57 protein-coding genes, 1 pseudogene and 1 riboswitch (1 of these 59 cut by a window edge) are annotated in these 56,104 nt (G+C 55.5%); of the genes and pseudogenes, 31 read left to right on the top strand and 27 right to left on the bottom strand.

Translation table 11 applies throughout. The annotated features are described in order from the left end of the window. Together F3I44_RS18575 and F3I44_RS18570 are read right to left on the bottom strand one after the other, a co-directional pair. Positions 1 to 480 carry the 5' portion of a type 1 glutamine amidotransferase domain-containing protein gene (locus F3I44_RS18575; protein ID WP_150015401.1) on the bottom strand. Its footprint begins 210 nt before the window's first position, so only the first 480 of its 690 coding nucleotides appear in the window; the start codon lies at positions 478 to 480; its stop codon lies off the left edge, out of view. Positions 481 to 488: 8 nt separating this feature from the next. Then, positions 489 to 797 carry a superoxide dismutase gene (locus F3I44_RS18570; RefSeq protein WP_150015435.1) on the bottom strand — a complete coding sequence of 103 codons (309 nt, stop codon included), beginning with the start codon at positions 795 to 797 and terminating at the stop codon, positions 489 to 491. 139 nt (positions 798 to 936) lie between these two features. Here F3I44_RS18570 and F3I44_RS18565 point away from each other — a divergent pair, with 139 nt between their 5' ends. Then, positions 937 to 1,836, top strand: coding sequence for a LysR family transcriptional regulator (locus tag F3I44_RS18565; protein ID WP_150015400.1), 900 nt, complete (start codon positions 937 to 939; stop codon positions 1,834 to 1,836). A gap of 276 nt (positions 1,837 to 2,112) precedes the next feature. On the opposite strand, the gene F3I44_RS18560 is transcribed toward F3I44_RS18565, so the two are convergent. Both F3I44_RS18560 and F3I44_RS18555 read right to left on the bottom strand, forming a co-directional pair. Beyond that, positions 2,113 to 3,060, bottom strand: coding sequence for a hydroxyacid dehydrogenase (locus F3I44_RS18560; RefSeq protein WP_150015399.1), 948 nt, complete (start codon positions 3,058 to 3,060; stop codon positions 2,113 to 2,115). After that, the gene (locus F3I44_RS18555) at positions 3,060 to 3,752 is read right to left on the bottom strand and encodes an RraA family protein (RefSeq protein ID WP_150015398.1); all 693 of its coding nucleotides are present in this window, start codon (positions 3,750 to 3,752) and stop codon (positions 3,060 to 3,062) included. Before F3I44_RS18555 ends, F3I44_RS18560 begins: the two co-directional genes overlap by 1 nt. 173 nt (positions 3,753 to 3,925) lie before the next feature. Here F3I44_RS18555 and F3I44_RS18550 point away from each other — a divergent pair, with 173 nt between their 5' ends. From F3I44_RS18550 to F3I44_RS18540, 3 genes are all read left to right on the top strand, one after another. After that, on the top strand, positions 3,926 to 4,636 hold the full coding sequence (locus tag F3I44_RS18550; protein ID WP_150015397.1) for an IclR family transcriptional regulator: 711 nt from the start codon (positions 3,926 to 3,928) through the stop codon (positions 4,634 to 4,636). A 464-nt stretch (positions 4,637 to 5,100) separates the two neighbouring features. Next, positions 5,101 to 6,081 carry a DUF1852 domain-containing protein gene (locus F3I44_RS18545; protein WP_150019510.1) on the top strand — a complete coding sequence of 327 codons (981 nt, stop codon included), beginning with the start codon at positions 5,101 to 5,103 and terminating at the stop codon, positions 6,079 to 6,081. Between the two features lie 27 nt (positions 6,082 to 6,108). Continuing rightward, the gene (locus tag F3I44_RS18540) at positions 6,109 to 7,140 is read left to right on the top strand and encodes a methionine synthase (protein WP_150015395.1); all 1,032 of its coding nucleotides are present in this window, start codon (positions 6,109 to 6,111) and stop codon (positions 7,138 to 7,140) included. A gap of 24 nt (positions 7,141 to 7,164) precedes the next feature. Here F3I44_RS18540 and F3I44_RS18535 read toward each other — a convergent pair. Continuing rightward, a pseudogene (locus F3I44_RS18535) lies at positions 7,165 to 7,500 on the bottom strand (efflux RND transporter periplasmic adaptor subunit); the annotation flags it as partial. Positions 7,501 to 7,539: 39 nt separating this feature from the next. Next, positions 7,540 to 7,941, bottom strand: a complete 402-nt coding sequence (locus tag F3I44_RS24340; protein WP_368668635.1) for a GNAT family N-acetyltransferase — start codon at positions 7,939 to 7,941, stop codon at positions 7,540 to 7,542. A 404-nt stretch (positions 7,942 to 8,345) separates the two neighbouring features. Here F3I44_RS24340 and F3I44_RS18525 point away from each other — a divergent pair, with 404 nt between their 5' ends. The 6 genes from F3I44_RS18525 to F3I44_RS18500 all read left to right on the top strand — a co-directional run bounded on the left by F3I44_RS18525 (position 8,346) and on the right by F3I44_RS18500 (position 13,057). Further along, on the top strand, positions 8,346 to 9,464 hold the full coding sequence (locus F3I44_RS18525; protein WP_150015394.1) for an alkene reductase: 1,119 nt from the start codon (positions 8,346 to 8,348) through the stop codon (positions 9,462 to 9,464). Positions 9,465 to 9,480: 16 nt separating this feature from the next. After that, the gene (locus F3I44_RS18520; RefSeq protein ID WP_013196130.1) at positions 9,481 to 9,795 is read left to right on the top strand and encodes a helix-turn-helix transcriptional regulator; all 315 of its coding nucleotides are present in this window, start codon (positions 9,481 to 9,483) and stop codon (positions 9,793 to 9,795) included. Positions 9,796 to 9,941: 146 nt separating this feature from the next. Then, positions 9,942 to 10,061, top strand: a riboswitch (TPP riboswitch). Positions 10,062 to 10,192: 131 nt separating this feature from the next. Further along, entirely contained in the window at positions 10,193 to 11,137 is a 945-nt protein-coding gene (locus F3I44_RS18515; RefSeq protein ID WP_150015393.1) for an FAD-dependent oxidoreductase, read from the top strand. After that, the gene (gene thiS, locus F3I44_RS18510) at positions 11,121 to 11,318 is read left to right on the top strand and encodes a sulfur carrier protein ThiS (RefSeq protein WP_150015392.1); all 198 of its coding nucleotides are present in this window, start codon (positions 11,121 to 11,123) and stop codon (positions 11,316 to 11,318) included. Before F3I44_RS18515 ends, thiS begins: the two co-directional genes overlap by 17 nt. A gap of 2 nt (positions 11,319 to 11,320) precedes the next feature. Beyond that, positions 11,321 to 12,079, top strand: coding sequence for a thiazole synthase (locus tag F3I44_RS18505; protein ID WP_150015391.1), 759 nt, complete (start codon positions 11,321 to 11,323; stop codon positions 12,077 to 12,079). 9 nt (positions 12,080 to 12,088) lie between these two features. Continuing rightward, positions 12,089 to 13,057 (top strand): HesA/MoeB/ThiF family protein, encoded by a 969-nt coding sequence (locus F3I44_RS18500; RefSeq protein ID WP_150015390.1) that lies wholly within the window; start codon positions 12,089 to 12,091, stop codon positions 13,055 to 13,057. A gap of 9 nt (positions 13,058 to 13,066) precedes the next feature. On the opposite strand, the gene F3I44_RS18495 is transcribed toward F3I44_RS18500, so the two are convergent. Then, complete coding sequence (locus F3I44_RS18495; RefSeq protein ID WP_150015389.1) at positions 13,067 to 13,480, bottom strand: ASCH domain-containing protein; 414 nt, start codon at positions 13,478 to 13,480, stop codon at positions 13,067 to 13,069. 223 nt (positions 13,481 to 13,703) lie between these two features. Continuing rightward, positions 13,704 to 14,246, bottom strand: a complete 543-nt coding sequence (locus tag F3I44_RS18490) for a thioredoxin domain-containing protein (RefSeq protein WP_150015388.1) — start codon at positions 14,244 to 14,246, stop codon at positions 13,704 to 13,706. 317 nt (positions 14,247 to 14,563) lie between these two features. Here F3I44_RS18490 and F3I44_RS18485 point away from each other — a divergent pair, with 317 nt between their 5' ends. The 6 genes from F3I44_RS18485 (at position 14,564) to F3I44_RS18460 (ending at position 21,019) form a co-directional block, all read left to right on the top strand. Then, complete coding sequence (locus F3I44_RS18485; RefSeq protein ID WP_150015387.1) at positions 14,564 to 14,833, top strand: hypothetical protein; 270 nt, start codon at positions 14,564 to 14,566, stop codon at positions 14,831 to 14,833. A gap of 440 nt (positions 14,834 to 15,273) precedes the next feature. Continuing rightward, positions 15,274 to 15,864, top strand: a complete 591-nt coding sequence (locus tag F3I44_RS18480; protein ID WP_150015512.1) for a fimbrial protein — start codon at positions 15,274 to 15,276, stop codon at positions 15,862 to 15,864. Between the two features lie 54 nt (positions 15,865 to 15,918). Then, entirely contained in the window at positions 15,919 to 16,587 is a 669-nt protein-coding gene (locus F3I44_RS18475) for a molecular chaperone (protein ID WP_150015511.1), read from the top strand. A gap of 117 nt (positions 16,588 to 16,704) precedes the next feature. Continuing rightward, the gene (locus tag F3I44_RS18470) at positions 16,705 to 19,155 is read left to right on the top strand and encodes a fimbria/pilus outer membrane usher protein (protein WP_223811701.1); all 2,451 of its coding nucleotides are present in this window, start codon (positions 16,705 to 16,707) and stop codon (positions 19,153 to 19,155) included. Positions 19,156 to 19,171: 16 nt separating this feature from the next. Then, on the top strand, positions 19,172 to 20,281 hold the full coding sequence (locus F3I44_RS18465; RefSeq protein WP_150015510.1) for a fimbrial protein: 1,110 nt from the start codon (positions 19,172 to 19,174) through the stop codon (positions 20,279 to 20,281). A gap of 210 nt (positions 20,282 to 20,491) precedes the next feature. Beyond that, positions 20,492 to 21,019, top strand: a complete 528-nt coding sequence (locus F3I44_RS18460; RefSeq protein WP_150015509.1) for a sterol desaturase family protein — start codon at positions 20,492 to 20,494, stop codon at positions 21,017 to 21,019. On the opposite strand, the gene crtB is transcribed toward F3I44_RS18460, so the two are convergent. From crtB to F3I44_RS18430, 6 genes are all read right to left on the bottom strand, one after another. After that, entirely contained in the window at positions 20,958 to 21,887 is a 930-nt protein-coding gene (gene crtB / locus F3I44_RS18455) for a 15-cis-phytoene synthase CrtB (RefSeq protein ID WP_150015508.1), read from the bottom strand. The genes F3I44_RS18460 and crtB overlap by 62 nt on opposite strands. After that, on the bottom strand, positions 21,884 to 23,362 hold the full coding sequence (locus F3I44_RS18450) for a phytoene desaturase (RefSeq protein WP_150015507.1): 1,479 nt from the start codon (positions 23,360 to 23,362) through the stop codon (positions 21,884 to 21,886). The genes crtB and F3I44_RS18450 overlap by 4 nt, the downstream gene beginning before the upstream one ends. After that, positions 23,359 to 24,519 (bottom strand): lycopene beta-cyclase CrtY, encoded by a 1,161-nt coding sequence (gene crtY, locus F3I44_RS18445; RefSeq protein WP_150015506.1) that lies wholly within the window; start codon positions 24,517 to 24,519, stop codon positions 23,359 to 23,361. Before crtY ends, F3I44_RS18450 begins: the two co-directional genes overlap by 4 nt. Continuing rightward, positions 24,506 to 25,801, bottom strand: coding sequence for a glycosyltransferase (locus F3I44_RS18440; RefSeq protein WP_150015505.1), 1,296 nt, complete (start codon positions 25,799 to 25,801; stop codon positions 24,506 to 24,508). Before F3I44_RS18440 ends, crtY begins: the two co-directional genes overlap by 14 nt. Before the next feature lie 9 nt (positions 25,802 to 25,810). Continuing rightward, complete coding sequence (locus F3I44_RS18435) at positions 25,811 to 26,719, bottom strand: polyprenyl synthetase family protein (RefSeq protein WP_150015518.1); 909 nt, start codon at positions 26,717 to 26,719, stop codon at positions 25,811 to 25,813. 219 nt (positions 26,720 to 26,938) lie between these two features. Next, positions 26,939 to 27,469 carry a YtfJ family protein gene (locus F3I44_RS18430; RefSeq protein WP_150015517.1) on the bottom strand — a complete coding sequence of 177 codons (531 nt, stop codon included), beginning with the start codon at positions 27,467 to 27,469 and terminating at the stop codon, positions 26,939 to 26,941. A gap of 171 nt (positions 27,470 to 27,640) precedes the next feature. On the opposite strand from F3I44_RS18430, the gene F3I44_RS18425 reads away from it, so the two are divergent. Next, positions 27,641 to 27,868, top strand: a complete 228-nt coding sequence (locus F3I44_RS18425) for a hypothetical protein (protein WP_150015504.1) — start codon at positions 27,641 to 27,643, stop codon at positions 27,866 to 27,868. 42 nt (positions 27,869 to 27,910) lie between these two features. Here the strand turns inward: F3I44_RS18425 and F3I44_RS18420 are convergent, their stop codons facing one another. From F3I44_RS18420 to F3I44_RS18410, 3 genes are all read right to left on the bottom strand, one after another. Next, complete coding sequence (locus F3I44_RS18420) at positions 27,911 to 28,588, bottom strand: pirin family protein (protein WP_150015503.1); 678 nt, start codon at positions 28,586 to 28,588, stop codon at positions 27,911 to 27,913. 126 nt (positions 28,589 to 28,714) lie between these two features. Next, positions 28,715 to 30,445, bottom strand: coding sequence for a DUF2534 family protein (locus F3I44_RS18415; protein WP_150015502.1), 1,731 nt, complete (start codon positions 30,443 to 30,445; stop codon positions 28,715 to 28,717). Positions 30,446 to 30,490: 45 nt separating this feature from the next. Then, positions 30,491 to 30,913 (bottom strand): DUF2946 domain-containing protein, encoded by a 423-nt coding sequence (locus F3I44_RS18410; RefSeq protein ID WP_150015501.1) that lies wholly within the window; start codon positions 30,911 to 30,913, stop codon positions 30,491 to 30,493. A 217-nt stretch (positions 30,914 to 31,130) separates the two neighbouring features. On the opposite strand from F3I44_RS18410, the gene F3I44_RS18405 reads away from it, so the two are divergent. Both F3I44_RS18405 and F3I44_RS18400 read left to right on the top strand, forming a co-directional pair. Then, a complete protein-coding gene (locus tag F3I44_RS18405) occupies positions 31,131 to 32,069 on the top strand; it encodes a D-2-hydroxyacid dehydrogenase (protein ID WP_150015500.1) in 939 nt (312 codons plus the stop codon). A 215-nt stretch (positions 32,070 to 32,284) separates the two neighbouring features. After that, the gene (locus F3I44_RS18400; RefSeq protein ID WP_150015516.1) at positions 32,285 to 33,226 is read left to right on the top strand and encodes an Rpn family recombination-promoting nuclease/putative transposase; all 942 of its coding nucleotides are present in this window, start codon (positions 32,285 to 32,287) and stop codon (positions 33,224 to 33,226) included. A 135-nt stretch (positions 33,227 to 33,361) separates the two neighbouring features. On the opposite strand, the gene glsB is transcribed toward F3I44_RS18400, so the two are convergent. The 5 genes from glsB to fucO all read right to left on the bottom strand — a co-directional run bounded on the left by glsB (position 33,362) and on the right by fucO (position 37,666). Beyond that, positions 33,362 to 34,330, bottom strand: coding sequence for a glutaminase B (gene glsB, locus F3I44_RS18395; RefSeq protein ID WP_150015499.1), 969 nt, complete (start codon positions 34,328 to 34,330; stop codon positions 33,362 to 33,364). A 43-nt stretch (positions 34,331 to 34,373) separates the two neighbouring features. Further along, positions 34,374 to 35,573, bottom strand: a complete 1,200-nt coding sequence (locus F3I44_RS18390) for an MFS transporter (protein ID WP_150015498.1) — start codon at positions 35,571 to 35,573, stop codon at positions 34,374 to 34,376. A 174-nt stretch (positions 35,574 to 35,747) separates the two neighbouring features. After that, positions 35,748 to 35,918 carry a hypothetical protein gene (locus F3I44_RS23780; protein WP_013196156.1) on the bottom strand — a complete coding sequence of 57 codons (171 nt, stop codon included), beginning with the start codon at positions 35,916 to 35,918 and terminating at the stop codon, positions 35,748 to 35,750. A gap of 104 nt (positions 35,919 to 36,022) precedes the next feature. Beyond that, the gene (locus F3I44_RS18385; protein ID WP_008924737.1) at positions 36,023 to 36,196 is read right to left on the bottom strand and encodes a GhoT/OrtT family toxin; all 174 of its coding nucleotides are present in this window, start codon (positions 36,194 to 36,196) and stop codon (positions 36,023 to 36,025) included. A 321-nt stretch (positions 36,197 to 36,517) separates the two neighbouring features. Beyond that, positions 36,518 to 37,666, bottom strand: coding sequence for a lactaldehyde reductase (fucO, locus tag F3I44_RS18380; protein ID WP_150015497.1), 1,149 nt, complete (start codon positions 37,664 to 37,666; stop codon positions 36,518 to 36,520). A 252-nt stretch (positions 37,667 to 37,918) separates the two neighbouring features. Between fucO and F3I44_RS18375 the strand changes: the two genes are divergently transcribed. Further along, entirely contained in the window at positions 37,919 to 39,556 is a 1,638-nt protein-coding gene (locus tag F3I44_RS18375) for a dihydroxyacetone kinase subunit DhaK (protein ID WP_150015496.1), read from the top strand. 5 nt (positions 39,557 to 39,561) lie between these two features. Here the strand turns inward: F3I44_RS18375 and F3I44_RS18370 are convergent, their stop codons facing one another. Continuing rightward, a complete protein-coding gene (locus tag F3I44_RS18370) occupies positions 39,562 to 40,440 on the bottom strand; it encodes a LysR family transcriptional regulator (RefSeq protein ID WP_150015495.1) in 879 nt (292 codons plus the stop codon). Between the two features lie 244 nt (positions 40,441 to 40,684). Between F3I44_RS18370 and F3I44_RS18365 the strand changes: the two genes are divergently transcribed. Beyond that, positions 40,685 to 41,233, top strand: a complete 549-nt coding sequence (locus F3I44_RS18365; protein WP_150015494.1) for a YbhB/YbcL family Raf kinase inhibitor-like protein — start codon at positions 40,685 to 40,687, stop codon at positions 41,231 to 41,233. A 9-nt stretch (positions 41,234 to 41,242) separates the two neighbouring features. Continuing rightward, positions 41,243 to 41,524, top strand: coding sequence for a hypothetical protein (locus tag F3I44_RS24335; protein WP_370452867.1), 282 nt, complete (start codon positions 41,243 to 41,245; stop codon positions 41,522 to 41,524). A gap of 178 nt (positions 41,525 to 41,702) precedes the next feature. Here the strand turns inward: F3I44_RS24335 and proP are convergent, their stop codons facing one another. Next, positions 41,703 to 43,169 (bottom strand): glycine betaine/L-proline transporter ProP, encoded by a 1,467-nt coding sequence (gene proP / locus F3I44_RS18350; protein WP_150015493.1) that lies wholly within the window; start codon positions 43,167 to 43,169, stop codon positions 41,703 to 41,705. A gap of 477 nt (positions 43,170 to 43,646) precedes the next feature. Here proP and F3I44_RS18345 point away from each other — a divergent pair, with 477 nt between their 5' ends. The 6 genes from F3I44_RS18345 (at position 43,647) to F3I44_RS18320 (ending at position 48,277) form a co-directional block, all read left to right on the top strand. Next, positions 43,647 to 44,666, top strand: coding sequence for an isopenicillin N synthase family oxygenase (locus F3I44_RS18345; RefSeq protein WP_150015492.1), 1,020 nt, complete (start codon positions 43,647 to 43,649; stop codon positions 44,664 to 44,666). Between the two features lie 34 nt (positions 44,667 to 44,700). Next, entirely contained in the window at positions 44,701 to 45,504 is an 804-nt protein-coding gene (locus F3I44_RS18340; RefSeq protein ID WP_150015515.1) for a MetQ/NlpA family ABC transporter substrate-binding protein, read from the top strand. Next, a complete protein-coding gene (locus tag F3I44_RS18335; protein ID WP_150015491.1) occupies positions 45,497 to 46,285 on the top strand; it encodes a methionine ABC transporter ATP-binding protein in 789 nt (262 codons plus the stop codon). Before F3I44_RS18340 ends, F3I44_RS18335 begins: the two co-directional genes overlap by 8 nt. Further along, positions 46,273 to 46,941 carry a methionine ABC transporter permease gene (locus F3I44_RS18330; RefSeq protein ID WP_150015490.1) on the top strand — a complete coding sequence of 223 codons (669 nt, stop codon included), beginning with the start codon at positions 46,273 to 46,275 and terminating at the stop codon, positions 46,939 to 46,941. The genes F3I44_RS18335 and F3I44_RS18330 overlap by 13 nt, the downstream gene beginning before the upstream one ends. A 135-nt stretch (positions 46,942 to 47,076) precedes the next feature. After that, positions 47,077 to 47,667, top strand: coding sequence for an NAD(P)H-dependent oxidoreductase (locus F3I44_RS18325; RefSeq protein ID WP_150015489.1), 591 nt, complete (start codon positions 47,077 to 47,079; stop codon positions 47,665 to 47,667). Between the two features lies 1 nt (position 47,668). Further along, positions 47,669 to 48,277 carry a TetR/AcrR family transcriptional regulator gene (locus F3I44_RS18320; RefSeq protein WP_150015488.1) on the top strand — a complete coding sequence of 203 codons (609 nt, stop codon included), beginning with the start codon at positions 47,669 to 47,671 and terminating at the stop codon, positions 48,275 to 48,277. Positions 48,278 to 48,362: 85 nt separating this feature from the next. Here F3I44_RS18320 and malG read toward each other — a convergent pair whose 3' ends face one another. The 3 genes from malG to malE are packed head-to-tail and all read right to left on the bottom strand — an operon-like array spanning position 48,363 to position 52,060. Beyond that, on the bottom strand, positions 48,363 to 49,253 hold the full coding sequence (gene malG, locus F3I44_RS18315) for a maltose ABC transporter permease MalG (protein WP_013196178.1): 891 nt from the start codon (positions 49,251 to 49,253) through the stop codon (positions 48,363 to 48,365). 31 nt (positions 49,254 to 49,284) lie between these two features. Further along, a complete protein-coding gene (gene malF / locus F3I44_RS18310) occupies positions 49,285 to 50,811 on the bottom strand; it encodes a maltose ABC transporter permease MalF (protein WP_150015487.1) in 1,527 nt (508 codons plus the stop codon). Between the two features lie 58 nt (positions 50,812 to 50,869). Then, positions 50,870 to 52,060, bottom strand: coding sequence for a maltose/maltodextrin ABC transporter substrate-binding protein MalE (malE, locus tag F3I44_RS18305; RefSeq protein WP_150015486.1), 1,191 nt, complete (start codon positions 52,058 to 52,060; stop codon positions 50,870 to 50,872). Between the two features lie 362 nt (positions 52,061 to 52,422). On the opposite strand from malE, the gene malK reads away from it, so the two are divergent. From malK to malM, 3 genes are all read left to right on the top strand, one after another. Beyond that, positions 52,423 to 53,532: a maltose/maltodextrin ABC transporter ATP-binding protein MalK gene (gene malK / locus F3I44_RS18300; protein ID WP_150015485.1), complete on the top strand. Its 1,110-nt coding sequence runs from the start codon at positions 52,423 to 52,425 to the stop codon at positions 53,530 to 53,532. Between the two features lie 43 nt (positions 53,533 to 53,575). Next, positions 53,576 to 54,877, top strand: coding sequence for a maltoporin (locus tag F3I44_RS18295; RefSeq protein ID WP_150015484.1), 1,302 nt, complete (start codon positions 53,576 to 53,578; stop codon positions 54,875 to 54,877). Positions 54,878 to 54,975: 98 nt separating this feature from the next. Continuing rightward, on the top strand, positions 54,976 to 55,911 hold the full coding sequence (gene malM / locus F3I44_RS18290) for a maltose operon protein MalM (RefSeq protein ID WP_150015483.1): 936 nt from the start codon (positions 54,976 to 54,978) through the stop codon (positions 55,909 to 55,911). Positions 55,912 to 56,104: the final 193 nt, after the last annotated feature.

Below are 56,104 nucleotides of genomic sequence, written 5' to 3'. Positions count from 1 at the left end.
AAAGGCCGCCACATTTTTCCCGTTCACAAGGTATTCACCGTTGCTGAGTTTTGCGTCGACCAGTGCCGCGGGACCGTGACAGACAGCTGAAACAACGCCATAACTTTCATACACTTCGCGGACAATACGCTGGGCGTCGGGACTGTCACGAAAATCCCACATCGTGCCATGCCCGCCTGCAAAGAAAACGGCGCAGTAATCGCCACCATTCAGCTCAGAAAGTGCAGGCGTTGATGCCAGACGCTGCTGAAAATCAGTTTCGTTCCAGAACCAGGCATTGACAGGGTCGCTGAGGTCAAACCCATCAACGGGCGGTTGTCCTCCCCGAATACTGGCTATCGTCGTTTTCAGTCCGGCGTCTTCCAGCACTTTGAGTACATGCGTCAGTTCGGCGAGGAAAAACCCGGTCGGTACTCCCGATGCGCCTTTAATCGGATGGCTGGAAACGACACACAGCACAGGTTTATCTGCAGGTTTCATATCAGGCCTTACTGTTGATTTTTGAATTCAGCGGCGAAAAGACTTTCCCAGTTAATAAATGACCCCAGAGGAATGCACTCGAAGCTTAATAAGCCTGCTTTTGCCAGCGGAAATTCGGCCATTACGCTCATTGCTTCATTGACAGAGTCACATTCAAGAAAAATAGCGACGCCGGGTCTGTCCTGGCGGAAGTAGATGTCGCGGATGAAGCCGGATTTATATAGTTCCCATGCGCGGAGCGCTTCAGCCGTTAGGTGAGGTGCATATTTTTCCAGCGATGCACCCGCGGCGGGAACATCCAGACATAAAATTCGCATCATAGTCTCCTGAACTCAGGTCGTTGCGGAAGGAGGCTAAAGTATAAAAGCCGCATTTCAGGATGATTAGAGGGCCGTTGACTTAAGCATCTTTAGGCTGTAATTAATAATCAGGCGATGATGGCTGAGGGAAAACATTATGAATAATGTACTATATAATCAGATACGCATCTTTCAGAGCATTGCGCGTGAGGGCAATATTTCGGCCGCCGCAAGGAAACTTGAAATCACGCCTCCCTCCGTCAGCAATGCGCTTAAGCTCCTGGAAGAGCATATTGGCCATCCGCTTTTTGTGCGGACAACCCGTCGTATTGAGTTAACGGAAACCGGACAGCGGTTTCTGGAACAGACTGCAGCTGCAGTTGAGTCGCTTGAAAAATCACTGGAAAGTATACGCGACCAAAACCACGAGCCCTCAGGTATGGTGCGAATAACGCTCTCGCGTTTTGCATACCTGTTAATCCTTAAGCCCGTGATGGCGGAATTCTGTCAGCAATATCCGGGTATAAAGCTGGAAATTTCGGTCTTTGACGGCACTGTGAATATTATCGAAGAGCATTTTGACCTGGGAATTCGTTTTGGCGATATTCTTGAGGGCGGGGTGGTAGCACGGCCATTAATGAAATCGTTTCGTGAAGGGTTGTATGCATCCTCAGCATACCTGGCTGAACATGGAACACCGGAGGTGCCGGCAGATCTCAGTCATCACCAACTGATTGGATACCGTTTTATCACTAACAACCGCATTCTTCCGCTGATTCTGAACGATTGTGGAGAGCAGTTAACCGTTGAGATGCCTGGGCAGTTAATCAGTAATGATATTGACGTTATGGCAGACGGAATACGCAACGGCCTGGGGATTGGGCGCTTGTTTGAACCCATCTGGCAGTTACAACCCGACCAGGAGCAATTTATACCGGTGATGGAAAGCTACTGGAAAACTTATCCTCCAGTATATCTCTATTATCCCAAAAGCGCGGGTAAGACCAAAAGAGTGAAGGCCCTGATTGATTTTTTGATAGCCGCTACGGGACGATAAAACAGGATACTTTAAGCTGACCGACAGCATGAAAAAACATTTCGCACGCCTGCCTTCAGGCGTATGAAGCCGAAAGGTGATGTGATGATTTGAACAATGATAAAGCCTTTGTTATTAATGCGACTTCAGCTGCTCACTTAAAGCAGACACGCATTATTTATAACCCACGTGCAAAGTCGATTGCTTCTCAACGGTTTTAATTGATGCAGAGACTCAAACCCATAAAAAAGCCGACTGAATAGCGATAAATCTTATCCAGCCGGCTACAGAGATGGCTCAGGATACCGGGCTTTCGTTTTTCAGGGACTCCAGAACGTTCAGAATATTACTGGCAGCCACCGTACCCATTTTCACGTAGGAGTTATCACTGACGCCGCCAATGTGGGGCGACAGAATGACATTCTCAACATGCTGCCAGATGTGCGGTGCCGTCAGAGGTTCAGTGGGGAAACTGTCCAGTGCGGCCCAGGCGACGGTGCCATTGTTCAGTGCTGCTAAAAGCGCGTCTTCATCAATAAGACCACCGCGTGCCGTGTTTACCAGAATGGCTCCTTTTTTTAACAACGCCATTTTCTCTGCATTGATCATCTGGCGTGTCTGTTCGGTCAAAGGGCAGTGCAGAGAAATGATGTCTGCCTGTTGCAGCAGGTCGTCAAGTGAGGTGGACTCACACTCATCAGGAAAGGATTTTGCAAAAGGATCAAAGGCGAGCACCTTCATGCCAAACGCCCGCCCAATGCGGGCAACGCGACCGCCAATTGCACCAAGCCCGACCAGACCCAGCGTTCTGCCCTCCAGCTCCACGGATTTATGGGTGGACTTATCCCAGTGCCCCTGACGCATCCGCTGATCCAGCGTTATCACCGATTTGGCGCAGGCTAAAATCATCGCCCAGGTATGCTCAGCCACCGCCGCTGCGTTGGCACCCGGCGCAGACTGCACACGGATATTGCGTGCCGCAGCTGCCTGTTGATCAATAACGTCAATGCCGCTGCCGTGTTTGGAAATTACGCGCAGGGCAGGCGCAGCATCCATGATGCGGGCGTTAATTTTTCCGTAACGGACAATTATCGCCACTGGGTTATGCTGCTGGCAGAGTCTGAACAGGGTATCTTCGTCGGGCCGTTTGCCTGCATAAACCAGGCTGAACGCGTTTAGCAGGCTGACCGCCTGCGGAGCCAGATCGCTGGCTGTGACCAGAATGACGGGAAGCTGGGTTGTCATCAGAGCGTCTCCCCATCCGTCAGCATGCCAGCGGTAAGAAGGGCTTTCTCAAGCCACGGCGCGCGAAGGTCGCCATCACGAATGGCGGCAATACGCCCGGTCTCGAAATCCAGTTTTTTCTGTGCCAGTTCAAGCAGGGCAGGGAGCTCTTCACGCGGCAGAATCACCACGCCATCAATATCACCGATGACGAGATCGCCTGGCTGAATGGCTGCGCCCGCGACAGAAACAGGGTAGTTGACCCGTCCCGCAACAGACTTGGTGGGGCCACAGGGATTCAGACCCGCGGCAAACACCGGAAAGCCGTTCGCACTCAGTGCATCGGCGTCTCGTACCGCGCCATCGATAATAATCCCGGCGATGCCGGAGGCTTCAGCCTGGGTCGACATGATTTCTCCGATCAAGGCACAGCTGATATCGCCTTTGCCATCAACCACAATTACATCGCCTGGCTGGGCGATAGCCAGTGCAGCATGGATCGCCAGATTATCGCCTGGCCGGACCTCGACGGTGATAGCGGGACCAGCGACTTTCATAGTGGAGGCTATCGGTTTGACACGGCCATGCAGCGTCCCGCGTCGACCGGCGACATCCGCCAGTATCGCAGCCTGGAACTGAGCCGCCTGTTTAATAAGTTCTGGCGCGACACGAACAATGTCGCGATTGATGAAGGTATTCTCTGCATGTGGCATAGATCATTCCTCTTTCGTTTTACCAGGTACAACAATGTTGTACAATATAAAACTACTATATCGATGTTAATTCACATCGCACCAGTGTTAAGCACTCATTTGTGATGTAAATACGATGTGAATCACAAATTGCGCGGTAAACTGCCTGCCGTCGCACACAGGAGGACGTACTGATGGGGAATGAGGGCGTAATTGCCGTAGAAAAAGCGCTGGCGCTGCTGGATTGTTTCAAACCTGGCGAGGAGTCGCTGACGCTTACCGCGCTGGCGCAGCTGTCGGGTTATCACAAAACGACGGTCTATCGCCTGATGAACTCACTTGAACGCATGAATTATGTGATTCGCCGTGACAATGGCGTTTATACCCTGGGGCCGAGGCTGCTCTATCTGGGCAAGCTCTATGAACAATCCTTTCATCTGGCCAGCATTGTACAGCCTGAGCTTCACGCTCTGGCGACGGCGACGGGTGAAAGCGCCTCATGGTATGTGATTGAAAACGATCAGCGACTCTGTCTGTTCAGAGCTGAACCTTCGGAAGGACTGCGTGAAACGCGTCTGCCCGGCACCTTTCTGCCGCTGGATAACTCTGCCATCGGACAGGTGCTTCGCTACTGGGGAAAGAACGAACCCCTGTTTGACGCTGTACCTGAACTTCCGCTCTTTACCTCCGGAATGCGCGATCCGCACATTGCGGCATTTTCCGTACCGGTGTTTGGAGAAGGTGACAGGCTGCTCGCTGCGCTGGCACTGACCGGGCCATCGTCACGCCTGACGCAGGCAAAGTGTGAAAGCGGACTGGGAAAACTGATGAAAGAAGCGGCCAGCCGGCTTTCAGTGAAATCAGGCGCGCACAAAGTGACATGCGATAATATTTATAAAATTTAGCAGACGCCTGGGGCACAGGTGATCCTCTTTCAGGGCCATGCTCGGCCGGAGCAGCAAGGTTTTTCTGGTGGGCGTTGGTTGATTTCCGCTAAGGTAAATAAAGTGATGTCTGGCATGAAATGAGTACCAGCCCTTTAAAAGCCTCAATGCCGTGACAGGGTAAGTGTTGATTAAGGCATTGATGATAAAGTAAATTAATCTCTTCCTGTGCCCCTTTAAACATCCTGACTTAACTTCAGATATTTAAAGGCGCACTGCCCACATGAAAAATTCCCCGCTTTCCCACTTCAACATGAATTTCCTTCATGTTCGTTGAAATTTAATCACTTTTTTTCAACCGGATGTTGAGGCATAAAGTAAGAATTGTTAATAACTTTGAGTCATATGAATGCTTGTTAAGGGATGGCAAAGTTGCATAACCCTTTAGCAACAAATCATATCAGCGACCAGGATACCCGATAGCGATGAACAACTTAGCCTTTACCCTTAAGCGCATTCGTTTCGACGAAAACTATAACCCTTCGAAAAATACGCGGGCGACGACTAACTTCGCTAATCTGGCGCGTGGCGAAAAACGGCAGGAAAACCTGCATAACGCGCTGGCGATGATCAACAACCGGTTTAACGCGCTGGCGCACTGGGATAATCCTAAAAGCGATCGTTACTCTGTCGAACTTGAGATTATCTCTGCTGAGCTGAATCTTCGTCCTGACAGCAACGACGAATCGTTCCCGGCGATTGAGATTCTGAAGACGCATATCGTCGATCATAAAACCGGTGAGCGTTTTGAAGGGATTGTCGGCAATAACTTCTCATCCTACGTGCGTGATTATGATTTCAGTGTGGTGCTGATCGAGCATAATAAAGGTCAGACTGAATTCAGTCTGCCGGATGATTTCGGCCAGCTGCACGGCAACATTTTTAAAAGCTTCGTCAACTCTGCGGCTTATAAAGAAAACTTCAATAAGTCTCCGGTCATTTGCCTGAGTGTGTCGAGCAAAAACACCTATGTGCGTACCGGTAATGTGCATCCGGTGCTCGGCATCGAATATCAGCAGGATGCGCCTTCGCTGACTGATTTTTATTTTGGAAAAATGGGCCTGAAAGTGCGTTTCTTTATGCCGCAGGGCAGTGTTGCGCCGCTGGCCTTCTACTTCCACGGTGACCTGCTCAGCGATTACACCAATCTTGAGCTGATCAGCACTATCAGCACCATGGAAACATTCCAGAAGATCTATCGCCCGGAAATTTATAACGCAAATTCTGCAGCCGGACAGTGCTATCAGCCAACGCTGCAGCATCAGGATTATTCATTAACCCGCATCGTTTACGATCGCGAAGAGCGCAGCCGTCTGGCCGTAGAGCAGGGTAAGTTTACTGAGACGCATTTCATCAAGCCGAATCAGACACTGCTCGCACAATGGTCTGCTGAATCCGTTCTTTGATTAATTAAAAACAAAAGGTCACCTGCTATGAAAACTTTATTACCGACATCCACTGCGGGCAGCCTGCCTAAACCATCCTGGATTGCGCAACCAGAGGTGCTGTGGTCACCCTGGAAGCTGCAGGATGACGAGTTAGTTGACGGGAAAAGAGATGCACTGCGTCTCTGTCTGGACGATCAGGTTCGCGCCGGTATTGATATCGTCAGTGATGGTGAGCAGACCCGTCAGCACTTTGTGACGACGTTTATTGAACACCTCAGCGGCGTGGATTTTGAGAAGCGTGAAGTGGTACGCATCCGTAATCGTTATGACGCCAGCGTACCGACCGTAGTGGGTGAAGTTTCACGTCAGAAGCCAGTGTTTGTTGAAGATGCAAAAATCCTGCGCAAGCTGACCGATCGTCCTATTAAGTGGGCGTTGCCTGGTCCAATGACGATGATCGATACCCTTTATGACAATCACTATAAAAGTCGCGAAAAGCTGGCCTGGGAATTTGCAAAAATCCTGAATCAGGAAGCGAAAGAGTTAGAAGCCGCGGGCGTTGATATTATTCAGTTCGACGAACCTGCATTTAACGTTTTCTTCGATGAAGTGAATGACTGGGGTATCGCCGCGTTAGAGCGAGCGATTGAAGGGCTGAAGTGTGAAACTGCCGTTCACATCTGCTACGGCTACGGCATCAAAGCGAATACCGACTGGAAGAAAACGCTGGGTACAGAGTGGCGTCAGTACGAAGAGGTCTTCCCGAAACTGCAGCGTTCGGCTATCGACATCGTCTCACTTGAGTGCCAGAACTCGCGCGTTCCAATGGATTTGATCGAGCTGATTCGCGGTAAAAAAGTCATGGTCGGTGCTATCGATGTGGCGACTCACGAGATTGAGACACCGGAAGCAGTCGCAAACACGCTGCGCAAAGCGCTGCAGTTCGTGGATGCTGAAAATCTCTATCCTTCAACCAACTGCGGCATGATTCCCCTGCCACGTCAGGTTGCCAATGGCAAACTGCATGCGTTGAGTGCGGGTGCCGGGATTGTTCGCCGGGAAATTCTGGGAAAATAATCTTTTCCTGAGCAGGCTCAGTCCGGCTTCAGATGCCTGAAAGCCGGACTGAGCTGTCCTTGTCAGGTGCGTCGGATCCAGACGCATCAGCGGCTGACCGCGTTTAACCTTCTGAACGGTATCCACATCCACCAGACGTTCAGGAATTTTGCCTTGTACTCTGAAACTGAGATCGCTTTGAATCCGGGCGACCATAACGCCGGTAAAGGCGTGAGCGTGATCCATCGCGCTTACCACGGTTGCTGTCCGCATCAGGGGAGCCTGCGTTCGGGGATCGTTCTGATTGGAAGGTTCACTGCAGGCCACCAGGGCCAGCAGCAACACGTAAACTGCAAGGATGGCGGATTTATGCCTGCGCATGAGTTCCCTTAAAGCGGTAACGGGAAAATTTACGCATTCTCATTCCTGTGACCAATTAAGTCGATCGTCACTTGTGGCTGAATTTCTCATCATGAACACGTAAAGTGGCGTCATTGTTAAGGAGTCATTACAAAAGGTTGTGGTAGCTGAATAGGGGGTGATATCAGGGGATGAGGGCGAAGAGAGCGGTGCAGTAAGACATTTACTCATATTAATCCCCGTAACCCCAAAACCGCAGAGCTCATAGATATGACGTGCTCGAGCATTATCACCGGCAACACGAAGCCTGATTTGTTCAAAGTTTTTATTGCATAAGTCCTGTTCTAACGCGTGCAGGGGCTGTTTACCGGGTCCATGACCCTGGTATTTTTTAAAAATGAAAATCGTAAATGAAGACTGTACGTGTCGCTGTATCGTGTTTGTACCAGAGTTAGCCGACATGTTTATAACCTGGCCAGAATGTTCGAAGTGACAAAATCGGGCAGTGACATGAACGTCATTTTCAGCGTGTTTGCCGATGTGATTCATTCCACGCCGAATCCAGGCAACAAAGCATAACCCTCGATCGATGATGCACTTAAACAGCTGGAGGTTTATCGCCAGCAGTGGCAGACGTTCACTGATAAATACTTAGCGTAAATCGTGATAATCCTGCGTTTGACGGCTCTCTCGTGGCAATAAAGCCAGCCTGAGAGCCGCGTGTGCGGGATTGCTACGATGAGGCTGTTTTGTCAGATGAGGCACTCCGATAAACCCGACTTAAAACGAAAAGCACCTATTACACATTTACAAATTTAAATGTGTAAATATAATGATGCCTTTTACACATCAGAGGAATGTTTGTCATGCCGTCACTGTTTACCCCCCTGAACCTGGGCGATCTCACGCTTCGTAACCGCATGGTATTGCCGCCGCTGACGCGTTGCCGCAGTGAGCAGCCGGGTAACATTCCCGGCGAGTTGATGGTGGAGTATTACCGTCAGCGTGCCAGCGCGGGACTGATGATCACTGAAGGCACCCAGATTGAGCCTCGCGGGCAGGGCTATGCATGGACGCCGGGGATCCACAGCGACGCCCAGATCGCGGGCTGGAAGAAGGTCACAGAGGCGGTACATCAGGAAGGTGCCACAATTTTCTGCCAGCTCTGGCATGTTGGCCGCGTCTCTCACAATGAACTTCAGCCAGGTAAGCAGCTACCGATAGCGCCTTCAGCCATCGCCGCTGATAACGTCCGGGTGTTTATCGAAACCGGACCCGGTGCGGGGATATTAACTGCACCCAGCGAACCACGGACACTGACGAACGCAGAAGTAAAAGAGATCGTGGCGCTTTATCGGCGTGCGGCGGAAAATGCAAAAGAGTCCGGTTTTGACGGTGTAGAACTGCACTCCGCCAACGGTTATCTGATTAACCAGTTTATTTCGGAGCATACCAACTTCCGCACGGATGAATATGGCGGCTCAGCAGAGAATCGTCTGCGTTTCCTGCGTGAAGTTGTTGAGGCGGTCAGCGCGGTGTTTGGCAGCCATCGTGTGGGCGTCCGGTTTGCGCCGCTGTTTTCGAGTACTGATGAAGAGCGCGTCTATCTCGGTCTGGTTGAAAGCGATCCCCATGCGACCTACATCCGTGCCGCGCAGCTGCTGAATGAGCTGGAAGTTGGCTATCTCTCGATTGCTGAAGCAGACTGGGATAATAGCCCGGATATGCCAGAAAGTTTCCGCGTTGCACTGCGCGATACATTTCGTTCTCCGATCATCTATTCTGGTCGCTACACCGCGGAAAAAGCACAGCGTATGCTGGATAACGGCTGGGGTGACCTGGTGGGTTTTGGCCGCGCGTTTATTGCGAATCCCGATTTGCCGGCACGCATTAAAGCAGGTTATCCGCTGAATCCCGTTGATCACGCCTCCCTGTATGGTGGCACTGAGAAAGGCTATACTGACTATCCTGTTTTTCAATCCTGATCTTATGTGAGGCGGCATGTCCCCCGAAAATGCCCTGAAGTTACTGTCCAACCCGACCCGAGTGGCAGTGCTGAAGTGGCTTAAAAATCCTGACGAAGCGTTTGCGGGCTATTCGCAGCTCTATCCCTTCGCTCAGTATGGCGTCTGTGCCACCCTGATCCAGGACAAGGCGGGCTTATCACAGCCCGCTACCTCGTTATGTCTGAAAGCCCTGCACAATGCGGGACTGGTCGAAGCCAGCAAAGTCGGGAAGTGGACCTATTATCGCCGCGCTGAACCGCGTATTCGTGAAATAACCGACGTGGTGACACAATCGCTGCAGGCGCTTTAGGGCACTTGCAGTATTAGCATTTTTCTCTTTCCTCATCTGCGAATGCAGAGTGTTTGCACTCAGAGCAAGAGTCTGCACATATCCCCCGAATTTCTGACTCGTCTTCATGCACGCGGCTTGACGAAGCTGCCCGCTTAACTTACAACTAAAGCCGTCAGGGGAGTCTCGCCAGAGAGACTGAGAGGCTAATAGCGCAGCGCGCGGCTTAGCGACCCTTAGAACCTGACCCAGTTGATACTGGCGTAGGAAGACGGGTATCACATCCGATACTTGCCGCAGGCGCGCGTTCGCGACGCCTTTGCCTATTCCCTCTGTATCACGGGTCTTCGTTAACCGATAACGAGGCCAAAGTGAAACATCTCATTCTTAATCACTCTCTTCCTCTCCGGTGGACACCATGAGCCGCTGGTCGGTGCTCGGCAGCGGCGTTGCCGGGCTGTGTGTCGCCACACTGCTCAGGGAGCGGGGAGAAACCGTTGAAGTCATTACGCAGCCTGACTGTCGTGCAGCCTCACACTGGGCGGGGGGCATGCTTGCGCCCTGGTGCGAAGCAGAAAGCGCGCCGCCACAGGTGATCGAATGGGGCCAGCATGCGTCGAGCTGGTGGGCGAAACGCGTTGATGGCGTGGAGCAGCAGGGCACACTGGTGGTAGCGCCGCCGCGAGACAGTCGCGAACTGACCCGCTTCGCCAGCATGACGGAGCAGCATCGGTGGGTCGCGCCCGGTGACATCGAACCGGCGCTGGAAAATCGCTTTGCCCGCGGCCTGTTCTTTGCCGCAGAGGCGCATCTTGATCCGCGCCGCGCACTGCAGCAACTGCGCGTCACACTGCAGGAGGCTGGCGTACCCTTTCACAGCGGTAAACCTGGCGGCAAAATCATCGACTGCCGCGGCATCCATGCTCTTGATAAGCAGCCCGCTCTGCGCGCCGTGCGGGGCGAAATGCTGATCCTGCACACGCATGACGTTCAGCTCTCCCGTCCGGTCCGTCTGCTGCATCCGCGCTTTCCCTGCTATCTGGTGCCGCGTGCCGGAGACCACTTCATGCTCGGAGCCACCATGGTCGAAAGTCACGACAGCAGCCCGATCAGCGCCAGGGCGATGATGGAGCTGCTGAGCGCGGCTTACAGTCTGCATCCGGCACTGGCGGAAGCGCGCATCGTGGAGAGTGGCACCGGTCTGCGTCCCGCCTACTGCCAGAATCTGCCGGAGGTCCGCTATGAAAATGGCCGTTTCTCGTTAAACGGGCTCTACCGCCACGGCTTTTTACTGGCCCCGATTATGGCTGAAAAACTCATGCTGCAACTCACTCAGGAGATGACTCATGCGAGTTCAACTTAATGGACGCACGATTGAAACCAGCGCAATGACGCTGGCTGAACTTATGGCGGAGCAGCAGATCGACCCGCGTACCGTCGCCACGGCGCTGAACGGTGAGTTTGTGCCTCGCAGCCGTTATGCCAGCCAGCAGCTTGAGGCGGGCAACCAGCTGGAAATCCTGTCACCGATGCAGGGAGGTTAACCATGTTCTATCAATTTGCCCCGCAATCACGCTTTCTGCTCGGCACCGCCGGATATCCGTCACCAGACGTTCTGCATCAGGCTATTGACGCATCAGGTGCGGAGATCATTACCGTCAGCCTTCGTCGTGAAGGCAGCGAAGGCGGTGCGTTTCGCACGCTGTTGCAGCAGCTCAACAAACGGATTCTGCCGAATACCGCAGGCTGCCATACGGTGAAAGAGGCGGTAACGACGGCGCAGATGGCGCGTGAACTTTTCGACACGCCGTGGATTAAGCTGGAAGTGATTGGTCATGCCGATACGCTGCAACCCGATCCCTTTGCGCTGGTGGAAGCCGCGCGGATCCTCTGCGCTGACGGCTTCCAGGTGTTTCCCTACACCACCGAAGATCTGATTGTTGGCGAGAAACTGCTGGAAGCGGGTTGTGAAGTGCTGATGCCCTGGGGCGCACCAATTGGTTCCGGTCAGGGGTTGCGCAATATCGAAGGGCTGCGTGCCATGCGGGCGTGGTTTAAAGATGTGCCGCTGATTATTGATGCGGGCATCGGTGCGCCGGGTCAGGCGGCGCAGGCGATGGAGATGGGTTTTGATGGCGTGCTGCTTAACACGGCGGTGGCGAAAGCGCGCGATCCGGTGCGGATGGCGGGTGCCTTTGCTGCCGCGATCCACGGCGGGCACGAGGCGTTTCAGGCAGGATTGATGGAGCAGCGCGATATGGCGTCAGCCTCAACCCCCATTTTTGGTCTGGCAGAGTTCAGTTAAGGAGCAACGATGACGCGTTATCAGCGACAGACCATGTTGCCGGAGATTGGTGAAGCGGGGCAACAACGCCTGAGCAGGGCAAGGGTGCTGGTGGTGGGCGCGGGCGGACTCAGCGCGACGCTGCTGCCATTGCTGGCTGGCGCGGGCGTGGGGTTTATTCGGCTTTACGATGGCGATCGGATTGAGCTGCACAACCTCCACCGGCAGACGCTGTTTGGCATCGGAGATGTGGGCCAGCCAAAAGCAATCTGCGCGCAGCGCGCGCTGGCGCAGCGAAATCCTGACTGCCACGTTGAGGCGCATCCCCAGATGTTGAGCGCCAGTCAGCTGCCGCAGGCGCTGGAGGGGATCGATCTGGTGGTGGATGCGGCGGATAACTTCGCCATCACCTATCAACTCTCCGACGCCTGCTCTCCGCGCGGTCTGCCGCTGATCTGCGCCTCGGTGCTGGGTCGTAAAGGTTACGTCGGTGGATTCTGCGGCGGTGCGCCTGGCTATCGTGCGCTGTTTCCTCAGTTGCCGAAGGCGTCGGGTAACTGCAACACGGCTGGTGTAATGGGGCCTGCGGTAGCAACGCTGGGCGCGATGCAGGCGCAGATGGTGCTGAGCGTATTGCTAAAACTGACCCCGTCGCCGCTCGGCTGCATGATCCACTGCGACTTTGTGGACTGGCACATCAGGCAATTCCGCTTTGATAATGCGCCTGAACCTGACGCACCGGGCATCCCGTTCATCGATAAGCTGATGCTCAGTGAGGACGATTGCATTGTGGAACTGCGCAGTCCCGAAGAAGCGCCGGTCAGTGTGGCCGAACGGGTGCTACGCATTCTGCCGCAGCAGATAGCGGCCTGGCAGCCGCCGTCCGATCGGCGCGTGGTGCTGGTGTGTGCCAGTGGAATGCGTGCAGCTCAGGCGGCAGAGAACCTTGCCGCACGGGGGATCACGCGGATGGCGCTGATGGCGGCAAACACGCTGTAGCCTGCCGGTTTACACAATTTCGACCAGCTGGAACGTCTCGAAAATCAGCTCCATTTCCTTATGGAAATAGCCTTCACGTTCAAAGTAACGCTGATGTTCCTGCCGCCAGTGGTCGAGGCTGAGATCGCCTTCACCCTCCAGCATCGCCATCTCAGGCGTGACGCGGTCAAAGCGCGTCAGGAACAGTCCGGTGGTGCGAATCACGCAGACGGGCCGTTTTTCGCCGTTCAGAACAAGGGTGTAGCCGCCCGGCTGAGGCAGGACTTCCTGATCCTGCCAGCTCTGTAACGAACCGCAGGAGGCGACTTTCTTGCCGGCAATAATCAGCGTTGCCAGTTCGTTAGCTAATTCCGGGGAATCACCGAATGCATCTGTGGATGCACCCGGATATTTGTCCTGCAGTTGTTCCTGCGTCATCGACATCCGCAAATCCTTAATGAAATAAGCGCCTGACCGGGATAAATGCAGGTCAGCGTCGCCGTTAAGATAAAGCAGCAGCGGTTGACATGCTGCCAGGAGCGTTACAGCTTACCCGGCCTGCTCATGGGAAAACAGGCTCAATTATCAGGATATTGGGTTTGGGTGTTTGCTGGATCGCAAAGGAGAGGCATACTCTGGCGCGGCCAGCCACAGCCGCGCGCAAAAACTAACGCCTCAGAAAGCTCGCCCAGTGTTCAATGTCGTCACCGCTACTGATATCGGGCTGCACCAGACCATTCACCATAAAGGTCGGTGAAACATGAATACCATTCTGGCGGGCATATTTGCAGTGCCATTTAATCGCGTTCTGCAGATCGGGCTGATCAAACGCGGCGCTGGCATCTACGCCGCTGTACTCTCTGAGGCGGGCCAGAATCTGGTTCGGCGTTGCATCGCGATTCGGGCCGGTACAGTGATCGGTGAACTCAAACTCTTCGCGATGATCGGCGACTGCCTGCATTACCTTCTTTGCCGCCTCTTTACTGTCGCTGGCGGCGGCAAGGATGTAACGCACAATCACGCCGGAATAGAGGTGCCACGGCTGTGATTGCAGACGAATCTTCAGGGTCATCTTCTCTTCACCCACATGCGCCAGTAAGGCGTCGAATTTATTGAACGCGCGAACCGAAAAAGGGCAGGTAGGTTCCAGAAAGACTTCAAAGATTGCGGGACCGTGGCCCCAGATCAGGATATCAGCATGCTGACTCATCAAAAACTCCTTAACGATAAACGGAACGGGAAGTGTCATTACCCTGGCAAATCCTCATCACATCAGCCAGTTGAGAATCAGCCGTAATTGTTACAAAAAACAGCAGTCAGCAGCTGAGACGTGCGTAACAGGCGACAGCCAGAGCCATTAATCGTTAGAATTATCGGCCTTGGCATGCTCAACAGCTGGATCTGCATCGTCCACTGCAAGCAGCTATAGTTATCTGCAGAATTTGCTCGCCCGAATGATGAAGCCATTTCTGCTGTTTGCCTGCTGATCGTCTGCCTGGGGCCGATAAGCGTTAGAAGAGGTTAATTTTGCATACTGATCTTACCTGGAAAATTCTCCATCGCGTCATTAACAAGACAATCTCTGACATGCTGGATGATCAGCAGAGTATTGACGTGTTATCACTGCGCGCCCGGCTGCATGAGCTGGCTGAAAAAGAGGAGGATGAGGTCATGGTGCTCTGTTACTGGCAGGCGAGTAAAATTCTGCTTCGACTTCCCACCACGGTGACAGCCAGTCAGTTGATGGTTGCCGCACGTCACGCTTTTCGCACGCCAATGGATCATGATCGGCTTTAGGGTGAGGACTGACCCGCGCCAGGATATATCCGCACTGAGATCGAAGCGTCAGACCCTGATCAACGCTCATTCAACATGATTATTCCTGCGTTGCTTTACTGACCATTCAGCAATTTGTTCTCATTCTGGGGTCAGTAAATATCAACCGTTAATAAGAGTTGTCTTTAAAGTAAAAAATATCACCTCATAAATGAAGTGTAAATTTTTTAGTTAATTATTCTCGCAGGCTGAAATTGATTCTAATCAAGAAATGTGTCGGTAAATCTCGTCTGTTTAAGTAACTCAACAGCCTGTTTACCTTTAATATAAATAGGGTGCTGTAACATGACGTCAACATAATAAACACCGGGTTGTTATGTTGGCGCATTTTATAAATGCATATCTATCCATCAGGTGGCTGATTCCAGCCACTTTGCATGTATTGAAAAGAGACAGGTTTGATGAATATCAGAAAAAGTATTCTGCCAGTGGCACTGGCTGGCCTCATGATTTCCGGATCGGCATTAGCAGCAGCGACTGACGGTCCCTCCCCCATCGTGCCTAATCCGGGAACCTCTGCGGGTACACAGGGTGCAGGCGGCGAAGTGAAATTCACTGGTGAAATTACCGATGTTTCCTGTGACGTTTCTACTGCCAGTAAAAGCCAGACCGTTGATTTAGGTAAATGGGCAAAATCGTATTTCGAAAGCCGCACCGAAACTACGGAAACACCATTTACTATTTCGGTCAAAGACTGCCCTTCATCGGTTAAAACAGTAGCTGTGCTTTTCGATGGCGATAAAGATAGCGGTGACCCTACGCTGCTGAAAGTGGCTGACGGCGGTGCAACCGGTGTGGGTATTAAACTCTACGAAGCAGACCGCAGTACGCCGATTTCTATTGGTTCCATTTCTAAGGCGGTCAAGGTAGTAGAGGCTGCAGATGGCGGTAGTGCCGACCTGAATTTCTTTGCGGATTACAAAAGTGACGGTGCTGCCATTACCGTTGGTAAGGCAAACTCAGTGTCTAACTTTGTGATGGTTTATAACTGATTTATAGCAGGGGCAACCCTGCTTCCCTCTTAAATATCAACGGCGTAAATGACTATGTTTAAGTTAATAAGACTTATTTCGCTTTTTTCTGCGTGTATGCTGAGCATGGCTGCTCATGCGGGTGTTGTGATGGGAGGGACGCGTGTTATTTTTGCGGAAGGAAAAAAGGAGGCAACGCTTTCAGTCACGAATCAGGATAAAACCATTCCCTATCTGGTTGAATCGTGGATAGAGAATTTTAATTCAGATAATCACGCCCGAGTGCCTTTTATTGTCACGCCGCCACTCTTCCGCCTCGATGCGGGAAAAGAGAATCTGTTAAGGATTAATTATCTGGGAATGCCCCTGCCGAAAGATCGTGAATCGGTATTCTGGCTGAATGTAAAATCTATTTCGCCTGCGCCACGTGATAAAAGCAATCAGCTGCAGGTTAATATTAAATCAAAATTTAAACTCTTTTACCGGCCAAAAGGACTGGCGGGAAATCCGGCTGACGCCTGGCAACAACTCTCGTTTCGCCATGAAGGCCGGCAGCTAATTGCGCATAACCCAACACCTTACTTTGTCTCTTTTTATTCGCTCAGCGTTAATCATCACACAATTCAGGACCCAGGCATGATTGGCCCGGGTGAGGATCGTCAGTGGACCGTCGCCGATTCCGGCGCAGTGACCTGGTCTGCGATTAACGACTACGGCGGCATCACTGAACAACGTACGCGCTAAGTTTGATTTGAATCCGGGGCATCAACAGTGAAAGTCACTCAACAGGCCAAGACAGGGAAGAGAAGGTACGCGAAATCGTTTTACGCTTCACCCTGGCTTGCAGGTGTTCCGGGTCTGATGCTGCTCATGTTCTGCCCACTGCGTGGTGCCCGCGCAGATGACTACTTTAATCCGGCGGCGCTGGAATTCTCATCCGATCAGCATAACGCCGCCGATCTTCACTATTTCGCCCATGAAGGCGGCCAGCAACCGGGTACCTATCATGTCACGCTGTTGCTCAATAATCGGGTGATTGATAGCCGCGATGTCACTTTTGTGCAGGGCAGAAACGGGCTTGTCCCGCAACTGACGGTTGCAGAGCTTTCCGCAATGGGCGTCAACGTTGATGGCTTTTCCGCATTCAGCCGTTTAAAGAATGGTGAGACCATTGACGAGTTAGGTGATTTCATACCCGATGCTGCAGCCGACTTTGATTTCGCGCACCAGCAGTTAAATCTTTCCATTCCTCAGATTGCCCTGAAAATAAAAGATCGCGATTATGTCGATCCTTCGCGCTGGGATGAGGGCGTATCGGCTGCTTTTGTAGACTATAACCTTACCGGAAGCAGTAGCCGTAATGAGGGCGACCGCTGGAATTCAACGCTGCTGAGCCTGCGCAGTGGAGCCAATTTCGGTGCATGGCGACTGCGTAACACTGCCGCCTGGCGTTACGATCTGGCCAGCCACTGGCAATCCCAGACCACTTATCTGGAGCGGGATCTTAAGACACTGAAAAGCCAGTTTCGGGTCGGGGATACTTACACCTCTGGCGACGTTTTTGACAGCGTGCAGTTTCGCGGTGTGCAGATCATGTCTGATGACTCCATGCTCCCGGAAAGTCAGCGCGGGTTTGCTCCGGTGATACACGGCATTGCCCACAGCAATGCGCGGGTCACGGTCAGTCAGCACGGCTATGTGATTTATGAAACCGTGGTTGCACCGGGCGCATTCGAGATCAAAGATCTTTATCCCACCGCGCAGAGCGGTGACCTCGACATTACTATCCATGAAAGCGATGGCTCGGTACGCACCTTCACCCAGCCCTACTCTGCTGTGCCTTACATGCTGCGTCAGGGTCATCTGAAATACAGTGTCAGTGGTGGTCGTTACCATTACTCAGGCAGTAGCAATCTGCGTTCACCTGAGTTTGTGCAGTCCACGCTGTTTTACGGACTGCCACATGACTTTACCGCCTTTGGTGGCGTTCAGATGGCGCAGAATTATCACGCTGTGGCGATGGGTCTGGGAAAAAGTCTGGGCGATTTTGGCTCGCTGCGAACCGATGTGACCGTAGCAAAAACCCGTTTACCGGAAGGACAGAGCAGAAGTGGTCAGTCAGTCCGCGCGCAGTATCAGAAAAATTTCGCTTCAACCAATACCATCTTCAGCATGGCAAGCTATCGCTACTCCTCCAGCGGCTTCTTTGACTTCAGCGAAGCCAATGCGATGACCAGCCCGGCAAGCTATGTGGCTAACAAGCGCAGTCGTTCGGAGATTTCGATCTCTCAGGGTATTGGCGACTATGGCAGCCTCAGCGCCTCTGCCTATGTGCAGCGTTACTGGCGTTCAAATAGTGAAGATCGCACCCTGCATCTGGGCTTCTATAGCAATTACAAAGCTATTTCCTGGGGCGTTGCCTGGTTTTACACCGACTCGACCAGCGCCCGTAAGGCTGACCGCGCGATCTCTTTTAACGTCTCCATTCCCTTCAGCGCGCTGCTGCCAGACAGCTCTGTCAGCTACAGCATGAACTCCAGCAACGATGGCAATGTCTCTCAACAGGTCAGCCTGTCGGGCAGCGCGTTGCAAGACCACAATCTGCACTACAACCTGCAACAGGGCTATGACAGTCAGGGACAAAATCTGAACAGCAACGGCTCGCTGGACTATCGCGGCAGTCGTGGCAGTGTCAGTGCCGGAGTCAGTCATGATCGCCACAGCACTCAGTTTAACTATGGTCTTTCGGGCGGCATCGTCGCGCATGCACACGGTATTACGCTGAGCCAGCCGCTGGGCGATACCTTCGCAATCGTTCATGTGCCGGATACGGCCGATGTGGGCATTCAGAGCAGCAGTAATGTGGTCACCGATGGTCGCGGCTATGCGATTGTGCCTTCTCTTTCGCCTTACCATGAAAATGCTATCGCACTGGCAACTGACACGCTGCCCGATAACGTTGATGTGGAACTGGATGGGCAAACGGCCATTCCGACCCACGGAGCGATTGTGATGGCCGATTACGCCACCCATGTGGGTAACCGGGTGCTGTTCACGCTGACCTGGCAGGATGCCTTCCCGCCATTTGGCGCGGCAGGTCAGATTGCCCGCGCCGCTGCGGGTAAAGAGGGCAGCACAAGCGGTATCGTCGCTGAAAAAGGCGAACTTTATCTGAGTGGTGTACCCGCTCAGGGTGTTATCGAGGTGAAATGGCAGGAAGAGGGGGTGGAGAGAAGCTGCCGCGCGCCGTTCCGCCTGCCTGCCGCCAGCGGTACCAATCCGGTCAGACTGGTCTCTGCAGTTTGCCAGTAATTCACAGGAATGTAAGATGAAATCAGTTCTGCGTTTAGCGAAAGGGATGATGCTGTTTATCCCGACCTTGTGTGTTTTACCTGCATTGGGACAGGAGTCCTGTCAGGGCGTCAGTCAGGTGGTGGTTCAGGTGCATAACGTCAACTATGTGCCGGGCGCGGCTGATGGCACGCCGATCTCGGCGCAGATGCCTTTGCAGAGCACCAATGCCTTTACCTGTAATAAAAACAGCGGTGAGCAGGGCTATAACTACAAAGACATGGGGTTTCAGATTAACGCTGAAGAGTCCGGCTTGCAGACCAACATTGCGGGCGGACACAATACGCCAATATACCGTGTTCCAGGCGTTGAGAGTATCGGATTCGCTATTGGTTTCAAGGAGCCGTCTTATTGCGGTGGCAGTTTCGCTGATACCACGGGAAAGGGCAAAACCAGCTCGATCTGTAACTCCCAGACCAGCCCACAGTTCAATTCTGCCCACGACATCACCCTTCAGTCCTACGTAGTGTTCTATAAAATTCCCGGACAGCGCTCGCCGCTGAATCCTGGCGATCAACCTGCATCTGTCGGAGAGGTGAACGTTGGCAATGCCAGCCTGAAGGTCGGGGACAGCGCTGCCAGCAGCCAGCCAATCAATGACAAGCCGCAAATTTTCCTCTCCAGCTTTACCGTACAGTATGGCAGTTGTTCTGTGGTCACCCCCCAGTCCGCTATTAATGTGGACATGGGGAAGGTGAGTAAGGCGGAGTTCACCGGTATCGGCAGCCGGGCAGGAAGCGAGAAGAGCTTCCAGATTCAGGTGATGTGTGAGCACAGCGCCGCAGTGAAAATAGGCTTCTTTGGCATGGCGACACCAGGCGATAAAGATGCCATCAGCCTGACGCCGCAGAGCAACTCAGCGTCCGGTGTGGGCATTGCTCTGACTTATGGGCCGGGTCTGCAGGTTCCGGAAGGTCAGCGCGTGCCGCTGAATGTCTCGACCGACCAACTACCGGTGCTGACGACAGTCTCTTCTCCCAATCAGGCGGCGTCGATGGCGTTTAACGCGCAATATATTCAGACTGACGAGCAAGTGATGGCGGGAAAAGCGGACGGCACGGTGACGTTCAATCTCGTTTATAATTAACAGGCACAGGCTGTGCATCACCGGCTAATGTCGCGTGATGCTGGCTGCATGTCTCTTCTACCCTGCACATTTCCCCTGCTTAGCATCGCTATCCGGCGCGTCTCCTGCAGCAATCGTTAAAACCCGCTAACCATGACCCGCGGTTTTTCCTAATCTCTGTTAAAATTATCCCTCTGTACCACTTTGCAGGATGCATGTTCGGGAGAAGCTATGTTGTGGATTTGGAATGCCCTGATTGTTCTGGTCACCGTTATCGGCATGGAGATAACGGCTGCGCTGGCACACAAATACATCATGCATGGCTGGGGTTGGGGCTGGCACCTGTCACATCATGAGCCACATAAGGGCTGGTTCGAGGTTAACGACCTCTATGCAGTGGTGTTCGCGGGCCTGTCGATTTTACTTATTTATCTGGGCAGCACAGGCATCTGGCCGCTGCAGTGGATCGGTGCAGGGATGACGCTTTACGGTCTGCTCTATTTTATCGTGCATGACGGGCTGGTCCATCAGCGCTGGCCATTTCGCTATGTGCCGCGCCGGGGTTATTTACGCCGACTCTATATGGCGCACCGCCTGCATCATGCGGTACGGGGTAAAGAGGACTGTGTCTCGTTTGGTTTTCTCTATGCGCCGCCGCTGTCAAAACTGCAGGCGACGCTCAGGGAACGCCACGGCGTTAAACGGGGCGCTGCCAGAGATAAGCAGGGCGCGGAGCAGGACGCGCCATCCGGGAAGTAACCGCCTGACCGGATGCCGCCACCAGCATGGCCAGTTTCTCTGGCGTGCTGGTGGACTGACGTTGATCCCACGCCTGTGCACCTGCTTCTACTACTTTCATACCGATCTTACGATAAACCTGTTTTGCCGTCGCAATGGCCCACGCCGAACGCAGCGGTAAACCGGGCAACCCCGCCGATGCCGATCGATAATAAGGTTCTGCCGTCTCCACCAGTCGGCGGGCAACGCGGCTGAGGGCCCTGCGATGGCGCGGGTCCGCCAGCGTCTCTCGCGTCAGCCCCTCTTCTGTCAGCCACTCAGCGGGCAGATAACAGCGTCCCGCCTCAGCATCTTCAATGATATCGCGTGCAATATTCGTCAGCTGAAACGCCAGACCAAGATCGCAGGCGCGATCCAGCGTCGCGTTGTCGCGCACGCCCATAATCTGCGCCATCATCAGGCCCACCACGCCCGCCACGTGATAGCAGTAGCGCAGCGTATCATCCAGCGTCTGATAGCGGGTCTCATGGACATCCATCGCAAAGCCTGCCAGGTGATCAAAAGCGTAAGCAGGCAGAATATCGTGCGCCATCGCCACCTCCTGGAAGGCGGCAAAGGCGGGCTCATGCATCTGCGATCCGGCATAGGCCTGGCGGGTTTTCATCTCCAGCTGTGCCAGGCGCTGTTCGGCGGATTGCAGTGACGGCGTATCATTGCTGAATCCCAGCACCTGATCGTCAATCACATCATCACAATGACGACACCACGAGTAGAGCATCAGCACACTGCGTCGGGTTTTGGCATCAAACAGTTTTGACGCCGTGGCAAAGCTTTTAGAGCCGACTTCCATGGTTTCAACGGCATGATCGAGCAGTGACGGACTATTCAAGCCAGATCCTCCAGCATCAATCCTGCGGTGGCCTTGGCCGAACCAATCACCCCTGGGATGCCCGCGCCAGGATGGGTACCCGCGCCGACCAGGTAGAGATTATTGATGGTCTTGTCGCGGTTATGGGGCCGGAACCAGGCGCTTTGCGTCAGAATCGGCTCGACCGAAAACGCCGAGCCCTGATACGCATTCAATTCATCGCGGAAATCAAACGGCGTGAACATGCGGTGCGTCACCAGCTGGCTGCGCAGGCCTGGCATGTAGTGCTGTTCCAGATAGTCGAAGATGCGATCGCGCAGGCGCGGACCTTCCACGGTCCAGTCGATATCGGCGGTGCCGAGGTGCGGCACCGGTGCCAGCACGTAATAACTGCCGCAGCCAGGGGGTGCCAGTGATGGATCGGTCACGCAGGGTGCGTGGAGGTAAAGCGAGAAGTCCTCTGCCAGGGCGTCTTTGTTAAAGATCTCATCAATCAATTCACGATAGCGCGGACCAAAGCAGACTGTGTGGTGCGCGAGCTGATCGTGATGATGATTCAGGCCAAAATAGAGTACAAACAGCGAGTTACTCATGCGCTTGTTCTGCAGGGATTTTCCCTTTACCACAGAGGCGGGATGCTGACTCAGCAGTTCGCGGTAGGTATGAACCACATCCGCATTAGAGGCGACCGCGCGGGTCGGGAATACCCGGCCATCTTCCAGATGCACGGCGGTGATGTTATTTTCCTGCGTCTCCAGCCGCGCAACGCTGGCATTCAGTTCCACTTCGCCACCCAGATCCTCGAACAGTTTTACCATGCCCTGTACCAGTGCGCCCGTGCCGCCACGCGGGAACCAGACGCCCCACTCACGTTCCAGCGCATGAATCAGGGTATAGATTGATGAGGTGGCAAACGGATTCCCGCCTACCAGAAGCGAGTGGAATGAGAACGCCTGACGCAGATGCTCATCTTCAATATAGCTCGCCACTTTGCTGTAGACGCTGCGCCACGCCTGCAGTTTTGCCAGCTGAGGTGCGGCGCGCAGCATGTCACGGAACGACAGAAACGGCACGGTCCCAAGCTTCAGATAACCTTCCGCAAACACCGCACGGGAATAGGCCAGAAAGCGACGATAGCCTTCTACATCACGCGGATTAAAAGCGCTGATTTGCGCTTCCAGCGCGGGCTGATCGTTGTCATAACTGAAGACCTTGCCGGACTCCCAGCAGAGTCGATAAAACGGCTTCACCGGCAGCAGTTCGACATAGTCAGAGAGCTTTTTACCTGCCAGAGTGAACAGCTCTTCAATAGCGCTGGGATCCGTAATCACGGTGGGGCCGGCATCAAAGGTAAAGCCCTGATCTTCGTAAACATAGGCGCGGCCGCCGGGCTTATCACGCTGCTCAAGCAGTCGCGTAGGGATCCCTGACGCCTGAAGGCGAATGGCCAGCGCCAGACCACCAAAGCCTGCACCAATTACTGTCGTTCTGTTCATTGCATCGCCTGTTGACGGTGAGGAGTCATAATAGCCTGTAGCGCAGCCAGTACGGGAACCGGCGGCTTGCCGCTTAAGATGCGCAGCCGATCAGACACAGTGAGTTTTCCCGCATAAAAACGGGCAATCAGACCTTCGGGAAGGCCGTAAAATCGTTGCATAACCTGCCAGCGCTGGTCTGCCGGACCCGCCAGAAACAGCATCCGGTTCAGCATGCGGAAGAAGCGCTGCTGCTGCCAGGTATGACTGGCAAACTGTTGAATGGTCGCGTGCAGGGTTTCAGAGGTGAACGACTGCATCTGCGCCAGCCGGTCAGCGAGCGCGACCGCCAGTGGCAGCGAATAGCCGGTTGTAGGATGGAATAACCCGGCACGCAGACCGCTGCAGGGCAAATCGCGTTTCTGCCAGAAGGCGTCCACGTCGCCGGTCAGCGTAATCGGCAACGCGCCCTGTTCTTCACGCAACAGTTGCTTTAACTGCCAGCCCTGTTGAGCGGCATAGTCACGGATGTTCTGACGGGCGCGATCGCCTTCCAGCGTGGCGTTATCAATATAGTGGGTATCTTCAATCAGCAGCGTATCCGCCGAAAAGGGCAGGCTGTAGACAAAGCGATAGCCTGACTGCTGATCCACGGTCGCGTCCATAATAATCGGCGCGGTCAGGCCGTGGGGCGCACTGAGCTGCCACTCCTGACCCACAAACGCCTGGAAGCCCATGCGCAGCGCACCATCGGGCTGATAGCCGCGTCCATCGATCACCGCATCCGTTTCCAGCACCCGACCATCCTCCAGCGTGACTGAGCGTGAAGCTATGCTCGCCACGCGGGTATTCAGCAGTAGATCCGGCGCAAACCGATCGCGAATTACCTGTGCAAAACGCTCTGCGGTCACACAAAAATAGCCACTGTTCAGACTGCGCCTGCGGTGTGGAAAGCGAACCTCATAACCGGGCCAGTGATGAACCACCAGCGGAGCAATCCAGTGATGCTGCGTATCATTGAGATCGTCCGCATGAAACGACCAGGTATGATGCGCGCCAGGCTCACTGTCGGCGTCGAGCAGCAGCATACGCAGTGACGGACGCTGCTGGCGCAAACGCAGGGCGATTAAGCCGTTAGCCAGCCCCGCGCCTACCAGAATCAGATCATACCGCGGCATAATCTCTCCTGTGGAGTACCGGCTTGCGGGTCTGCATTGCCTGCTCGACAATATCCGCTGCGAGCATGGTGCCGCCCGCCTGACAGAGCGCCGTGCGCAGCGTTTTCATCTGCTGGCCGTAGCTTCTATCAGCCAGTAAAGTCTGAAGCTGACGGGCCATTGCGTGGCTGGTCGTGAAGCGTGACGCGCGACGTCCTATACCGTGCCAGACCACTCTGGCCGCGACGCCCGGCTGGTCAAAGGCCAGTGGAATCGCAAGCAGAGGCGTCAGATGGTTAACAGCATCCAGCACCGTATTCATGCCGCCGTGCGTTATCGCCAGATCGGCCTGCGCCAGTGCGGCAGCCTGATCGGCAAAATCGACCACCTGAACATGGCTGGACTGCGCCAGTTTTTCCGCCTGAAACGGTGACAGACGACCGCAGTGTGCCAGCAGCAACTGTGCGTCGATCTCATGGCAGGCGCGAACAATGGTTTTAAACAGGCCGTAACGATGTCCCTGCAGCGTACCGAGTGACGCGAAAATGCGTGGTCTGTCGCCATGCGGAAAGTAACGTGGTTGCGACACGGCAGGCGCTGTTGCCGCTGTACGCAGCGGACCGACAGAATGAAAATGATCGGGCAGGGCCTGGCGGGGAAAATCGAGTTCCGGCATCAACTGGCTGATCTGCGCCAGGGGTGAAAAGCAGTGATGCAGCTTTTCCCGTGGTGCTAATCCCATCGCATGGGCGTTGCGGGCGATAACGCGATCGTGACGGCGCATCAGCCAGTCATATATTTTTTCACTGGCGCGATAGCGTTCGCGTGCCTGATCGGTGTTGGCATAGTCAAACGGCATCACGGCCAGCGGGAAATCGGGTTCACGGTTAAGTGGCAGCGCACAGGCCACAGAGACGTAAGGCAGGTTCAGAGACTCTGCCGCCAGTGCACCGGCTGGCTCCATCTGATCGACGATCACGCCATCAATCGCCAGCGTCTTCAGCACCACCGGCAGTTCACGACAGAGCATCTCTGTGCTGCGCGCCATCTCGTTGATTAACTTAAGCATCGACGGGCCAAGTGGATGCGCCGCCAGCTGCAGGGTATGCACCAGACTGCCTGCCGGATGCGAGGCGAGACCCAGCGGGAAAAACCCTATCCGGCTGTCAGTCAGTAGTGCGCTGACATCCGTCTGCTGGAGAAAGGTAATCTGGTGTCCGCGTGCGATTAAGGCCTGGCTCAGATGCGAAAGAGCCTGCACATGGCTATAGAAGGGCGGTGCAATGACCGCGAAGTGGCTCATGCAGCATCCTTAACTGACGGCAGCGAGTTTTTTCTCAAACCAGGCCTGAACAAAATGGTGAGTGGCATAACCGTCCTGGCAGGCCGAGAGCAGATGCTCGCTGGCACAGCGCAGGTGATCGCGCAGTCGCGTTTCAACCGCCTGTGGCCCCAGCAGATTGACCAGCGTCGATTTCCCGTCATCCTGATGCGCATCTTTGCCGGTATCCGCCATGCCATCGGTGAGATCGTCCAGCAACTGAAAAGCCTGACCGAGATTAAGCGAAAAGCGGTGCAGCTGTTCGCGCGCTTCTTTTGGCGTTTCCGCCACAATAGAGGCCATCTGCATAGAGGCGCAGAACAGGGTGCTGGTTTTGTAATGGTTGGTCATGAGAATGGCGTCGGCACTGCGTGGCTTGTCGCCTTCTGAAAGATCCTTGAACTGACCCTGCACCAGACCCTGCATGCCGACAGCGTGGGATAGCTCCGCGACCGCATCGGCTCTGGCGGCTGCCGTTAAGCCTTCTGCCATGGCAACCACGCCAAAAGCTTTACTCAGCAGCGCCACTGCGGCCAGAATCGCGACATGTTCTCCATACTGGCAGTGAATGGTCGGACGTCCACGACGCAGCTGCGCATCATCCATACAGGGCATGTCATCCAGAATCAGGGAGGCGGCGTGCACCATCTCAACCGCGCAGGCGAGATCGAGCAGCCCGGCAGGGGTGGCGCTACAGCCGAGATCGCGCGCGGCCAGCAGCAGCAGCAGCGGGCGGATACGCTTTCCCGGTGCCAGCGCCCCCTCGCGCATTGCCGCGCCGACTAAATCACGCTCACTCTCAACCGGTAAAAGCTGATCAAGCCGTTGCTCAATGTCGCTCAACAGGCTGGCTGCATCATTGTGGCTGAAACTGACGTGTTGTTCTGCACAGACCGTCATCATGGCTGTCCTTATCTACAGAGGAAGTCACAGCAGGTCGAAATGATTCGATGCCATCTTCAATAATCGTCCCCGACTGCCACAGCATAGTTGGCAGGTTTTCAAAGAACGGCGGGTAAATTCATTACAACTAAGCGTAGCTCACAACGATAAAAATGTCGGCGAATTCAGCAGCATTCCGCCTTTTGGCGCGTCATCCTGATCACTATCTTGCCTGAATCAGCCCAGCAATGCGCGCAGCGCTTTCATCACGCGGGTGACATCCTCATCCGATAATGCGCCATCTTTAGCGAAGCGCACAATCCCTTGCGGATCAATCACCACGACGGACGCGCTTTCCGGCTGAAGATGCCAGCTATGGGCAGTGACGCCACTGCTGTCGATAATAAATTGCTGCCAGGGTGCTGCTTTTTTGCTGGAGGCGATGCTGCGCACCACAAAAATGGCACTGCCGGGCAGGGCATCGTCGGTATTGACAATGGTGGTAGTCTGGAAGCGGTCGCGCGGCAGTTGGGCCTGCTGAATGGCTTTGATTAGGGGTTCACTCTGATCTTTCGCGGATAGCCGGCCTGCCACATGAATCACCAGACGCACTTTTCCGGTCAGTGTCTGACTGTTCCAGCGCTGATAATTGATGTCGCCCTGGTTCAGCACCATCTCGCCTTTGTCAGCAACGTAAACCGACGGGACAGGCTGACCGGGTGTCAGGGTATGAGCAGCTGTAAAGCCGGAAAACAGCAGGGCAATCATCAATCCATAATGGCGCACGGGTTCCTCACTTCTTTTCGTTTTACGGCAGGCGAGGCGAGCTATCTCATCAGCAGGCAGAAGATTAGTACCACATCTCTGTTTCAGATCAATAAAAGCATTAAAGATTTGGGCTGAAAATGCAGGGAATATTTTGTTAACAGGAGGTGGAATATGAGCACAGCACTGATGACCTTACCTGAGTTTGCCCGCTACATTGGCATCGCTACGCCAACGCTGGCGCGTGCCTTTTGCTGCCGGGGATCGCTGGCGGGCGTGCCGCTGCCGCAGGCGCTGGATGATGCACCGCTGACGCAACGCCACTGGCTACGCGACGATGTCCGTCAGTTTGATCATGCCTATAAACGTGTTCAGGCGATGCAGCAACGTAAAACGCGTTAAAACGCCCATCAAAAGTAAAGCGCGGGATTATCCCGCGCTTTGTTATGCAACATTGTCAGGCTTAACCAGGAAGCAGACCAGATTGGCATCCCGATCGCCCGTGATCTCCATGCTGCTATCCAGCCCGCTCACCGCATCGCCGCGACGGAGTCGCTGATCGCCAATCCGAATAATTCCCTCCAGCACGGTCAGATAAGCCACAAAGCCCGGCATCGAGGGCACGTCAACCGTCTGATTACGCTCCAGCAGCGTATCGTAGATGTAGACTTCCTGGCGCAGTTCCAGCGGGGCGTCAGACTCTTCCGGCCCGGCCAGTTCGGTCCAGCCGTTAGTCATGATGCCCTGATCGCGCTCCAGCACCTGAGTCATCGCTTCACCGCCCGGCTGTGATGGCCGGATAACGGCCTGCAACAGCTCCGCTTCATACAGCGGCACTGACTCTTCGTACTGAACACCCTCACCGGCATTCACCACCATCACCTTTTTCGCAGAGAGCTGGGTACGTTCGCCGTTGCTGTCCTGATGCTGCATTGAACCGCGCCATAAGTATGTGAACACTTCTTCATCCTGATGCTGCTGCATCGGGATCCGGGCATCCAGTTTTAGCGACATCAGGTCAATAGTGAGCAACGGACTAAGCGACTCGCCAGGTCGCTGACGACGAACGGTAAAAGGACCGTACTCAAAGAGTTGTTCAGAATTAGCTCGCACAATGTTCATGATGAGTTCTCAGATAGAGGAGGGCATAACAACGATCATAGACCTCACGCGCAGAATGAAAAGCCGGATGATTTGCCCGGCTTCGTCAGTTATTTTGAATAAATAGTCACGCAATGTGTCATCTGCTTATTTACCCTGTTCGTCGCTCTCACCCAGGAAGAAATACCAGAGTGGGATCGACAACAGTCCGGTAAAGACCGTGGAGTAGAGCAGGATCATCATCGCCTGAGTGATATACATGGTCAGTGACCAGTGGCTGAAGGGGATCTGATACTGGTCAATCACCCCGCCAATCATCGCATTCGCCATCACTGAAATCACAATCAGCGCCAGTACCGTGACGCTACGAAGAAAATAGCGCATCTCTTTGCGCTTTCCGGCAAAGCGTGACTGGACGATAGCCAATGGCGACTGCTTATCTGGCGCAATGTCTTCCCGAATGACCGACGCACGCTGCGCGCTGCGCCAGCGCTGAATATCCAGCAGGATCAGCACCACCAGGCTGATGCCCATTACAGGCAGCGCATAACCCAGCGCCAGCATCACTATCAGACTGGTACCCTGTGCATAACGCGGCAGTGCAAGCCAGGCGGACAACAGCGTCTGCGATGGGCTGAGCTGGGGAACCGCCGGGCGGCGAATCCACCACATGCGGTAGCCCAGCACTATCATCGCACAGAGTCCAAAGCCGAACAGGGCCAGTATCAGCTGGTTAGGCAGACCAAACAGTACACCCATATGCGCATCCACGCCCCAGCGGGTCAGTTTTGCCACCAGCGGAAAGCTGGCGAATTCAACGCGGTCGACCACGCTGAAATCAGCCGGATTGATGGAAACCGCATCGACCTGGCTTGGCCAGCTGCGATCAATCTCCGACACTGTCCAGGCCTGTTCTGCGTTCTTAGGCTGACGCAGCTCCAGTTTCGCGGCGTGCAGTCCGGCCTGACGTGCTGCTGCCAGTGCCTGATCCCAGCGGGCATTTGGTTGATTAGGAACCACTGGCACGGCGGTTCTGGCTGGCATGGTCATGCCGGACATCGTCATGCCGATCATCGCACCGCGATGGTCAGCATGCGGATCGGCTGCTTCGGCGGGCGCGTCACCATTCAGTGCGGTATTAACCTGCGGCGTTTTCCAGCCAAAGTCGCTGCGCATTTTTTCGATATTGTTGCCTGCCCACTGTGACCAGGTCAGTCCCGTTACCGAAAAGAACACCAGCCCGATAGCCAGCAGCAGACCCAGCGTAACGTGCCAGTGACGCGTTGCCGCAAATCCGCTGCGCACTTTCTTACGGGTACGGGGTGGCCGGGTACCGGACCATAAGACGATGCCGCCCAGCGCAGCGACCCACAGCCATGAGGCTGCCAGCTCGCTGTAGTTACGGCCAAAATCGCCCAGCAGCAGGCCGCGATGCAGCTGATCCAGCCACATGCGCAGCGGCAGTACACCACTGGTGCCATACACCGTCATATCGCCTTTCACCTGCAGCGTGTAGGGATCGATAAACAGCGATCGCGATTCCGATGGGCCAAGCTGAGGCTCAGCAAACTGCACGCGGGTTGTATCCTGCGGACCCGGGGCGGGACGCACGGCATAGATACGTGCTGACTCACCCGCTCGCGCACGTGCGGCGGCAATCTGGGCTGACAACGGCTGTGCCTGTCCCTGTGCATCGGTGGTCAGGGCGTCGTGGTAGATTGCCTGTTCCAGCTGCGGTGTCAGAACGTAGAGTGTGCCGGTGAGCGCGGCGACAAAAATAAATGGCGCGATAAACAGGCCAATATAAAAATGCAGGCGGCGAAACAAGTTTAAGAGCGTGCCGCGCTGTGCAGGGATAATTTCCTGAGAAGAGGACATAGCATTCCACACTTTTCAAAAGACAAAGGCGATTGTGTGACGTTGTCACGCAATCGAATCAGAAAGCAGTGAGTGTGACGTGAAAGTGGGCGGTGCTCGTGGTCGGTGGAGACGCAGCATCCATCGCCACGGAGGCGGATGAATCGCAGAGGGCGGCGGTGCGCGGCTGATCAGACGCATCCACCAGATGAACGGGACAAACACCCAGAGCATCAGCGGCACATGCACCAGCAAATCGCAGTAACCACAGGCGAAACCAGGATCGATCATCATCCCATGGTCCGCCATCGACATCATCTCGCTGTGATGATGCATCATTGGCATCTCTGCGCTCATAGCGGAGACGCGCTGCATTGTGGCGTGATGCTCAGCCAGATTCTTTGAAATCATCGGGGCAACAAACAGCAGCAGCACGGCCAGTATCGCAATACCGGCAGTGAGTCGATGTCTGAGTGAAGATTTCTGCATGATTTAACGGGCGCAAGGGGTAAGAGTTCCGGGCGGCAGTGTAACGCGAAGGGGATAAAAGGGTTAAATAAAGTGGCATCTGTTCCGAAAAAATTCGCACTCTTTGAACATATTCACTTTAATTTCAGCATCATTTAACTTAGATGTTACTCGTTAAATACATACAAATAACATTGATGAGTCGGTTGCATTGAACCGAACCCATAAAGGAATGAAGATGAAAATTGTAATGCTGGATGGTGATACGCTGCCTGTCTCTCTGCCGACCCGGCAACAACAGGCTGACTGGGAGATTCGCACGCAGACTCCGGTCAGTGACATTGTCTCTTCGCTTACGGGCGCGACGGTTGCGATTACCAATAAGGTGCCGTTGCGCGCCGACACCCTGGCGCAGCTGCCCGAACTGCGCTTTATCTGTGTTGCGGCGACGGGTTATGACTGTGTTGACCTCAACGCGTGCCGTGAGCGCGGCATCGTGGTCAGTAATGTGCCCGGCTACTCTACCCAGAGCGTGTCGGAGGCGGTGATCGCCGCCATTTTCGCCCTGCGTCGTCAGATAATGGCCTATGCCGTTAACACCCGCATCGACTGGCCGCAGGCACAGCACTTCTGTCTGCATCGTCAGCCGATAGGGGATATTGGCGGTGCCACGCTGGGTATCGCGGGCAGAGGTAATATTGGTCAGGCGGTCGGCAGTCTGGCCCAGGCGCTGGGAATGAAGGTGCAGTACGCGGAGCGCAAAGGCAGCGACAGCGTGCGTGAGGGCTATGTCAGCTTTGAGCAGATGCTGGCCACCAGCGATATTATTTCGCTGCACTGCCCATTGAGTGACAGCACCCGACAGATGATTGACCGTGATGCACTGGAGAAAATGAAACCGCATGCGCTGCTGATTAACACCGCGCGTGGCGGACTCATTAACGAGGCCGATCTTGCTGAGGTATTAAAGCAGGGGCTGATTGGCGGCGCGGCGCTGGATGTCCTGAGCAGCGAACCCCCCTCTGCAGATAATCCGCTGCTGGCAGATTTGCCCAATCTGCTGCTGACGCCGCACATTGCCTGGGCGAGCCGCAGCGGTGTTGAAAACCTGGTGAGTGGCGTGATGGCCAATATCGCGGCCTTTATTCAGGGTGAGCCGATTAATGTGGTGAGCTGAGCCGGGTTGAATGGCTTTTTAAGGCCCGCAATGCGTTGATATTCAGAGCAACCTCGTAGAATTCAGGAAAAGTGTTTTACGGGGTTCAATCATCAGAGTATTCATTGCGTTATTTCCATCCGTACTTTAAACGTTCGCGCGCTACAGGATTTAGCGCCTTTTACTGGCTGAATCAGCCGTTATCAGCGCTTCAGGAACAGAAAGGATTCTGGTCAGTGAAAAAGAACAACAGCACGCACACGCCTCATGATGCGACATTCCGGCAATTTCTGACTCAGCCAGATATTGCCCGGGATTTCCTGGCGCTGCACCTGCCGCCAGAGTTGTGCGAACGCTGTGATCTCAGCACATTGAAGCTGGAGTCGGGGTCGTTTGTCGAGGATGACCTTCGGCAATACTTTAGCGATGTGCTTTACAGTCTTAAAACTACCGCTGGCAATGGATATATCCATGTACTCATTGAGCATCAGTCATCACCTGACAAACATATGGCATTTCGGCTGATGCGCTATGCAGTGGCTGCCATGCAGCGCCATCTTGACGCTGGGCATAAGAGATTGCCGCTGGTGATACCCATACTGTTTTACGTGGGCAGACGCTCTCCCTATCCTTATTCGACCCGGTGGCTGGATGAGTTCGACGACCCGTTGCTGGCGGACAGGCTTTACAGCCACAGTTTTCCGCTGGTCGATGTCACGACGATTCCTGGCGATGAGATCATGCAACACCGCAGCATGGCGGCACTGACCCTGTTGCAGAAACATATCCGGCAGCGGGATCTGGCAGAACTGATGGACAGGCTGGTATCCATTTTGATGGCAGGCGAACACTCTTCATCGCAGGTGATATCATTGGTAAACTACATTGTGCAGGCGGGCGAAGTATCAAACGCTAAAACCTTTGTACAGGAGCTGGCACAGCGTGTGCCCCAACACGAGAACGCACTTATGACTATCGCACAACAGCTTGAGCAGATAGGGCTTGAGAAAGGCATTGCACAAGGTCGCATCGAAGGTAAAGAGATCGGTCTTCAACAAGGAAGGAAAAGCATGCAACTCAGAATTGCCCGCACCATGCTAAAGAGTGGGATGGATTGCAATACCGTCATGCAGATGACCGGTCTGACAGAAGATGAGCTGCCACAGCTTTCGCACTAAGAATTTTTTGCGCGCTGATTAACGCTGACGACTCAAATCGCCAGCGTACTGCACTGAAAATATCAAATCAGCTTGCCGGAATCATGGGAACTCCATCGCTTTTCATCACGGCGAGCCTGTTATTTGCGCTCAGAGTCAGAATATCGAGCGCCCCAGCTTTTCCGTCAGCAATTCGAGCACAGCGGTGCCCGCCAGCGAATTACCTGCGCTATCCAGCCCGGGTGACCAGACGGCAATGCTCATCTCGCCAGGGATGACGGCAATAATTCCGCCACCTACGCCCGACTTCGCAGGCATCCCGACCCGCCACGCGAATTCGCCTGCGCCATCATACATCCCGCTGGTGATCATCAGTGCGTTAATCTGCCGTGCCTGACGCGGTGTAATCATCTGGCTGCCATCCAGTGTTTTACCCTGATTAGCCAGATAGACGAAGGTGCGCGCCAGTTCAACGCAGTTCATCGATAGAGAGCAATAGTGGAAATAGGTCTGCATGACGCTGGTGACATCATTATCGAAATTACCAAACGACTTCATCAGCCAGGCGATCGCGGCATTGCGGGCAGAATGTTCAAACTCAGAGCGGGCAACGTGGCGATCATAATTGATATCGGGCTGCTGGCTCAGCTGGCGCACAATTTCCAGCATTCGCTGGCGCGGCGCAGTCAGGCGGGTTTCCAGAAGATCGCAGATTACCAGCGCCCCGGCATTAATAAACGGATTACGCGGCTTGCCCTGTTCCAGTTCCAACTGCACCAAGGAATTAAATGGCTGGCCTGATGGCTCTTTTCCCACCCGCTGCCAGATTTCACTGTCGTCATAGCGGGTCAGCGCCACGGTCAGCGAGAGCGCTTTAGATATCGACTGAATCGAAAAGCGTGTCTCCGCATCGCCCGCCTGAAAGAGGGTGCCGTCACGCAGGCAAACGGCAATGGCCAGATTGTCGGCCGCGACATCGGCCAGTGCGGGAATATAGTCAGCGACTTTTCCCTGATGGACCAGCGGACGCACCTGATCCAGTACCTCCTGTAGCAGAGCATTATTCAGTTCAGACACGGCACCTTTCTCCCGTCGGTTTTCGCTGACCGGCAATGCGCCAGGCATTTGCGCCCGCCAGTCATCTGTAATGAGTCGCTGATCGGCAGTTTCAGCTGATAGGTTTTGACTGTGCTGCCAGCGGAGCCAATGCCATCTGTAACAGGCTCAGCAGTGCCAGCACGCTGAAGGGCAGCGTCCAGTTACCGCTTTGTTCATGGAGCACGCCAAAAAACAGCGGTCCCAGGGCTGCCAGCGCGTAGCCCACACATTGCGCCATGCCTGAAAGTTGTGAGGCCTGACGGTGATGTGTGGCGCGCAGATTAAACAGCGAGAGGCAGAGCACCAGTGACGCTCCGGCACCCAGTCCGGCCAGTGTCAGCCAGATCAACGCCCATTGCGGATTAAGCAGCAGACCTGACATACCGAGGAAAATACCCGAGGAAGCAATGAATGCGGTGAGCCGGGCATCTTTTACCCGCTTCAGGACCACCATGCAGCCCAGGTTAGCAACGATTGCAATTGCCTGATACCAGAACAGCAGCCAGCCAGCCTGCGCCTGAGTGAAGCCATTATCCTGAGCAAACACGGCAAACCAGTCGATCAGGGTATAAAATGCCAGCGATTGCAGTGCCATAAACAGGGCGATTTGCCAGCCACCGGCTGAGCGCCACGCATGACGATATGCAACAGGTGCATCAGTCGGCGCTAAGGATGACTGCCGCTGCCGTAAAAGCGGCAGCCAGGTGAGGAGCGCAACCAGTCCCGGCAGCGCCCAGACAACCAGTGAGAGTCGCCAGCCCGCCGTTGTGAGCTGGCTCAGCGGCACGGCAATGCCAGACGCGAGGCTGGCGGTAATCGACATGGTGGCGGCATAAAGGCCAATGTATCTGGCGGTATGGGCGGTGAAATCGCGCTTAATCAGCGGCGGCAGCAGTACGTTGGCGGCGGCAATACCTGCGCTCAGCAGCAGCGTTCCGCTCCATAATGCCGCTTCAGCAGGCAACCAGCGCAACAGTGAACCGGCAGTGATCAGGCACAGTGCGCCCCACAAACTGCGTTCCAGCCCGACCCGATTCCCCAGCCAGGCGGCAGGGGGGGCGAGCAGGGCAAACAGCATCAGTGGAATAAAGTTAAACAGGCCTGCTTCGCTGGCGCTGAGGCCAAAAGTCTGGCGGATATCCTGCAGCACCGGGCCGACGGCGGTAATCGGTGCCCGAAGATTCGCTGCGGTCAGCAGCAGGACGAACAAAAAAAAGCTGGCGCTGGAAAACGCAGCGAGGGGTTTAGCTTGCTGTTGTACAGGCATCATGGCAGGGATCATCACATGCAGCAGTGCTGCGGGGGCGTTGGTTGACGTTAACGCTTACGCATCAGAATTGATGTCTGGGCGCTACTTTACTGACCGGTTAGCGGCCTGTAAAGCCTTGTTATGTGATGAAATAGCGTAAATGCGATCTCGCCGCAGTGCTCGCTGTATCGCTGATTAGTGAAACTCAGGCTCGGGGAAGTGACCGCAATCGTTCTGGCTGGGATTAGAGCCGGGCTGGCAGGTCTGCTGCCGGGTTTCGGCCGCGGGAACCGGTTTTTCAGCGTGCCACGGGGCACTACAGGCACTCAGAAGAGAAACCAGAATCATCACACTCACTACGCGCATATCCGCTCCTTTTTAACCATTATGAGCAAGGTCACGTCGGTGATCGGCGGTTGGCAGGTCAGGGACGTCTTACCTGAGTGTGGTCGCTAAGGGGATATTGTCAATTAGAACAGCGCGAACATCAGCGCAACAGGAAAACTCATCGGCCAGGTGGCACCCACCAGAAAGGCACTCAGCAGTTTGATGCTCAGCTTATCTTTGGCGATGAAGAAAGTGATCAGCGTCGCGACCAGTGCAACAACGGCATAGAAAATTAGCATACCCTGGTACAGTGTCATTGATATCTCCGCAGCGTCATTAGGGTTTTCGCTGCGCATGATGCGGATTTTTGTGATCCAGATCAAGCGAATCAGAGTTTAGCATCTAAAGAAATTATCGGTCAGTGCGGCTGATTTACGCTCTGACATCCATGATGATAGCGGGCGATTTCAGGCTGAAACCGTGCCGTAAAATACGGGTCGAACCTTTGCTGATGCCGCGATCCTCTCTGAACAACCTCTGGCGAATAATTGCTGACTGACTGTTACCCTGACGTAAAAAACCCGCCAGGGTAGGGGCGGGCCAGAGATGGCAGTGCATAACTACACAGCGTACGCGTTTTAACTCTGACGATAGAGCGCCATCACCGCTTCCAGATCGGGCGTCCGGGGGTTACCGCCGGTGCAGACGTCATCCAGCGCCGCCTGCGCCAGTGCAGGGATATCCGCCTCCTGTAAGCCGACCTCGCGCAGCGAACGCGGAATACCCACATCGCGGCAGAGCTGACGAACCGCAGCGACAGCCGCTTCCCGCGCCTGATCCAGCGTCAGCGTGTCCACTTGTTTCACACCCATCGCACGGGCAATATCGCGATATTTTTCGCCTGTTGACGGGGCATTCCACGCCATCACCTGTGGCAGCAGAATGGCGTTCGCCACGCCGTGCGGCACGTTGTAAAAGGCACCCAGCGGATGCGCCATACCATGCACCAGACCGAGTCCGACATTGGAGAAGCCCATACCGGCCACATACTGCCCCAGCGCCATCTGCTCAACAGCAGCAATATTTCCGGCCACCGATTCGCGCAGCGACTGGCTGATAATTTCAATGGCTTTGAGGTGCAGCATGTCAGTCAGGGGCCAGGCACCGCGCGTAATGTACCCTTCAATCGCGTGAGTCAGGGCATCAATACCGGTGGCCGCTTTCAGCGAGGCGGGCATGCTCGCCATCATCTCCGCATCAATAATCGCCACTTTTGGAATGTCATGCGGATCGACGCAGACAAACTTGCGACGATTCTCTTCGTCGGTGATGACATAGTTAATGGTGACTTCTGCCGCGGTACCTGCCGTGGTCGGTATAGCAATGATAGGCACGCACGGATGACGGGTTGGGCTGACGCCTTCCAGACTGCGAACATCTTCGAATTCAGGGTTGTTGATAATAATGCCGATGGCTTTGCTGGTGTCCTGCGGTGAACCACCGCCGATGGCAATGAGGTAATCAGCACCTGATTCCCTGAACATAGCAACGCCCTGCTGCACGACCCGGATAGTCGGATTCGGCACGACCTCATCATAGACCGCCCAGTCAAGCTGATGCTGTTCCAGCAGGTCAGTAACCCGCTTCAGCGCACCGGCCGCAACCAGCGCTTTGTCAGTGACAATAAGCGCTTTACGCATCCCGCGACGCTTTACCTCTTCAGGCAAATGACGCAATGCGCCAGCACCAAACCAGGCGGTTTCATTCAGAATCATACGTTGAGTCATCAAAACATCCTCTGTTAACAAATGGTTTTCTACGATCCGTTATCCGCTTTTCAGGTTCTGCGCATAACCTCTCAGTTTAAGGTAAGGACATTTGATAAAAATCAATGAATTAGTAAAGAGTGCTGCGCGCATTTCATTCAGGCAGAGCTTTCGTCTGATGGGGTCGCGGTGAGAGGCGGTGGATTATGCCCATCGTCAGTTGTGTGCAACACTTCTTTATCACATACCTGTCCGCCCATGAGGAATGAAGACATGACCCGATTCGTAATGAATAAAAAGGATGAACTCGTCGACAACGCGCTGGATGGCATGATTTACGCCAGTCCGTGGCGCAATCTGGTGCGGCTGCAGGTCGATCCCCACATTCGCATCGTGATGCGCAGGGACTGGAAAAAACAGCAGGTCGCACTGATCTCCGGTGGCGGTTCCGGCCATGAACCGGCGCACGTCGGCTTTATTGGTAAAGGAATGCTGACGGCGGCCGTCTGTGGTGATGTGTTTGCCTCACCCAGCGTTGATGCGGTTTATAACGCCATCATCAACCTTACCGGTGACGCGGGCTGTCTGCTGATTGTGAAAAACTACACCGGCGATCGTCTCAACTTTGGGCTGGCGGCTGAAAAGGCCCGCAATGCAGGGTTCAGTGTCAATATGGTGATTGTCGGTGACGATGTGGCGTTACCGGATAATCCTCAGCCACGCGGCGTGGCAGGCACGTTGCTGGTGCATAAAGTGGCAGGCTTTGTCGCCGAGCGGGGTGATGATCTGGCGGCGGTAACTGAGGCCGCAGAGACCGCCAGTCGTGCTATCGCCACCATGGGGGTAGCGCTTTCCAGCTGTCATCTGCCGGATGAACAGACCGGCCAGCGGGTGCCCGACGGTAGTGTGGAAATGGGGCTGGGGATTCACGGCGAGCCGGGCGTTGACGTCATGCCGACTCAGAACAGTCAGCAGATTGTGCAGCATCTGCTGGAGAAGGTGATGCCAGGCAAGGATCAGCCCTGTGCGCTGCTGGTGAATAACCTTGGTGGAATGTCGGCGCTGGAGATGAGTCTGGTCACACGTGATCTGATTGAGTCGCCGCTCAGCCGGGGAAGCCGTTATCTGATTGGCCCGGCACCGCTGATGACCGCGCTGGACATGAAAGGCTTTTCTGTCACCTGCATGACGCTGACGCCGCTGTTCGAAGCGGCAATCTGCGCCCCGGTCGAAGTGACCGGCTGGGTTCCGGCGGTTGAGATCACCTCGCTGCAGCCGGTTAACGCAACCCGGGAGGCGACAGCGCATCCGGTGCAACCCTCCGAAAACCCGGCGGTCGCTGTCTTTGTGAACCGCATCTGTGAAACGCTGATCGCCAGTGAAAGCGAGCTGAACAAACTCGATGCGCAGGTGGGTGACGGGGATACCGGATCGACCTTTGCTGCTGGCGCGCGTCAGATCCAGCGTGAATGCGCCGATAACCAGCTGCCGCTGAATGTTCTGCCCGACCTGCTCGCGGTAACGGGTGAGCGACTGGCCACGGTGATGGGTGGTTCCAGCGGCGTGTTGATGGCTATCTTCTTCACCGCCGCGGCGCAGCACCTGTCGGAAGGGGATGTCTTACCGGTCGCTTTACAGCAGGGTCTGGAAAAAATGAAGCAGTATGGCGGGGCTAAACCGGGCGATCGCACACTGATTGATGCGCTCCAGCCCGCGATTGAGGCACTGGTGGCGGGCAAATCGCTGGCAGCCGCAGCAGATGCGGCGCAGCGGGGCAGCGATGCAACCGCCAGCATGGGAAAAGCAAAGGCGGGCCGATCATCTTATCTCAATAGCGCGAACCTGAATGGCGTGCCCGATCCCGGGGCGGTTGCAGTCGCCAGCGTGTTTGCGGCATTACAAACGCTCTAGCTCAATCACGGCGCTAAACGCGTCTGTAAAAAGGCCAGTAACTGACGGTTAACTTCGCTGCGCTGGCGGTGCTGTGGGTAAACCGCATTCAGGGAGAGCGGTGGCGGCTGGCAGCCGTCCAGCACCGTCACCAGTTCACCCCTTTGCAGGGCTGTCTCTACGATAAAAGCGGGTAGCAAGACCAGTCCGAGTCCCGCCAGTGCGGCATCACGCAGTACTTCGCCATTGTTACTCACCATGGGGCCCTGAACCGCCAGCCATTTCGCTTTGCCATTAACCTGCAGTTCCCAGCCATTCTGACCTTCCCGTCCGTAGCGCAGGCAGGCGTGTTGCAGCAACTCTTCGGGCTGCTGCGGCGTGCCGGCCCGCTGCAGATAACCTGGACTGCAGCAGATTACCCGCTTCAGCTCACCCAGCGGGCGGGCAATCAGCGTGGAATCGGCCAGGGTGCCGATGCGAATCGCCATATCGACGCCTTCGCCAATTACATCAACATAGCGATCGGCCAGCTCTATCTGAAACTGCAGTGCCGGATGATGGCTCAGGAATTCAGCGATGAGTGGTGAAAGATGACTCATGCCAAACGACATCGGCAGATTGATACGGAAGGTGCCGCGCAGCGCCTGATGCTGCTCCGACACCGCCAGTTCTGCTTCCTGAATCTCATCCAGAATGCGCTGAGCATGCTGCGCAAAAAGTTGTCCTGCATCCGTCACTGACAGCTTACGGGTGTTGCGTATCAGCAGACGTACGCCTAATGACGCTTCCAGCGCGGCCATGCGGCGGCTGACATACTGTTTCGATAGCATCAGCTGCTCAGCGGCTGCAGTGAAGTTGCCAGCATGTATCACGGCGATGTAAATCCGGAGATCTTCGATCTGCATAGTGTCCACTTGTTGGTGACAGTGACGGGGTTTCAGGCGAAAAATCAGCCGCAGGCGTTAACTTATATCGGGTAATGCGTCTCAGGGCAACGCGTCAGCGTCTTCAGCCAGCGCGACAGCGATCATAGATTTGCCGTTCCGCAATGTTTAAACGGGCTGTCAGCCGGGCTAATCGTATTAAAGCCGTTATAGTAAGCAGGCAGTGATGCAATCCATCCGGAACTAACCTGATAAGGAGTGGCTGGTGAAAAAATTACTCTGCGCAACGGTGCTTGCCGTTTTGCCATTAACCACGCTGGCGGCGTCGGTGTTTACGCTGCAATCACAGGATTTCAGCGATAATGCCCTACTGGATAAAAAGTTTGCCGGTGCCAATAAAAGTAATCCTTCCTGCACCGGTGAGAATATCTCTCCCGAACTCAACTGGTCTGCGACTCCGGCGGGCACCCGCAGTCTGGTCCTGCTGATGACCGATCCGGTCGGGGCTAAAGGGCTGGGCGTGACACATATGGTGGCCTATAACATTCCGGCCAGCCGTTCGTCGTTCCGGCAGGGCGCGCTGACAGAGGGCAACGATTATACCGGCGGAAAAAATACACCCGGGACACTGCACTATTACGGGCCTTGTCCACCCAAAGGCAGCGGCCTGCATCACTATAACTTTGTGCTGATCGCCACCGATTTGCCGGTCGGCCAGCTTAAGGCCGGGTTAACCCAGGCAGAGCTGGTGGCACAGCTGAAAGGTCACGCCCTGGGCGCAGCCAGCACGGTCGGCCGCTTCAGCAACGAATAAGCGTTAAGTTTGCAGAGGCAGTGGCCTGTCTCTGCGTACAGCGGGGCAGTTGCCGTTGAAGATCTCTCGGAGGCGCACCGCTATGTGATCGGTATAGGTCTCCAGCGCGAAGTGGCCGCTATCGAGTATCTCCACCACTGCCTGCGGATTATCGCGCTGGCAGGCTGGTTATTGCGCCTGGCGGAACAAAGAAAGGATCGTGTGAGGCAGCAACCGGGACAGGTTGCAGGACAGGCTGCAACGCTGCTGACGCCGGAAGAGTTCAGCAGCGTCCGCGTCTGTAAACATTAAACATTCCGACCGCTCTGTGGTTTTGCGATCGCACTAAAGCACATCGCCGCCGCTGGTGAAGCATGGCGCTGTGTGGCAATCGGGTGAAAGTCGCGCGTTTCAGGGCAGTGAAAGCGGGGGGGTAGAGCGTGCGGGTGCCAGATAAAAAAACACCCTGCCGGGCAGGGTGTCAAAAGCGTTATTTCGCCGCGGCCGTGGCGGGCTTTTGCCGTTTACGCAGCTTGTCGATCAGTCGATGCGCTTCCGCTTTAGTTGCTACCGCAGGTGAGGATCCGGTCAGCGGCTGACGCGCCGTTTCACGTACCGTCAGGATAGTCAGCAGGCCAATCACGCCTGCGCCCATCATGTAGTAAGCGGGCATCATGTTGTTTTTGGTGGTATCCACCAGCCACGCGGTAATCAGCGGTGTTGTACCGCCGAACAGCGATACCGACAAATTAAAGCCGATAGCCAGTGCGCTATAACGAATATCCGTCGTAAACAGCGCTGGCAGCGTCGAAGGCATGGTGCCGCTGAAGCAGGTGTGCAGCACGCCCAGAATCAGCAGGCCGCCAAATACCGCCCACATGTTACCGGAACCAATCAGCATAAAGCTCGGAATGGCGAGCAGGATCAGGCCTACTGCACCAAAGCCAATCACCGGACGACGACCAATGCGATCGGTCCAGCGCCCCCACAGCAGCGTCAGCGGCATCATCACGAACATCGCCACCATCACCAGCAGCAGACCACTCAGCTCTGGGAGTCCCAGCACGCCGGTGAGGTAACTCGGCATATAAGAGGTCAGCATGTAGTTAGAGACGTTGAACAGCAGCACCAGACCGATACATTTCAGCATCGGCGCACGATATTTGCTCAGCATCTGCATCAGCGTCAGGCGCGGTTTGCTCTGTTCCAGCGCTTCCTGCTTTTCCATGTGCTGCTGGAATGCCGGAGTCTCTTCCAGCTTCAGACGGACATAGAGGCCGAACAGACCCAGCGGCGCGGCAATAAAGAACGGCACGCGCCAGCCCCAGGACATCATCGCCTCGTTCGACATCACCGTGGTCATCACCGTCACCAGGCTGGCACCCAGCAGGTAACCGCCAATGGTACCGAACTCCAGGAAGCTGCCCATAAAGCCACGACGTTTGTCGGTGGAGTACTCTGCGATAAAGGTCGCTGCGCCACCATATTCACCGCCGGTCGAGAAGCCCTGAATCAGGCGTGCTACCAGCAGCAGAATCGGGGCCATAATCCCTATCGACGAATAGGCTGGGATCAGCCCGATACAGAATGTCCCGATCGACATCATGATCATCGTCATCGCCAGCACTTTCTGGCGGCCGATGCGGTCACCCAGCGGGCCAAACACCAGACCGCCAATCGGACGCACCAGGAAGGCGGCGGCAAACGTACCAAAGGTAGCGATCAGCTGCACCGCGTTGTTGGCATCCGGGAAAAAGACTTTGCCGATGATGACGGCAAGATAGCTGTATACGCCAAAGTCGAACCATTCCATCGCATTACCGAGCGCCGCTGCGCCAACTGCGCGCTTCAGCATGTCGTTATCAATCACGGTAATGTCGTCAACAGTCAGCTCTTTGGGCTTCCTGTTCCAGAAATGTTTCTTTGGGTGTTCAGACGATGTGTTTCTGGTGTCCATATTCTCCTCAGATACTTCAATGAAGGAGTCTTATAGCTTTCGCAGCCGCAAATAATGTTCAGAAGAAACCGTGGAAATGAAAGCTATAAGAAGCCGAATAATTTTTAAGTGAAGCGGCAGAAACCGCAGCCGGTAAACCTTAGACTACGAATGTAAGGTTTTGCAAGTTTTCAGCCGAAATAACTGGATTTTCTGGCAAAGACAGTACACTGGACTTACTCATGCCTGCTTACGCACATAAACATTTGGTCATATTCCGCCTTTATGACTGTTTTATAAATGGCTTTGTTTCTGTTTTGTTCATATCTCAGTCGCGACAAAACAGCGGAGCAGTAGCGCAGAGTAATCTGCGGGTGGAATAGCGGCGGTGTGGTGGGATATTCCCATCCGCCGCATATCCATAGCAGGATTAGTTGGTAGTTAACGCATAACTGCAATGGCACTGTAATGCTATTCCATGCCAGCAGAGTGTTAATCATGAGCGCGTTAACCCCAGCAGAATTGCCGGTCATTGATTTCGCATTATTGTCAGGTAATCAACAGCAGCAGCGACAGGTTCTTGAAAAATTAAGTCAGGCCGCGCGTGATGTCGGTTTCTTCTACTTAATTAATCACGGTATCGACCGTGAATTACTGGATGAGGTTCAGCGGGTCGCTCGGACGTTTTTTGCGCTACCGCAGGCGGACAAAACGGCGGTCGCGATGGCCAACTCACCGCATTTTCGTGGTTACAACCTGGCGGGCGTGGAAATCACCCGCAGCCAGCCCGACTATCGTGAGCAGTTCGATATTGGTGCAGAGCGCGAAGCGCTGCCCGTCACCGCCGATTCCCCGACCTGGCAACGGATGCAGGGACCGAACCAGTGGCCTGAAGCCTTGCCTGAATTGCAGACGGTGGTGACCCGCTGGCAGCAGCAGATGACTGCCGTGGCGCTGGAATTGCTGCGCGCCTTTGCTGAAGCGCTGAACCTGCCACGTAACGCTTTCGATAACCTGTATGGCGACTATCCCAACGAACACATCAAACTGATCCGCTATCCGGGCCGCACCGAGGGTGAATCACGCCAGGGTGTAGGTGCACATAAGGATTCGGGTTTCCTGACCCTGTTATTACAGGATGATCAGCCGGGCTTGCAGGTTGAAGTGACGCCGGACAACTGGATCGATGCCTCACCTTTGCCGGGCGCGTTTGTGGTCAACATTGGCGAACTGCTGGAGCTGGCGACCAACGGCTATCTGCGCGCGACGGTACACCGCGTGGTGTCGCCGCAGCAGAACAATGAGCGGTTATCCATCGCCTTCTTCCTTGGCGCACAGCTCGACGCCGTCGTGCCAGTCTATCAGCTTCCCCCGCAGCTGGCTGAGCTGGCGCAGGGACCGAGCAGCGATCCGCTTAACCCGCTCCTGCGTGAAGTGGGCTGGAACTACCTCAAAGGCCGGCTGCGTTCGCATCCGGAAGTCGCCCAGCGTTTCTACCCCGAACACAACACCCACTAAAACTACGACTGATAACGATAAGAGATAAATGATGATGATTAAAAAGCGCTTTCTGGTTCTGGCTGGTCTTTCACTGCTGATTGCTCAAAGTTTACAGGCTGCACCGCTGCGTGTGGCGGCCGATCCGCTGCCGCATGCGGAAATCCTGGAGTATGTCAAAACGCTGGATCCGAAACTGGATATCAACATTGTTGAGCTGAGCGGGGGCGTGAATGCCAATGAACTGCTGGCATCCGGGGATGTCGATGCCAACTACTTCCAGCATCTTCCTTATTTAAAAGATCAGGAGAAAGCGCTGGGGAAAACCTTTGCTGTCGTCGCCAGTGTGCACATTGAGCCGCTGGGGATCTACTCGCGTAAGGTGAAATCGCTGGCGGTATTGCCAGAGGGCGCGAGCATTGCCGTGCCGAACAACACCACCAACCTGAGTCGCGCACTGTGGCTGTTGCAGGACAAAGGGGTGATTAAACTTAACGCGCAGGGCGAGGCGGGCTCGACGCTGGTGACGCCGAAAGATATCAGTGAAAACCCGAAGAAAATTAAAATTGTTGAGATCGAATCACCGCAGCTGCCACGTTCACTGGATGACGTTGATGCCGCCATTATCAACGGCAACTATGCACTGGAAGCGGGTCTGAATCCGGCGAAAGATGCGCTGGGGCTGGAATCTGCGGCGCATAACCCTTACGCCAACCTGCTGGTGACCACGCCTGAACTGGAAAAAGACCCGCGAGTGATTCAGCTGGCGAAAGATCTGCGCTCGCCGCAGGTGGCGGAGTTCATCCGTAAAACCTATCAGGGCTCTGTGATTCCGGTCGCGGACCAGCAGCATGATTAAGCTCAGTCATCTCAGCAAACACTATGCTGGCGCATCTGCGCCAGCGTTAGACGATATCTCTCTGACCATTGAAGAGGGCACCATCTTTGGCATCCTGGGCCGGAGTGGGGCGGGCAAGAGTACGCTGCTGCGCTGCCTGAACCGGCTGGAGAATCCCTCCAGCGGCAGGATTGAGATTGATGGTCAGGATCTCGCCGCACTGAGCCTGGCGCAGCTGCGTCAGCAGCGCCAGCAGATGGGGATGATCTTCCAGCACTTCAATCTGCTGCATTCCCGTAACGTGCAGGACAATGTCGATCTGGCGCTGGAGATCGCCGGTGTGCCCCGGGCGGAACGCCGCCAGCGGGTCGCCTCGCTGCTGAAACTGGTGGGGCTGGAGTCCTTCGCGTCGGCCTGGCCGTCGCAGCTCTCGGGTGGACAGAAACAGCGCGTCGGCATCGCCCGCGCGCTGGCCGCACGACCGCGTTATCTGCTGTGCGATGAGGCGACCAGCGCGCTGGACCCCGAAACCACCACCTCGATTCTGGATCTGCTGGCCGATATTCAGCAGCAGCTCAATATCACGGTTGTGTTGATTACCCATGAAATGGCGGTAGTAAAGCGTATCTGTGACGGTGCGGCGTTGCTGGAGAATGGCCAGCTGGTCGAGAGCGGCACGCTGAGCCAGATAATGGGACGCGAAGAGGGACGCCTGCGCAAAATGCTGCTGAAGGAGGGCGAAGCGGACCGGGCGTTTATTGAAAAATATCAGCGAGAGGCATTCACCCGATGCGTAGCATGAGTAGCGATCGGTTTCAGGAACTGCTGTTGAACGCCACAGGCGAAACATTATATATGGTGCTGCTGGCGGCACTCTTTACGGTTGCGATAGGTTTACCGGCAGGCGTGCTGCTGTTTCTGACACGTCCCCAGGGCATCCTGCCAAACCGCGCGATTTCACTGCTGCTCAATGCGCTGGTCAATACCGGGCGCGCGCTGCCGTTTGTGGTGCTGCTGATCGCTCTGATCCCCTTTACCCGCTTGCTGGTCGGCACCACGCTCGGCAGCACCGCCGCGATTGTCCCGATTACGCTGGGTGCCTTTCCCTTCTTTGCCCGCATCGTGGAGAACGCGCTGGATGAGGTCGATCGCGGCCGCATTGAGGCGGTAGTCTCAATGGGTGGCACCCTGTGGCATATCGTCAGCCGCGTATTGCTGCCGGAAGCGCTGCCCGCGCTGGTGGCGGGCATTACCCTGACCATGGTGATGCTGATTGGCTTCTCGGCGATGGCGGGCGTAGTCGGCGGTGGCGGACTGGGCGATCTGGCAATTCGCTACGGCTATCAGCGCTTCGATAATCAGATTATGGCGGCCACCATTGTGGTGTTGCTGGCGCTGGTGATGCTGATTCAGAAACTTGGTGACCGCCTGGTGCGTTCGCTGGCTTATCGACGGTAGGCGTTGGCAGGTCTGGCGACAACGACGTTTTAACCATAAACGCGGTCAGCCAGAAGAACAGACATTGCGCTTGCTAACCTACCAATAGTAACTTACCTTTAGTAGCTTAACGGCTAATCAGGTAAGGTGACAACGATGCATGCACTTATAGTAACTTCCCATCCCAATCAGGATGCGCATTCCCATCGCGTGGCGGACCAGCTGGCGCAGGGCATAATCTCGACAGGGCACCATACGGTTGAAAAGGCTGACCTGGCGACAGAAGGGTTTGATCCGCGCTTCACGCTCGATGATCATCGACGTTTCAACGGGAAGGGGGCGGCGACGCCCGATGTGCTGGCGGAACAGCAGCGACTCGACTGCGCCGATGCGCTGGTGCTGGTCTATCCGATTTACTGGTGGTCATTCCCGGCACAGCTTAAAGGCTGGATCGACCGGGTGTTTATCCAGGGCTGGGCCTTTAGCGAAGAGGATGGCCGGGTGATTAAACGCCTTGGCCATCTGCCTGTTCATCTGGTCGCCATCGGCGCGGCGGACACCCGAACCTTTATGCGGCGCGGCTATTTCGCCAGCATGCGTAATCAGATTGAAAACGGCATCTTTGACTATTGCGGTGCGCCGGTAGTGACCAGTGAGCTGTTACTGATCGGCGATGAAGGTTATCCTGAGTCGCACTATCAGCTGGCGCAGCAACTGGGTCAGCGTGTGTTCGCCCATCAGGAATAGTATGACCGTTGAAAAAACACCCCGTAAGCGTCTGTCACGCGAGGCCCGGCGCAGGCAGTTGTTGGACGTCGCGTGGCAGATAATGCAAACCGAAGGCAGCGAGGCGCTGACCCTGGCGCGAGTCGGCGAAGCGGCGGGCGTCAGTAAGCCGGTGGTGTATGACCATTTCACCACCCGTCATGGGCTGCTGGCGGCGTTGTATGACGATTTTGATCGCCGCCAGAGCGAGCGGATGAATGCGGCGATGGATGCCGCGCCGATGCAATTACCACAAAAAGCGGACGTGCTCGCGGCCTGTTATGTCGATTGTGTGATGACAGAGGGGCGAGAAATCCCCGAACTGCTGTCCGCGCTCAATACCTCACCGGAGCTGGCCGCCGTCAAACGCCACTATCAGCTCGATTTTATTGCCCGCTGTCAGCGCTGGCTTGCGCCTTTTGCTGGCAGAAGGGGTATTGCCGAAGCTGGCATGTGGGGACTGCTGGGCGGCGCGGATGCCATCGCAGGCGCGGTGGCACGCGGCGATATCAGCAAGCCGGAAGGTCAGCATGCGATAGCGGCTATCGTGATGACGCTGGTGACGGGTAGTCTGACTTCAGAAGCGGATTAGCACAAAAAAGGCGGCCCGCTGGCCGCCGAATCATTCAACCACAACAGACGTTGTGTAAGCAGTGGCAACGTACAATGATGATCGTTTAGCCCTTCACCCCGCCCGCGGTTAATCCGCTTACCAGCCAGCGCTGTGCCAGCAGGAACACCAGAGTGATCGGGATCGCGGAGAGCACCGCCGCCGCGGCAAAATCGCCCCACAGGTAGTTCTGCGGATTGAGGTACTGTTGCATCCCCACCGCCAGGGTATAACTGTTGACGTCGCGCAGCAGCAGCGAGGCGACCGGTACTTCAGTCACCGCGGCGATAAACGCCAGAATAAACACCACCGCCAGAATCGGCACCGACAGCGGCAGCAGCACCAGCCGGAAGGCCTGCCACGGCGTCGCACCATCCAGCGCGGCGGCCTCTTCCAGTGACCCATCGATGGTTTCGAAATAGCCCTTAATGGTCCAGACATGCAGCGCAATACCGCCCAGATAGGCGAAGATCACCCCACCGTGGGTATTCAGCCCGATAAAGGGCAGATACTGGCCGAGACGATCAAATAATGCATAGAGCGCCACCAGCGACAGCACCGCCGGGAACATCTGGAAAATCAGCATTCCTTTCAGCAGGCTGGCACGGCCGGTAAAACGCATACGGGCAAACGCATAGGCGCAGGTGGTGGAGAGCGCCACGATGCCCAGTGCGCTGATGGCCGCAATCTTGATCGAATTCCATAACCACAGCAGCACCGGGAAGGGCGGCGGCGTCACACGCCCGTCGGCATGTTCCACGCTAAAGCCCAGCGCCAGCCGCCAGTGCTCCCAGGAGATCTGCTCCGGGATCAGGCTGCCGGTGGCAAAGTTACCGGCGCGCAGTGAAATCGCGATCACCATCAGCAGCGGAAACAGAATCGCGGCAATAAATAACAGCAGCAGCAGATGCGTGGTCAGCAGACGCAGACGCTGCGATTTGGGTTGTACCATAGCCATAACAGCTCCTTAAACCTGGTCCATCAGGCTATTAATCGAATTTCATCCGCGAGGCTTTCAGGTTAATCACCGCCAGCGCACCCACCAGCAGGAAGATCAGCGTGGCAATGGCGGCGGCCAGACCAAAGTCCTGCCCGCCACCACCTTCAAAGGCGATACGCCAGGTGTAGTTCACCAGCAGGTCGGTATAACCGGCTGGCGTGGTGGTGCCGAGGCGATCCGGCCCGCCGTTGGTCAGCAGCTGCACCAGCACAAAGTTATTAAAGTTAAAGGCAAAGCTGGCAATCATCAGCGGCATCAGTGGCTTCAGCAGCAGCGGCAGCGTAATCAGGAAGAAGTTCTGCAGCGGTCCTGCACCGTCCATCGCCGAGGCTTCATAGAGGTCGTCCGGAATCGCCTTCAGCAGCCCCATGCAGAGGATCATCATGTAGGGGTAGCCAAGCCAGGTATTCACAATGATCAGCATGGTACGCGCCAGCGTCGGATCGCTGAACCAGGCGGGTTTCACACCAAACAGCGCGCTGAGCATCACGTTAATCTCACCAAAACTCTGGTTAAACAGCCCCTTGAAAATCAGGATCGAGATAAACGCTGGCACGGCATAGGGCAGGATCAGCATCACCCGGTAAACGGCTTTGCCGCGCAGCGCCTCCCACTGCACCAGACAGGCGAGCACCATGCCGACGGCGACGGTCAGCACCACGGTGATCAGCGAGAAGAGCAGTGTCCAGCCAAAAATCGCCAGGAACGGTTTCTGAATCCCTTCGTCGGTAAAGACCCGCACGAAGTTTTTCCAGCCGGTATTCACGGTAAAGCCGGGACTCAGCGTTTCGTTGCCCCAGTTATTGTCTGCGATGATGGCCTGATAAAAACCGGTCTGCGGGTTGGCGCGGTAATGCGTGCCGCTCTGCTGGTTAATCAGCTCATCATGCGCGCCAACCCGATAAAGCGGCTGGGTACCAGAGAACTGACGCAGCGAACTCATCCGCAGCTGACGGCCATCCGGCAGCTCGGCGCGGATCTGGCTCAGCGCCTGACGATGGGTGGTGATCACTCTGAAGTTGGCGCGTTCGCCTGCAGGGCGTGCCGCGGGGGCCATTTTCAGCGTCTGATCTGCGCCAAAGGCAAATGGCGGGGAGACAAAATTGCCTTTGCCATCGTTCAGCACCAGCTGCCAGCGATCGCCCGCCGGGAAGAGTGAAAAATTCACCGCCTCACCCGACTGGAAGGTGCGGCCCAGCAGCACCTGTTGTGCCCGCTCAAAGGTAAGCTGGTTACTGCTGCTGTAGTTGGTAAAGGCGATAGCGATAGTGCAGGCGAGGGGGAACAGCACAAACAGCGCCATTCCGGCGACGCCAGGATAGACATAGCGCCACGCATAGGCGCGACGGTTGGCAAAAATCCACAGTCCGGTCGCGCTGAGGATCAGCGTCAGCAGCGCAAACAGATATTCGCCCTGCGCGTACATCAGCACCAGCAGATAGCCGACCAGCAGACAGCAGAGCCCGAGGAGAACGCTTTTTAGCAGCAGACTGCGCGTTTTCGGTTTTCCTGACATGATGCGGTTTTCCTTAACGATCACTCAAGCCGGGTTGCCCCGGCTGTAAAGGGAAGAATTACTTCTTCAGACGGGCCTGGGCATCTTTCAGTGCGGCGTCAACGCTCTGACGACCGCCCAGCGCGTTCAGGGTCGCGGTGCGCATCGCGTACCAGAAGGCCGCCATCTGCGGGATGTTCGGCATGATGTCGCCCTGTTTCGCGTTGCTCATGGTGGCGGCGATACGCGGATCTTTCTCCAGCGTCTGTTGGTAAGATTTCAGCGCCACGGCACCCAGCGGCTTGTCTTTGTTGACCGTTTCCAGTCCGGAATCGGTCAGCAAATAGTTCTCCAGGAATTCCTTTGCCAGCTCTTTGTTAGGACTGGCGGCATTGATCCCGGCGCTCAGTACCCCGACAAAGGCTTTAGACGGTTTCCCGTTCAGGGTGGGCAGTTCTGTGACGCCATAGTCGATGCCGCTCTTATCCAGGTTGCCCCACGCCCACGGACCATTGATGGTCATGGCGGTTTCGCCCTTGTTGAAGGCGGCTTCGGCAATGGAGTAATCGGTGTCCGCATTCAGCGTTTTGGCTTTAACCTGATCGACCAGGAATTGCATGCCCGCTTTCGCTCCGGCGTTGTCGACGCCGACATCCTTCACGTCATAGTGTCCGTCGGTCAGCTTAAAGGCATAAGCCCCGCCCGCAGCCAGCAGCGGCCAGGTGAAGTAGGGCTCCTGCAGGTTAAACATGATGGCGCTTTTGCCTTTAGCGCGCAGTTGCTTGTCGAGCGCGGCCATCTCTTCCCAGGTTTTTGGCGGCGTCGGCAGCAGCTTTTTGTTGTAGATCAGTGACAGCGACTCAACTGAAATCGGATAGCCAATCAGCTTGCCGTCGAAGCGCACCGCGTCCCAGGTGAACGGGAAGATCTTGTCGCGGAAGCTGGCATCCGGTGTCACCTCAGCCAGCAGGCCCGACTGCGCGTAGCCGCCAAAACGGTCATGCGCCCAGAAGATAATGTCGGGGCCATCGCCGGTCGCCGCGACCTGCGGATACTTCTCTTCCATTTTGTCAGGATGTTCGACCGTAACTTTGATACCGGTCTCCTGCTCAAACTTCTTACCCACTTCGGCAAGGCCGTTATATCCCTTGTCACCGTTAATCCAGATGACCAGTTTACCTTCCTCGATTTTTGCCATCGCGCCTGCTGAAAAGAGCACGGCAGAGAGGGCAGAAAGGGCCAGAATTCGTGCTCCGGTTTTCATCGTCATAAATCCATCCTGTTAGCGGAAGTGGTGAATGCTCTGTCGGCATCATTGTGCGTATCCACACCGGCATCTCATCCTCCTGCGCTCTACGCCCCTTGCGTAATCGCTGTGATCGCACTGGCAAAAAGCGCCTTAAGCGCGAGCTGAAGCGGCAAAAAATCCTGCAGGTCTGCGTCAGCGATCACAAAAAAGCACGGCAGCGCGCGGCCTGCCGCGTCAGCCCACGTTTCTCCTCCTCCCGCCTCCTCCCCCAGCAGATTGCCCTGCGGTGGAGGATGTTACGCCTTGTTTCCTCTCGCATAGTGAGCCCCGGAACCCGTCTGCCGCCCGGCAGACACGAATGTGCAGCTAAGAGGGAAGGGATCATGGCGAGCGTTGTGCTACGCAATGTCACAAAAGCCTGGGGCGATACGGTGGTGTCGAAAGATATCGATCTCACTATTCGTGAAGGGGAATTTGTTGTTTTCGTCGGCCCGTCGGGCTGTGGCAAATCGACGCTGCTGCGCATGATTGCCGGGCTGGAAACCATCACCAGCGGCGAACTGTTAATCGGCGACCGGCGCATGAATGAGGTGCCGCCTGCCGAACGTGGCATCGGCATGGTGTTTCAGTCTTATGCGCTCTATCCCCATCTGTCGGTGGCGGAGAATATGTCGTTTGGCCTGAAGCTGGCCGGGGTGAAAAAAGCGGAGATCCATCAGCGCGTCAATCAGGTGGCAGAGATTCTGCAACTGGCGCACCTGCTCGATCGCCGTCCCAAAGCCCTCTCTGGCGGACAGCGTCAGCGCGTGGCGATAGGTCGCACGCTGGTGGCGGAGCCGCGCGTCTTTCTGCTGGATGAACCGCTGTCGAACCTCGACGCGGCGCTACGTGTTCAGATGCGCATTGAGATCTCCCGTCTGCATAAGCGCCTGAAGCGCACCATGATTTACGTCACCCACGATCAGATCGAAGCGATGACGCTGGCTGACAAGATTGTGGTGCTGGACGCCGGGCGCATTGCGCAGGTCGGCAGGCCGCTTGAGTTGTATCACTATCCCGCCAACCGCTTTGTCGCCGGATTTATTGGCTCACCCAAAATGAATTTCCTGCCGGTCAAAGTGACCGCCACCGCCATCGATCAGGTGCAGGTGCGGCTGCCGAATCAGCAGCTGGTCTGGCTGCCGGTGGACAGCGCCGGGGTCCAGGTTGGCAGCAATATGTCACTGGGCATTCGCCCCGAACATCTGCTCTCCAGCGATATCGCCGACGTTACCCTGGAAGGGGAAGTGCAGGTGGTGGAACAGCTGGGGCATGAAACACAGATTCACATCGAGATTCCCGCTATCCGTCAGAACCTGGTCTACCGCCAGGAGGACGTCGTGCTGGTAAAAGAGGGCGCCATCCTTGGTATTGGCCTGCCGCCCGAGCGTTGTCACCTGTTCCGTGAGGACGGGAGCGCGTGCCGCAGGCTGTATCAGGAGCCGGGTGTATAGCCCTGCCAAAAACAATAAAAGCAATGACCTCAGGAGATAGAAAATGTTAACTCTGCGCAAACTTCCCATTGCCGTTGCCGTCGCGGTGGGAACCCTCTCCGCCCCGACGATGGCGGTTGATTTTACCGGTTACGCCCGTTCCGGCATTGGCTGGACCGGCAGCGGTGGCGAACAACAATGTTTCCAGGCGACCGGTGCTCAAAGTAAGTACCGTCTGGGTAACGAGTGTGAAACCTACGCCGAACTGAAATTAGGCCAGGAAGTGTGGAAAGAGGGCGACAAAAGCTTCTATTTCGACACCAACGTGGCTTACTCCGTGGCGCAGCAGAATGACTGGGAAGCGACATCACCCGCCTTCCGCGAAGCCAACGTCAAAGGTAAAAACCTGATTGACGCGCTGCCAGGTTCCACCATCTGGGCCGGTAAGCGTTTCTACCAGCGTCACGACGTTCACATGATCGACTTCTACTACTGGGATATCTCCGGTCCGGGCGCGGGTCTTGAAGATGTTGATCTCGGCTTCGGTAAGCTCTCTTTCGCAGCAACCCGTTCGTCTGAAGCGGGCGGCTCTTATACCTTCTCAAGCGATCGTATCCGTGACTTTGCCACCAGTACTGCCAACGACGTGTTTGATGTGCGTCTGGCCGGTCTGGAAACTAACCCGGATGGCGTGCTGGAACTGGGTGTCGATTACGGTCGTGCCAATGCCCGTGACGACTACCGTCTGGAAGATGGCGCGTCGAAAGATGGCTGGATGTTCACGGCTGAACATACCCAGAGCATGCTGAAAGGCTACAACAAGTTTGTGCTGCAATACGCAACCGATGCGCTGACCTCGCAGGGCAAAGGCGTGCCGCAGGGCACCAGTCTGAATAACAACGGTGACATGTACCGTATTCTCGATCACGGCGCGATCTCCCTGGCAGAACGCTGGGACCTGATGTACGTCGCCATGTATCAGAACATCGATCTGGACAACAACCGCGGCACCGAGTGGTACACCGTTGGTGTGCGCCCGATGTACAAATGGACGCCGATCATGAGTACGTTGCTGGAACTGGGCTATGACAACGTGAAATCGCAGCAGGCTGGCGAGCGCAATGGTCAGTACAAAGTGACGCTGGCACAGCAGTGGCAGGCGGGTGACAGCATCTGGTCACGTCCGGCGCTGCGTCTGTTCGCTACCTACGCCAAATGGGATGAGAAGTGGGGCTATAACAAAGACAGCGCCGGCGATCTCACCACCTTCGCCTCGGCTGACTCTACCGGCAACGGCATCCTGACCAACAGTCGCGGTAATAACGACGAAGTCACCTTCGGCGCGCAGATGGAAATCTGGTGGTAAACCTTTTCTGACAGGCGCGGCCTCGCGCCTGAGGGATCTCTTTGGTCGTGGTGTGCCATTGCCTGGTTCACACTGCGACCTGTAATAAGGTACGCATAATGAAAATGAAAAAACTGGCCGCACTCTGCCTGAGTGCGGCGCTGCTGACAGGGCACGCTCTGCCTGCCCTGGCCGATGTTAATCTGGTGCCGCAGGATCTCTCCGCTGCACCCGTCGTCGCACCTGAATCGCTACAACGCCTGAGCTGGCAACCGCTGGCGGCCTCTCAGACCCAGACCACTACACTTTCGAACAGCGGCCAGACGCTGAACGCGCCACACATTGCCGGGCCGGTCGCGGCCTACAGTCTGCCCGCCACGATTGGCGAACTGACGCTGACGCTGAGCAGCCTTGTGCAGAACGGTCAGGTTTTTGCGCCTAACGTGCTGGTGCTGGATGAAAATCTGCGTCCGGCGGCCTGGTTTCCCAGCCGCTACTTTACCTATCAGAAGCCGGGTGTGATGACGGCGGATCGGCTGGAAGGCGTGATGAAACTCACGCCGGCGCTGGGCCAGCAAAAGATTTACCTGCTGGTCTTCACCACTGACAACGACCTGACGCAGACCACCACGCTGCTCGATCCGGCCAAAGCCTACGCCCAGGGCACCGGTCATGCCGTACCGGATATCCCCGATCCTGTTGCCAGCCACAGCCGCGAAGGCACCATAAAGCTGAAGATGCAGACCAGTTCCGGCTCCTCGATTCTGGTCGGGCCGCTGTTTGGCTCATCCGGGCCAGGCCCGGTCACGGTGGGTAACAGTGCACCGGCGGCAACGGCCTACAGCGCAGCGCCTGCTCCTGCCGCCGCGCCCGCGCCAAAAGCCCGTGCTGAACCGATCATGAGCGACACCGAGCATTACTTTAATCAGAAGATCACCCAGGCAGTGAACAGCGGCAACATCGACAAGGCGCTGAAACTGCTGGATGAAGCCGAGCGGCTGGGTTCCACCTCTGCACGGCAAACCTTTATCAGTAGTGTTAAAGGCAAGGGGTGATGCTGCCCCGACGCTATTGATGTTGTCCCATCTGGTGCGCTCTGGCGCACCTTTTTTTGTTGCGGCTGACCCGTCCTGAATAGCGTTGACACATTTACCCGGTGTTTTCAGGAGAATGTGATGAAACAGTATGTTAAACGTACACAACGCGATTACTCTCTGTCTTTTAAACTGGCTGTCGTTGAGCAGGTTG

Source organism: Pantoea sp. F_5 (assembly GCF_008631595.1).
GTDB lineage: Bacteria > Pseudomonadota > Gammaproteobacteria > Enterobacterales > Enterobacteriaceae > Pantoea > Pantoea gossypiicola.
Note: the sequence above shows the minus strand (reverse complement) of the source record. Positions and strands in the feature narration are given on the sequence as shown.

Coding starts and splice junctions, on each gene's coding strand:
- F3I44_RS18320 (WP_150015488.1), top strand. CDS start 47,669: ATGACCGTTGAAAAAACACCCCGTAAGCGTCTGTCACGCGAGGCCCGG.
- malE (WP_150015486.1), bottom strand. CDS start 52,060: ATGACGATGAAAACCGGAGCACGAATTCTGGCCCTTTCTGCCCTCTCT.
- F3I44_RS18425 (WP_150015504.1), top strand. CDS start 27,641: ATGAGCACAGCACTGATGACCTTACCTGAGTTTGCCCGCTACATTGGC.
- malK (WP_150015485.1), top strand. CDS start 52,423: ATGGCGAGCGTTGTGCTACGCAATGTCACAAAAGCCTGGGGCGATACG.
- F3I44_RS18475 (WP_150015511.1), top strand. CDS start 15,919: ATGTTTAAGTTAATAAGACTTATTTCGCTTTTTTCTGCGTGTATGCTG.
- F3I44_RS18525 (WP_150015394.1), top strand. CDS start 8,346: ATGCCGTCACTGTTTACCCCCCTGAACCTGGGCGATCTCACGCTTCGT.
- F3I44_RS18505 (WP_150015391.1), top strand. CDS start 11,321: ATGTTCTATCAATTTGCCCCGCAATCACGCTTTCTGCTCGGCACCGCC.
- F3I44_RS18470 (WP_223811701.1), top strand. CDS start 16,705: ATGCTGCTCATGTTCTGCCCACTGCGTGGTGCCCGCGCAGATGACTAC.
- F3I44_RS18545 (WP_150019510.1), top strand. CDS start 5,101: ATGAACAACTTAGCCTTTACCCTTAAGCGCATTCGTTTCGACGAAAAC.
- F3I44_RS18430 (WP_150015517.1), bottom strand. CDS start 27,469: ATGATTGCCCTGCTGTTTTCCGGCTTTACAGCTGCTCATACCCTGACA.
- F3I44_RS18515 (WP_150015393.1), top strand. CDS start 10,193: ATGAGCCGCTGGTCGGTGCTCGGCAGCGGCGTTGCCGGGCTGTGTGTC.
- F3I44_RS23780 (WP_013196156.1), bottom strand. CDS start 35,918: ATGCGCGTAGTGAGTGTGATGATTCTGGTTTCTCTTCTGAGTGCCTGT.
- F3I44_RS18555 (WP_150015398.1), bottom strand. CDS start 3,752: ATGCCACATGCAGAGAATACCTTCATCAATCGCGACATTGTTCGTGTC.
- F3I44_RS18375 (WP_150015496.1), top strand. CDS start 37,919: ATGACCCGATTCGTAATGAATAAAAAGGATGAACTCGTCGACAACGCG.
- crtY (WP_150015506.1), bottom strand. CDS start 24,519: ATGCCGCGGTATGATCTGATTCTGGTAGGCGCGGGGCTGGCTAACGGC.
- F3I44_RS18415 (WP_150015502.1), bottom strand. CDS start 30,445: ATGTCCTCTTCTCAGGAAATTATCCCTGCACAGCGCGGCACGCTCTTA.
- proP (WP_150015493.1), bottom strand. CDS start 43,169: ATGGACACCAGAAACACATCGTCTGAACACCCAAAGAAACATTTCTGG.
- F3I44_RS18410 (WP_150015501.1), bottom strand. CDS start 30,913: ATGCAGAAATCTTCACTCAGACATCGACTCACTGCCGGTATTGCGATA.
- F3I44_RS18570 (WP_150015435.1), bottom strand. CDS start 797: ATGCGAATTTTATGTCTGGATGTTCCCGCCGCGGGTGCATCGCTGGAA.
- F3I44_RS18340 (WP_150015515.1), top strand. CDS start 44,701: ATGATTAAAAAGCGCTTTCTGGTTCTGGCTGGTCTTTCACTGCTGATT.
- fucO (WP_150015497.1), bottom strand. CDS start 37,666: ATGACTCAACGTATGATTCTGAATGAAACCGCCTGGTTTGGTGCTGGC.
- F3I44_RS18495 (WP_150015389.1), bottom strand. CDS start 13,480: ATGTCGATGACGCAGGAACAACTGCAGGACAAATATCCGGGTGCATCC.
- F3I44_RS18385 (WP_008924737.1), bottom strand. CDS start 36,196: ATGACACTGTACCAGGGTATGCTAATTTTCTATGCCGTTGTTGCACTG.
- F3I44_RS18450 (WP_150015507.1), bottom strand. CDS start 23,362: ATGAACAGAACGACAGTAATTGGTGCAGGCTTTGGTGGTCTGGCGCTG.
- F3I44_RS18330 (WP_150015490.1), top strand. CDS start 46,273: ATGCGTAGCATGAGTAGCGATCGGTTTCAGGAACTGCTGTTGAACGCC.
- F3I44_RS18480 (WP_150015512.1), top strand. CDS start 15,274: ATGAATATCAGAAAAAGTATTCTGCCAGTGGCACTGGCTGGCCTCATG.
- F3I44_RS18540 (WP_150015395.1), top strand. CDS start 6,109: ATGAAAACTTTATTACCGACATCCACTGCGGGCAGCCTGCCTAAACCA.
- F3I44_RS18440 (WP_150015505.1), bottom strand. CDS start 25,801: ATGAGCCACTTCGCGGTCATTGCACCGCCCTTCTATAGCCATGTGCAG.
- malF (WP_150015487.1), bottom strand. CDS start 50,811: ATGTCAGGAAAACCGAAAACGCGCAGTCTGCTGCTAAAAAGCGTTCTC.
- F3I44_RS18390 (WP_150015498.1), bottom strand. CDS start 35,573: ATGATGCCTGTACAACAGCAAGCTAAACCCCTCGCTGCGTTTTCCAGC.
- F3I44_RS18560 (WP_150015399.1), bottom strand. CDS start 3,060: ATGACAACCCAGCTTCCCGTCATTCTGGTCACAGCCAGCGATCTGGCT.
- F3I44_RS18465 (WP_150015510.1), top strand. CDS start 19,172: ATGAAATCAGTTCTGCGTTTAGCGAAAGGGATGATGCTGTTTATCCCG.
- F3I44_RS18420 (WP_150015503.1), bottom strand. CDS start 28,588: ATGAACATTGTGCGAGCTAATTCTGAACAACTCTTTGAGTACGGTCCT.
- F3I44_RS18500 (WP_150015390.1), top strand. CDS start 12,089: ATGACGCGTTATCAGCGACAGACCATGTTGCCGGAGATTGGTGAAGCG.
- F3I44_RS18460 (WP_150015509.1), top strand. CDS start 20,492: ATGTTGTGGATTTGGAATGCCCTGATTGTTCTGGTCACCGTTATCGGC.
- F3I44_RS18565 (WP_150015400.1), top strand. CDS start 937: ATGAATAATGTACTATATAATCAGATACGCATCTTTCAGAGCATTGCG.
- F3I44_RS18370 (WP_150015495.1), bottom strand. CDS start 40,440: ATGCAGATCGAAGATCTCCGGATTTACATCGCCGTGATACATGCTGGC.
- glsB (WP_150015499.1), bottom strand. CDS start 34,330: ATGCCTGGCGCATTGCCGGTCAGCGAAAACCGACGGGAGAAAGGTGCC.
- F3I44_RS18405 (WP_150015500.1), top strand. CDS start 31,131: ATGAAAATTGTAATGCTGGATGGTGATACGCTGCCTGTCTCTCTGCCG.
- F3I44_RS24340 (WP_368668635.1), bottom strand. CDS start 7,941: ATGTCGGCTAACTCTGGTACAAACACGATACAGCGACACGTACAGTCT.
- F3I44_RS18490 (WP_150015388.1), bottom strand. CDS start 14,246: ATGAGTCAGCATGCTGATATCCTGATCTGGGGCCACGGTCCCGCAATC.
- F3I44_RS18295 (WP_150015484.1), top strand. CDS start 53,576: ATGTTAACTCTGCGCAAACTTCCCATTGCCGTTGCCGTCGCGGTGGGA.
- malG (WP_013196178.1), bottom strand. CDS start 49,253: ATGGCTATGGTACAACCCAAATCGCAGCGTCTGCGTCTGCTGACCACG.
- F3I44_RS18325 (WP_150015489.1), top strand. CDS start 47,077: ATGCATGCACTTATAGTAACTTCCCATCCCAATCAGGATGCGCATTCC.
- F3I44_RS18345 (WP_150015492.1), top strand. CDS start 43,647: ATGAGCGCGTTAACCCCAGCAGAATTGCCGGTCATTGATTTCGCATTA.
- F3I44_RS18335 (WP_150015491.1), top strand. CDS start 45,497: ATGATTAAGCTCAGTCATCTCAGCAAACACTATGCTGGCGCATCTGCG.
- F3I44_RS18520 (WP_013196130.1), top strand. CDS start 9,481: ATGTCCCCCGAAAATGCCCTGAAGTTACTGTCCAACCCGACCCGAGTG.
- F3I44_RS18550 (WP_150015397.1), top strand. CDS start 3,926: ATGGGGAATGAGGGCGTAATTGCCGTAGAAAAAGCGCTGGCGCTGCTG.
- F3I44_RS18435 (WP_150015518.1), bottom strand. CDS start 26,719: ATGACGGTCTGTGCAGAACAACACGTCAGTTTCAGCCACAATGATGCA.
- thiS (WP_150015392.1), top strand. CDS start 11,121: ATGCGAGTTCAACTTAATGGACGCACGATTGAAACCAGCGCAATGACG.
- malM (WP_150015483.1), top strand. CDS start 54,976: ATGAAAATGAAAAAACTGGCCGCACTCTGCCTGAGTGCGGCGCTGCTG.